Consider the following 57,671-nt stretch of genomic DNA (forward strand, 5'->3'; position numbering starts at 1 on the left):
CGCATCCGAAATACCTCGGCCAGCGCCCACACGAATTACTTGGTCAACTTTTTAAAGAGCGTTTGAGCTGTTGCTCAATCAAGGCCGCGTATTCTACATCGTTCCGCCGCCTTGTCAACCGTTTATTTTTCGGTGTTTTCCGTCTCCGGAAAGCGCCGAAAAATGACCCGGCTTACTGCTTGTTTCGAGCTGCGCATTCTACAGTGAATCGCTTGCCTGTCAACCGCTTTCTGAAGAATCTCAAAACTCATTTTCTTCAGCGCTTTCAAACAGTTATCTTTCGATTTCCAAGCCACCTCAGCGGTGCCCCCTCGAAAGAGATGCGCATTCTACAGACCTGCCCGTGGGTGTCAACGGCGATTATGAAAAAAACTCAAAATCGCCCAAGATCGATCACACAGTGATCAGAACACGGGCGATCTTCTTCTTGCCCGCCTGGATCACACAATCATCACCCTCCACAAACATCCGATCGCCTTCGAATTTCTGGCCATCCACAAAGACCGCACCACGCCCCAGGACATCTCTGGCTGCCGCCCCATTCTTTACCAAACCCGCCAGGCGAAGCACCGAAGCCATCGGAATCTCCTGCTGCCCTTCCAAAGACACCTCAACCATCGGCACATTTTCAGGAATCTCGCCAAGGGCTACGCGGTTACCGGCAGACTTGTGGGCAGTGCGTGCTGCTACCTCATCGTGGAACCGGGTAATAATCTCTTCGGCCAGCAGCTTCTTATAGTCCTGCGGGTTGGCGCCACCAGCAACATTCTTACGAAACTCCTCCACCTCAGCGAGTGGCCGGAAGCTCAGCAACTCGAAGTAACGCCACAGGAGATCATCCGGCATAGACAACAGCTTGGTATACATTTCACCTGGTGAGTCATTTACACCAACGTAGTTGCCCAGAGACTTAGACATCTTCTGAACACCATCGAGCCCTTCGAGAATCGGCATGGTAAGAATCACCTGGGGCGACTGGCCGTAGTGCTTTTGAAGAATGCGCCCCATCAGAAGATTGAACTTCTGGTCGGTCCCGCCCAGCTCTACATCGGCCTCCATGGCAACGGAGTCATACCCCTGAACCAACGGGTAAAGGAACTCGTGAATTGCGATCGCCTGCTCAGCCCTGTAACGCTTGGTAAAATCATCCCTCTCCAGCATGCGAGCAACGGTGTACTGTCCCGCCAGCTTGATCATATCGGCGGCGCTCATCTTGTTCATCCAATCGGAATTGAACATGACGCGCGTTTTTTCAGGATCCAGGATTTTGAATACCTGCTCTTTATAGCTAACTGCGTTATCGGCAACCTGCTGTTCCGTTAAAGGAGGGCGCGTGGCACTCTTACCAGTGGGATCACCGATCATTCCGGTGAAGTCTCCAATCAGAAACATCACTTCGTGACCGAGATCCTGGAACTGGCGAAGCTTGTTAATAAGAACCGTATGCCCAAGATGAAGGTCCGGCGCAGTGGGATCGAAACCCGCCTTAATCCGGAGCGGACGACCTTCCTTTAATTTCTCGACAAGCTCATCTTCCGGAATGAGTTCGTCTACGCCTCGCTTGATTATCGCCAACGCTTCATCAATGGATGCCATGAACAACACGTCCCCGCTTTGATCTTGGAAAGATTCTGTCAGTTACAGAGTTCAACAAAAGAAATCTGTGAGTTACCTGTTCCCCTGCTACAGTAAGCTGACCAGAAATTGACCAACACCGAATTTGCAGGGCGGCGTATTATAACAACGCTGTTAAAAGAAATCCGGAGGATGGAACAGTAACCGTAATGTTCCACGCTGTCCCGCATGCATTTTATACGGTAATCTGTTGGACTATACTTGAACAACAGCTTTAATTAGGTAGTACAAGCTGCCGTAATACCGATTAAAACGGGTGCGATACGTGCTAAAAATGTTTCCCAAAACTCACATTACCATTGCTGCTGCGGCCACCGTTGTTGTTACCGCTGCCATCCTTATGAGTCCCAGCAGCAACGTTGAAGCGAAAAGGATGTCTTACGCTCTGGATCTGGAGCAGGGCACTGTTTCCGAAACAGGCGCCTCGACAGCGCAGGCAACAACCCCGGCCGACCCTGTCACAGAGACCCAGCCGGAAGTATCCGAATCAAAGGTGGCGACAGAAGCTGGCCAGCAGGCAAGCCTTGCTGCACCGGAATTACCCGCCGCCCCGAAAGAGCCCGAGCTCGACTGGCAAGCCTTCGCAATCAAGTCCGGCGACACCCTTTCGTCCCTGTTCAAGAAGGCCGGCTTCAATGACGGCATTATGCTTTCCGTTATTCACGGTGACGGTGAAGCGGACAAGCTTCAGCGACTGTACGCTGGCGAGACTATTCGTTTTGCCACCACCGAAGACGGCTCACTTGCAGCCATTGATCTGCAACGAAACCTTCTGGAGACCCTGAAGATTACGAAAGAGGGTGATAACTTCACTGGCGAGACCGAAGTTCGCAAACCGGAAGCACGGCCGGCCTTCGCGTCCGGCACTATCGACGGCTCTTTGTATCTTGCCGCTCGTGACGCGGGCCTCAATGACCGCCTGACCATGGAGCTGGCCGGCATCTTCGGCTGGGACATCGACTTTGTTTACGACGTCCGAAAAGGCGACCAGTTCGAAGTGGTTTACGAGGAACTCTACCTGGATGGCGAAAAGTTCGACACCGGTCGAATCCTGTCTGCCAGATTTGTTAACCGTGGTGAAGAAAACCTCGCCCTGCTCTACACCGACAGCAATGGCGACACTGATTACTACGCCCCGGATGGCAAGAGCATGCGCAAGGCATTCCTGCGAACCCCAATTAATGCCCGGGTTTCCTCTGCTTTTAACCTGCAGCGCCGCCATCCGGTTCTGGACGTTGTCCGCCCACATGAGGGCACTGACTACGCAGCACCTCCCGGGACCCCCATCAAGGCAGCAGGTTCAGGACGGGTGAAATTTGCCGGCTGGAAGGGTGGCTACGGGCGGACCGTTATCCTCCAGCATGGTGACAACATCACCACCCTTTATGCTCACATGAGCCGACTGGGCAAAGGCATCAAGAACGGCACCCGGGTCAAGCAGGGCCAGACTATCGGCCACGTCGGCTCCTCTGGGATGGTCACTGGCCCACACCTGCATTACGAGTTCAGGCTGAACGGGTCACCGCGTAACTCGCGCACCGTCAAGCTACCGGATGCCAAGCCCATTCCTTCTTCCGAAATGGCTCGATTCAAAAAGTTCACCGAGCAACGAATCGCGCAGTTTGACGTTTTCCGCGAGAGCTATCAGCAACTCGCGCTGGCTTCAGACGACTGAACGTAGAATGGAAGCCTGGATAGGGTTGATGTCGGGCACCAGCATGGATGGCATTGATTCCGTGCTGGTGTCTTTCCAGAACAACACCGTAAAGATCCACGCCTCGCACACCACCCCTTACCCCGATCAGATTCGCCATCGCCTGCTTGCCGCCAGCCAGAATCAGGCCGCACCCGACGAGGTCGGTGAGCTCGACACTCTGGTCGGCACGCTGTTTTCCGAAGCGGCGCACGAGGTTATTCAAACATCCGGTTTTGACCGGGCGACGATTCGCGGCATTGGCAGCCACGGCCAAACGATTCGGCACCAACCCTCCGGCACAGCCCCTTTCTCGATCCAGATCGGCAATCCATCTGTGGTAGCCGAAGCCACAAACATCACAACGGTCGCCGATTTTCGAAGAAGGGATATGGCCGCGGGAGGCCAGGGTGCGCCACTGGTTCCAGCCTTCCATAAGGCCTTTTTCAGTTCGGATACCGAGAACCGCTGCATTCTTAACCTCGGGGGCATTGCCAACATCACCTGGCTTCCGGCAAGCGCGGGCCTGCCGGCAACCGGGTTTGACACGGGCCCAGCCAATGCATTGATGGATGCATGGTGCCTGGACCAGACCGGGCTTCCGTTTGATAGCGATGGCCATTGGGCCAAAGAGGGTTCCATTAACCAGGAGCTGCTTGACGACATGCTTTCCGATGCCTACTTCTCGAAGGCACCCCCAAAAAGCACCGGGAAAGAGCGGTTCAATCTTGACTGGGTCAGAACACTGGTAGGTCGCCACCCGAACATTTCAGCAGAAGATATCCAGAGGACTTTGCTACAACTGACCGTTACCAGCGTCGTTAATCAGCTGCCTGAGACCACAGACCTTCGGGTTTACGTGTGCGGCGGTGGAGTGCGAAACCCTCTCCTGATGGACGAGCTTGGCAAGGCACTGCCAGAGGCCCAGCTCTCTCTAACCTCGGAACTCGGCGTGGACCCTCAAATGGTGGAACCTGTGGCGTTTGCATGGCTGGCAAAGCAGGCTCTCGAAGGGAAACCCGGGAATCTGCCTGACGTGACCGGGGCGACTGGCCCTCGCATCCTGGGAGCCATCTACCCGGCTTGAAGCCTTTCTGGATCAGATAGAGAAGGAACTGCCACACCCGCAAGTGGAACTGGCGTTGGGGTTCTGGACCACAAACTGTGATCCCTGCAGGCCTTCCTGGTAATCAATGGTGGCACCCACCAGATACTGGTAGCTCATCGGATCAACCAGAAGAAAGACACCATCGCGCTCAATCACAGTGTCTTCCTCATCCTGGTTTTCATCAAACGAGAAGCCGTATTGAAATCCGGAACAGCCCCCGCCCGTGACAAAGACACGGAGTTTGAGTTCGGGGTTTTCTTCTTCCTCGATCAACTCACGTACTTTGGCAACGGCACTGTCACTAAAGAACAGCGGTGTGGCCATTTGTTGCTGAACTGCGCTCAAGTTCGCCTCCGGATTATCGTGAACAACTCAGGCGATTATGGTATTCCTGACTAAAACAATCAACTATTCGGACTTTCCACCATCGGCCGACTCCTCGGATCCCGAGTCCTCATCACCGTTGGCAACCTGCTTGTGCCCGGATCCGGCAGATTTGGCATCCTGGGATAGCAGACCGACAGGTTCCCGCTGATGTACCAGATTTCCGTTCACCGAGGCACCCATCGCCATCTCGATCAGGTTGTAGTACACGCTACCATTGATAGAGGCTTTTTCCGCCAGTTCAAGATGCGCCGATGCGTAAACATCACCGTTTACAGTACCGTTAATAATGACGTGGGGCGCGTTGATATCGCCTGTCACTTCGCCAACTTCCGAAACCCTGAGCACCGCGTCAGTGCCCTCATCAGCAACCACCTTCCCGCGAATACGGCCATCCACGTGAAGCCCACCGCTGAAATGCACATCCCCTTCCACGGTAGTCCGAGAGGAAATCAGAGTGTCAAAATGGCCGGTGGGCCGGCGCGGTTTCTGCTTTTTCTTGCCAAGCATGTCAGTTCTCCGTTAAATCGTCCCAGTTAAAGGTGCGCTCGGCTTGCGAGGATTTTCTTCCCTCCGCCTGGGCTACCACCTGGATCTCAAGCGGCTCAAATTCTTCCGGCAATTTCAGCGAACCTTCAACGTCCTGAAAATACCGGAAACGGAATTTCACACCGAGATCGGCTATATCCTCCGAGAGATCACGCAAAGCGATGACCTCTTTTTCTTCATCACGCAAACCGATGACATTGACCGCCACCACACCGGAAATGTAGCTCTTGTTGTTGCCGACCTGGGTCAGCACCAACTTGAAGTCATAGCTATCCCGGTTTCGGGCCGGAACCAGTGTAAAACTGTCAACCTGGAGCCCCTTGCTGGTTTCCGAAGGTGCCATGATGTTTTTATAGAACGTCAGGTCCGATTGCAGTGATCCAATGCGGGTTTCCAGATCGACGATGGTTTTACGCGCCTGATTCAGGGCCTGTTCATCAATAGCGCGCCCACGCTCCAGGTTGATCAGCTGTTGCCGAGCCTTGCGATAGTCGTCCCGCAGTTTCTCGACTTCGTTCTCCAGCACCTGGTTCGACTCCTCGGCGCTGGAAAAACGGAAACCGCTCTGGGCCAGCCCCGTGGCATACCCGGCAATCGCCGCCACGACGGTGAATGCCAGCAGGATGGCCGTTCTTCGCAGGCGGTACCCCGGACGATGCCGGATAACCACATACTCTTCGGCCGGCTTTCGCTGTTCGCTCACAATCTTCCCTTGGGCATCAAGGCAGCAGCGCCGGGGCCTCAAGGCCCATGGTTTCTTTCAGTCCGAACATGATGTTCATATTCTGAACCGCCTGCCCCGCCGCACCTTTAACCAGGTTATCGATGACGGAAGAGACGATCACGATGTTGCTCTGCTCCTGCCTGTGCAGCGCCATACGACACTGGTTCGCCCCGCGCACACTGCGGGTTTCCGGATGGCTGCCAAAAGGCATGACATCGACAAAGGGCTCGTCGGCAAAACGCTCTTCAAACAACGCCTGCAGCCGATCAAAATCGGCCGGATTTTTAAGCTCGGCGTAGAGTGTTGCTTCAATGCCACGGATCATCGGAATCAGATGGGGAACGAAGGTCACGCCCACATCGCCGCCGGACGCGCCGGACAGACCCTGGCGGATCTCCGGCAGATGACGATGGCCTGAGGCGCCATAAGCCTTGAAGCTTTCACCAACCTCACCGTGCAGCATGCCAATCTTGCCTTGCCGGCCTGCGCCGCTGGCGCCGGATTTGGCATCCGCAATCAAACGGGCAGGATCCACCAACCCTTGCTCCAGCAATGGCAGGAAACCAAGTTGAACCGCTGTGGGGTAGCAACCCGGGTTGGCAACCAGCTGAGCCGCACGAATTTCATCGCGCACCACTTCGGGCAGTCCGTAAACCGCCTTCTCCGCCCATTCCGGGCTTTCATGGGCCATGCCGTACCAGTTGGCCCAGACATCCAGATCCTTCAGACGAAAGTCAGCGGACAGATCCACTACACGCACGCCGGCGGACATCAGTTCCGGAACCATTCTCATGGCTACGCCATGGGGCGTTGCGAAGAACACCAGATCGCAGGCTCCAAGCACGGCGACGTCGGGCTCAGAAAACGCCAGGTCGTAGTGCCCTCGCAAATTGGGGTACATATCCGCTACCGGCATGCCCGCTTCAGACCTTGAGGTAATGCAGCTGACCGAAATTTCAGGGTGAACCGCGAGGATTCTCAGCAGTTCCACACCGGTGTAGCCGGTGCCACCAACGATGCCTACTTTAATCACCATTTTCTCCAGCGACGTCGTATCAGAATTAAGTGCTTTGACGCCGTAGTCTACCATGATAAACCAATGACTTATTGCAGCCCTCAGGGCGACCGTTACAATGTTGTCAGAAACCTTCTGACAGTCCACCCAAATCCACCGGAACTCTGGCCTCATGCAGAAAATCTGGCACCAGATTACCGAGCATCTGATTCCTGTTTTCCGGCGCCGACTGTCCGGTGTTGATGCATTGCCGCAACTGGCCGTGCTCGGCCTCCTATCCGGTTTGATTACCGGTGGCGTCATCCTGGTGTTCCGCCTGGCCATCGAGTGGCCGCTCGAGCATTTTCTTCCAGGCGATGGCTCCGAATCCTTCGAGGAACTGGACCTGCTGACCCGAGGGCTTCTCCCGCTCGCCGGGGCGCTGGGCCTGGGCTTGCTGATGCACCGCCTGGCCACCCACGACCGCAAGGTCGGGATCGTTCACGTTATGGAGCGCCTGAACTACCATCAGGGCTACATCTCCATACGCAGTGCGATTGTGCAGTTTATCTCGGGGGTGGCCACCGTGGTCAGTGGCCAGTCGGCAGGTCGTGAGGGGCCGGCCGTGCACCTGGGTGCGGCCTTTTCGAGCCTGATGGGACAATGGATGCGCCTGCCGAACAACAGCATCCGGACACTGGTGGCCTGCGGCTGTGCGGCGGCCATTTCAGCGTCGTTCAACACGCCGATCTCAGGTGTCATTTTCGCCATGGAAGTGGTGATGATGGAATACACCATTGCGGGTTTCACGCCAATCATTCTGGCGGCGGTAAGCGCAGCGATTGTTACCCAGGCGGTTTATGGCGCGGAACCGGCCTTCAGCGTGCCGGCGCTGACCATGAACTCGTTAACGGAGATCCCCTGGATACTGGCCATTGCCGTGATTATCGGCATCGCTGCGGCGCTGTTTATCCAGTTGGTCGACACCATGGGCAAGCACCACCACCGTCCGGTCTTGTTGCGCATTACCATTGCGGGCCTTCTGATGGTGCCATTCGCCATTTTCATTCCGGAAACCATGGGGATCGGGTACGACACCGTCAACGAAACCATTAATGGTGAGCTGGGGTTCTGGCTATTGCTGGGAGCTGGCGCTGCCAAGCTGGTGATCACCTCGCTTTCCATTGGCCTGGGCATGCCAAGCGGCGTGATTGGTCCCACGCTGTTCATGGGGGCAACCCTGGGCGGCGCCATGGGGTTGATCGGCGCGCAGATTTTGCCGGAACACGCATCATCGGTTGGCTTTTACGCCATGCTCGGAATGGGCGCCATGATGGGTGCCGTGCTTCAGGCGCCGCTCGCTGCCCTGATGGCGCTGATGGAACTCACGCGAAACCCCAACATCATCCTTCCGGGTATGCTTATCATTACCACCTCGAGCCTGGTCACCAGCGAGGCCTTCGGCAAGAAATCACTGTTCCTGACCATTCTCAAGAACCAGGGGCTGAGCTACCAGAATTCCCCGGTAATTCAGGCCCTCCGACGAGTATCGGTTGGTGCCATCATGGACCGCAGCATACTACGCACCGAGCGGCACCTGAGTGTCGAAGAGGCAAGAAAAGCCCTGAAATCCGAGCCAAAGTGGCTGGTGGTTGAGGGCAGTAGCGGACCCACCGCCCTGTTACCGGCCGTCGATCTGGCCAGATACCTGGAGGATACGGAAAAGCTGGTGGCCGAGGAGGAAATCGAACCACCGGAGTCCATTGACCTGATGGACATTCCCGCCAACCGTCGTGACGTTGCCCCGGTACAGTACCAGGCCACCCTGGAGGAGGCCTTGAACGAGTTCGATGCAACCAATGCCGAGGCCCTTTACGTACAACGCCACGTGGCGCCCATGATCCAGCGGGTTTATGGCGTGGTGCTGAAAGCCGATATAGAGAGTTACTACCAATACCGACGGAGCTGATGAATGCTTTGGGTGAAAGCCTTTCATATTATTTCACTGGTGTGCTGGTTCGCCGGCATCTTCTATCTGCCCAGACTGTTCGTCTACCATGCCGCCTGCGAGGACGAGCCCGGTCGTGAGCGCTTCAAGATCATGGAGCGCAAGCTGTACCGCGGCATCACCACGCCCTCGATGGTCGCGACCGTTGTCTTCGGCCTCTGGCTGATAAGTTACAATGCCTCTGGCTATTTCAGCCAGGGCTGGATGCATGCCAAGGTGTTACTGGTGGCAATTCTGATTGTTTACCATTTTTATTGCGGACACCTTGTAAAGGTCTTCCGGGACGACCAGAACACCAGAAGCCACGTGTTTTACCGTTGGTTCAACGAGCTGCCGGTCCTGATCCTGCTGGCAGTTGTTATCCTGGCCGTTGTCAAACCGTTTTGAGGAGCTGAGTCATTAAACGCTACACCCGACCCCAGGTTCTTGTTCTTTCCGGCCTCGACCCCTCTGGCGGTGCCGGCATTCAGGCCGACATTCAGGCAATTACCTCGCTGGGGTGCCACCCCTTGCCAGTTCTCTCCTGCCTCACCGTTCAGGATACCCGCAACGTATATGGCGCCGAACCGGTATCCGCAGACCTGATTCGCCAGCAACTCCAGTGCCTTGCTGAAGACACTCCCATTCACGCCATCAAAACCGGTGCCCTGGGCAATGCTGCGGTGGTGGATGTGCTGGTGGAGTTCCTCCGTGAACACCCCGGCATACCAGTGATTACCGACCCGGTGATCAAGGCCGCAGGTGGAGGTGACCTGGCCGACGACGAGCTTGTTAGCGCCATGAAAGAGAAGCTGTTTCCTCTGGCCGAGATGATTACGCCAAACGGTATCGAGCTGGCGATGCTCGGGGGCAGCGATAACCCTGATCAGGCCGCCGACAACCTGCTGCAAGGCGGATGCGAATCGGTATTGGCCACCGGCGGGCATGGCACCGGCATTCACATTATCAACACGCTCTATAATCACGCGCCTGAAGCCATGCGCTGGGAGGTTGAACGTATCGGCGGCGAGTATCACGGCACCGGCTGTACCCTTGCCGCGGCCATTGCCGCCGGCAGGGCCTCCGGCCTGTCTCCACGCGCTGCCATCTCCCAGGCCCAGAACTACGTCCAGCGCGCAATACTGCACGCTCTGGAAGTGGGTAAAGGCCAGCCGGTCCCGGATCGAGGCATTCTGTGGGAACGATGAGCAAAGGGCTTCGTCCGGGCCTCTACGCCATCACGGACAGCGCGCTCACGCCACCCGAAACACTGATCGAATCGGTTGAGGCAGCGCTTCGCGGCGGCGCGGTCATGGTACAATACCGCGAGAAACACGCGCCGATGGCCGAGAGACTTGCCCAGGCCAGGAATCTTCAGGCTGTTTGCCAGAACGCTGGCGTCCCATTGCTGATCAACGACGATCCGGAGCTGGCGAAACGCGTGGGCGCTGCCGGAGTCCATATGGGGCAGACGGATGGCTCGCTGACCGCCGCCCGCCAGTTGCTCGGTGAACAAGCCATTATCGGTATCACCTGCCACGCCGATCTGTCACTGGCACAGGCCGGACTGGAGGCAGGCGCCGACTACCTGGCGTTCGGGCGCTTCTATACGTCGTCGACCAAACCCGGCGCACCGGCAGCATCACCCGGAGTGCTGACCGAAGCAAAGAATTTCGGGCGCCCGCTGACCGCCATTGGCGGTGTGACTGTAGAAAACGGCGAACCCCTGATTCGCGCCGGGGCCGACATGCTAGCCGTGGTTGGCGGCCTGTTCGGCGGTACGGCTGATGACATTGAGCTGCGGGCCAAAGCTTTTGAACGCTTGTTCGCCAGCCATCACCCACTTTTTTCACTTCCCGAATAACAGGAGCCCAGATCCATGACGCACTCCGAAACCCTGTTCGAGCAGGCCCAGAAATACATCCCCGGTGGCGTGAATTCTCCGGTCCGGGCGTTTCGCGGTGTCGGTGGTACGCCCATTTTCTTCAAACACGCCCAGGGCGCCTATCTGTACGACGAAGACGATCAGCGCTACATCGATTACATCGGCTCCTGGGGCCCCATGATTCTTGGTCACGGTGACCAGCGCATCAAGGATGCCCTGCACGCCCAGGTCGACCTGGGCGTTGGCTATGGCGCACCCACAGCCCTGGAAACCGAGATGGCCAAGAAGGTGTGCGAACTGGTGCCCTCCATTGAACTGGTACGCATGGTGAATTCCGGCACTGAGGCCACCATGAGCACCGTTCGACTCGCCCGGGGCTATACCGGTCGGGACAAGATCGTGAAATTTGAGGGCTGTTACCACGGCCATGTGGATTCACTGCTGGTGAAGGCCGGCTCCGGCGCGCTCACCCTGGGCGTACCGAACTCCCCGGGCATCCCCGCAAGCCTGGCCGAGCACACCATCACGCTGACCTACAACGACATGGACAGCGTCCGGGAATGCTTCCGGGAGATGGGCGACCAGATCGCTGCCATTATCGTTGAGCCGGTGGCCGGTAACATGAACTGCATTCCGCCGGTTCCGGGCTTCCTGGAAGGGCTTCGGGAAGTGTGCGAAGAGCATGGCACTGTGTTGATCTTCGACGAGGTGATGACCGGATTCCGGGTTTCCCTCGGCGGTGCGCAGGGACTCTACGGTGTTACCCCCGATCTCACGGCCCTGGGCAAGGTGATCGGTGGCGGCCTTCCGGTCGGCGCCTTTGGCGGCAAACGGGAAATCATGGAGCACATTTCACCACTCGGCCCTGTGTATCAGGCAGGTACCCTGAGCGGCAATCCCCTGGCCATGTGTGCCGGCCTGACAACGCTGAATGCGATCTCCGAACCCGGCTTCCACGACCGGCTGACCGAGAAAACCAATGCCGTTCGCGATGGCCTGAAAGAAGCCGCTGACGCCACCGGCATCCCGTTGACGGTGCAGAGTGCGGGCGCCATGTTCGGGTTCTTCTTCACCGGGGAAACCTCTGTCACTCGCTTTGACCAGGTGATGGCCTGTGATGTCGAACGCTTCAAGAAGTTCTTCCAGGGCATGTTGAAGGAAGGCGTCTATCTGGCACCCTCGGCCTTTGAGGCTGGCTTCACTACGGCGGCGCTTTCCGAACAGGACATTGCCGATACCATAGCGGCGGCGAAAAAGGTCATGGCCACGCTCTGACATTTCCGCCTTCCCCCATCGACGCCCCGCAGGTCGCAGCATGTCCTGCGGGGCCACCTCAGTGACGAGCGTCACATTTTCAAGGCGAGAACACCTATCTGGCCTCCTCTGCCGTTGACTTACCATCCCGACTGATCAAATGTTGATCTAATCTCTACCGAGATGCTCTGACGGCACCAATCTAACAAACACAAGAATCAAGTCAGCGCACGGAAGCACTCGATCTGCCATGTTGCAGATGCAGTACGAGAAGATAGTCTCTGGAGCAACCCGTTAGGTTGAGCCGCAGTTTGAATAACAAACACAACATCAAACTGTAGGAACGACAATGAAACTCTGGATCCAAGCACTGGCCCTGGCCCTCACTGTGGCCTGGTCCGCACCCTCTGCCGCCTGGTGGTGGGACTCTACCCCTTCAAACTACACGGATACCCGTTACCCGGTTGTGCTGGTACACGGTATGTTCGGCTTTGACTCCATTGCCGGCGTGGATTACTGGTACGGGGTCGCGGAGGATCTCCGCAAATATGGCGCCGATGTCTACACCACCCAGGTGCCGGCCCTGGACAGCACCATCGCCCGGGGTGAAGCCCTGCTGCCGCAGGTACAGGCCATCGCCGCGGTGCACGGCAAGGTCAACCTGATCGGCCACAGCCATGGTGGCCCGACGGCCCGTTACATTGCCAGGGTAAGGCCGGATCTGGTTGCCTCGGTGACGTCAGTTGGCTCACCCCATAAAGGCTCGCCGGTCGCCGACCTTATCTATGGCTCCCCTGCCGAAAGCCTCGCAGCCAATCTGGGTAATGCGCTGGGCGGGCTGATCGACCTGCTCTCCGGTGGCGGTTACAACCAGGACCTGCGTTCCAGCCTGCAGTCCCTGACCACCCAGGGCAGCGCCGAGTTCAACAATTTTGCCCCTGCCGGCATTCCAACCACCGCCTGTGGTGAAGGTGCCTACTCGGCAAACGGCGTCCGCTTCTACTCCTGGGGTGGCACAGGGGTTCTGACCAACGTACTGGATCCTTCCGACGCGCTGCTGGGCACCACCAGCCTCGCCTTCGGCTTCAGCCAGAATGACGGCCTGGTGGGCCGCTGCAGCAGCCGGTTTGGCAAGGTGATCCGGGACAATTACTTCATGAACCATCTGGACGAAGTGAATCAGGCCCTGGGGCTGCACAGCCTGTTCGAGACAGACCCGAAAGCGGTTTTCAAGCAACACGCCAACCGCCTGAGGAACGCCGGACTGTAATGGGTAGCCGGCCTTCTGGCTTTGCATCGCAGAGCTAGAAGGCCCCTTCCAGGGTCAACATCAGAGTCTGACGTCGATAATCATACTGTGACAGACTGCTTCTGTTGTCCCGAACCAGCCACTCCCCCCGGACCAGCCACCGACTGTCCAGGGACCTCTCCGCCAGCAATCCGATCTCCAGTCGGTTATCCTCCCGACGGCCGCTTTCACCAGTTGCGGTCACCAACTGATGGTCATCCTGGTATCGGCTGTGGCGAATCGAGCCAGTTGCTCCGAGAGCCAGGTCAGGATGCCAGCGATAGCGAACGGCGAACTCCAGGGTGTGGTGGGTGGGTGAGACACTGATGAACTGATCGGCTGTTTGCAGATCCCGCCGGTCATTGATTTCCAGTGAGTATTCGCCGTCGAGGCGCCAGGATCCAAGGTACTTGAGCGCATGAAGGCGTGCCCGATACCACTGACCGTCATAGGCTTCATAGCCAGAGCCACCATTCACGGTAGCCGCCGCCAGGGATATTCCGCATTGGTCCGGAGCCAACGGTAGCGAACACTTCCACCAACGATGAAACCCCTCAATGCCGTATCGGGTCTCAAGGGATTGACTGTCGAACCAGGATTTCGCCAACGACACCAGTGCCCCGCGCTCACCTGCGGCCAGGGTCTCAGACCAGGCAATTCGTCCCTGCAACACCTGAGTGTCGTATTCGTCATCAGATGGGTGTTCGCGGGAATAGGCGGCCGCGTCGAGGGCAACCCGGGAGCGGGTGCCGACGGGTCGTTCGTAGGTTCCCGCAGCCAGCGCTTCAAGAAAGCCGCCACCCTCGCTGGACGCGGTGTCCTCTGGCAAGCCGGCAATATTGGAATCATAACCACCGGAGATGCCCAGATAGCCGCGAATGGAGGGCTCGCTGGCCGACGGCGGAACTCCGCCGGCCAGTTTATTCAGCTGGGCCCGGGCCAACGCCCGGATTTTATCCGGAGCACTCTCTGCCGAGGCCTGTTCGAACCAGTGTCGGGCTTCGAAAGGCTCGTCCCGGGCAAGCGCGACCAGACCAAGGTTATAACGCGCCAGGGCGCCGTCGGAGTCGTCCAGCAAGGCACGGAAGGCCGATTCAGCGGCGACATAATCGCCCAGCTGATAGCAGACAACGCCAAGGTTGTAGAAAAGAGACGGGGATGAGAGGCCTGCATCAACGGCGCTCTGGAAGCGCTGTTTCGAAGCGTTCAGGTCTCCTGCTTCGAAGGCTTCAACGCCGGCACGAAAATCCTCCATGCCGGCTTCCGTTTCCGCCGCCTGAAGAATCGTTGTGGGCACTAAAAAAAAGATCAGGGACAGGGCGCGCCAAAATACCAGCAAACAGGTTTCTCCGGACTAATCCTCGCGGGGCAGGAACGGTTACATCTCCGGGTTCAGCGATCCAGCCCAGGTGCATCCGGCAGCTCAGGGCGTTCCGGGCGCTCCGGCAACTCAGGCTTACCCTTGATCAGTTCCCGGGATTGCCTGGCCTTTTCGGACATAGATTCACCAAACTCGCGCCCCCTTTCTCGGGCTTCACTCGCCGCATCCCGCCCCGGGGAGCCAGATTTACCCGGATTGTCGGGTTTTTCAATAGCACGGGGCAACTCAATTTCCCGCACGACTGAATCGGTGAGCTCTGCGTCGTCAGTCACCATGCGCATGGTAACATCCAGATCATCATTCGCCAGTGTTGTCGCCGGGACCCAAAACCCGACCACCAGCAATCCGACCAGCGTAGCGCTCAATGCAAACCTGTCACCTGTCATGATTCGGGATCCTCGACCGGGCGTTGTGAGTATTCGGGAATCGGGGCACGAAAGGTTTTCTGGCGATCTCCGGTGTCCAGTCGGGCCACCAGCTCACCGGCACCGGGAAAGAGGAGTTTCAGAGGCAGCGACAGGACGTTCTCCCCGGCATTCAGGCTGACCTTCCAGCTAAGCTCACGATGCCCTGGCCAGGAGGCCAGTTCCACATTCGGTGGTAGCTCCAGGGTAAGCGTCACGTTTTCCAGGGCTTCACCCGAACGGAAGGCAAGGCGCACGGTTTTCTCAACAGGTTCGGCAATCCCGGATGCCGGGTTTTCAGCGGCATTTTCCGACGACGCGACATCAGGCACGGTGTTGTCAGTCACATTATCGGGCTGAAACAGAAAACCCAGGCCAATACCCAGCGCCAACGCCGCCGCAATGGCACTACCCAGCGCCCCGTGACTCCATCCAGAATTCGGATTGGCTGCGCTGCGGGCAGACGACAAAACACGGTTGTGGAAATCAGGAGAAGGCGCAGGGACGCTGAACTGCTCCTGCAACGCCCGGTTCAGAGCACGCTCCGAGGCAAGCCTCTCACTGCATGCCGGGCAGGCAGCAATATGCTGCTGCACCCGTTCACGGTCGCGGGCGGAAAGCTCATTATTGATGTAGGCGGGTAGATCCACCCGGATTTCGTTGCAGGACATTGTCTTCACCTCACTCCCCCACACGTCCAGCCGGCTCGGTTGGTTCCAGCTCCCGCTGCAATTTCTTTCGCAGGGCCGCACGACACCTGTGCAGCCGCGACTTTACGGTCCCCAGCGGTATATCTAGCACCTGCGCGATGTCCTCCTGGCGCCAACCGTCCACATCATGAAGTAACAACAGGGTTCGCTGATCGGGCGTGAGGGTCATCATCACCCGATCCAACACCGGCCCCAGGCGAGACTGCTCAAGTTGCAGATCCGGGCCAACGCTGTCCGATTCAAGACTGTCCAGCCAGTCAGCCTGGCTTTCCGCACCGACCAGCTCCGTCAACGGGCGGTCACTCTGACGGTTCTTGCGCCGAACCTGGTCGATAAACTGCCGGTAGAGCACCCGATTTAACCAGGGCCGTAGCTGGTCAACGCTTTCCAGCTCATCAAGCCTTGGGAATAACTTGACCACGACATCCTGAACCAGATCCTCGGCATCCTGCTGCTGACCGGCCAAACGGTAAGCAAACCGGTGCATGGCGTCCAGATGAGGCTGCACCAGGGCGTCAAAACGCCGGGACTTCGAGGGCTTGAAAGGAAAGATTGCCAAAGCCGTTGTTTACCTGCGTGGGTTCATGCCAGCGGCGCAGTCTATATCAAATGGCCGGGCCGATGCATTTGCCGAGTTCCCGATCTGAAAATTCAACGATTGCCGGGACATTAGGGAACGTTAACAAAAATCCCGGAACTCTGTCCTCTACCCGTGCGTGGTATAGGGGTCAGATAGCGATGTTGCTTCGCTATGATTCCAGCAAATAAACCTTGGAGGTTTATATGAAACGTTCGATTCGTCTTTTCACCGTGTCCGCTCTGGCTGCTGGCATTGCCGCCTGCGGAGGTAGTGGCGATGGCAGTAGCACCAGCTCGACAGGCACGGTTAATGTAGGGTTAACCGATGCACCCGTCGATAGCGCGCAAGAGGTGAACATAGAGGTCGAGGCATTGGTACTGCAACACTCCAATGGCGAGCGGAGCCGATTCGAGTTCGACATGGCAGAGCCCGTGAACTTGTTGGCGCTTACTGGTGGAACAGTGATGTCTTTGCTGGCAGACGAAGAGGTAGCTGCAGGGGATTATTCCTGGATGCGTTTGGAGCTCGGTGATGGAAACAACATTGTCATCAACGGTGGCCAATTCGACCTGACAACTCCGTCTGCGCGAGGAGTCCAAACTAGCGGATTCATTGTGCCTGCCGGCGGCCAAATCAGTCTGACCATCGACTTCGACGTCAGGAAATCTATCGTGAATCCTCAGAACAATCCTGACGTTTACAGACTCAAACCGGTGATTCGCCTGGTCGACAACTCTGAAGTAGGCACCATTGCAGGCACAGTCGCTGGCGAAGTTATCATCAGTCAATGCAGTGAAGAAAACGCGGGCTCAACCGACACTTTCAATGGCAGCGTGTACATCCATGAGGGCTTCGATGTCGCACCTGATGATATCGGCAGCGACCAGGAGCCGCTGGTTGCCGTACCTGTGAACTACAAGAACGACCAGTATGTTTACACTGCGGCATTTATACCGGAAGGTGAATACACTGTCTCATATACCTGTGGCGACGATCAGATCGAAACGGCAGAGGGCGAACCTTCCGATGATGAACTCACCTTCATCACTGGCGACAGTCAGGTTGAAGTAGTCAGCGGCGAGACCAATACAGTTAATTTCGAAGCCTCAACTCCGGAATGACTAAAAAAGAGGGGCGCAAGCCCCTCTGTGCACAGCTTATTTATAGCGCCTCAGCTCTTGCCTCCGCCTGATCCGCACCCGCCACATTTCCGCGTGCCCGGCGAATATCCGCCAGCAACAGCCAGCCGGCTCTCTGCAGCCTAATATCACTTCCGGCCAGCGACAATCCTTTCAGCGTGAACTGCTCCGCAGAGCCCAGCTGATTGCCCGCCACATACGCTTCGGACAGTTTGAAATACACCTCGGCAGAACGGGGAGCAATCCGCTGTGCACGCTCCAGACGGGCGATTGCCCCGGATACATTGCCTTGTGCCAACAGCTGGTCGGCCTCGCGCACCAGGCTGAGTGCCGCCGGCGAAAGGCCATCCCCGGTTTCACGGTAGCTCGGAGAACTGGAGCGGGAAGGTTCCCGGGTTTCCTGTGTCGCTTCCGGCTGTTCGCTCTTGCGCCAGACCGGCGCTTCGCTTTCTTCGGTCTCGGTACTGGTTCTTGGTGGCTCGGGCGCCTTGGCCGGCTCACCACCAGCCGGCACGTAGATTCCTCCTCCCGGCCCGGAAGCACAGCCGGCCACTGACAGCAGCAAAGTAATCAGTGCGGCCCTGAACGAAATACGGTCAATCATTGAAACAGTCCTTCAAACCAGCCCCGAATACGACGTTCCAGGTTTCCGGAGCACGAAATTGTCTGCGTGGGTTCGCTGCCGGCAATGTACGGCAACAATCGGGCATTGTCGCAGTATTCGTCCGTCAATGCCTGCCGCTGTGAGTTCACCCAGTGATAATTCACCCCGTCGGGCACCACCGGTGAAAAGCCGTGCTGCGGAACCTGCGCCATGAACCTCGACCACACCGGCAGTGCGCCGCTGGCCCCGGTCAGCGATGTGGGCCCGTTATCATCGCGCCCGACCCAGGCCACCGCAAGCAAATCGCCACTGAACCCGGCAAACCAGGAATCCCGGCCATCGTCGGTGGTTCCGGTCTTGCCCGCAAGGGTGAGTTCCTGAGGCACTGTGTAGTAGGCAGAACGGCCCGTCCCTTCCTGCATGGTTTCCTGCATGACGTATTGCACCAGGTGCACGGCGGCGGGATCGGCAACCTGCTCAACTTCAAGACTGTAACGGGATAAGGCCTCACCGCCAGCATCCGTCACTTCCCGGATGGTTCGCAGCGGGGTATTGAAGCCGGATGTCGCCAGCCCCTGATAGATCTGCGCAACCGTCACCGGGCTCATGGAAACCGACCCCAGAAGCATCGACGGGTAACGGGAAATCGGCGTGTCCACACCGAACGCCGTCAGAGTCTCCCGAACTTCGTCTACACCAATATCCAGCCCGACGCGAACGGCCGGCAAGTTGTAGGAACGGGACAGCGCCTGATGCAAGGGCACCTCGCCGCGCTCCTCGCCATCGTAATTCTTGGGCTGCCAGCGTTTGCCATCGTCGAATTCCAGGGTGAAGCTCTTATCCAGCACCGGCGTGGTCAGGGTATACCTTTCCGGCTCCTGGAGGGCCGACAGGTAGATGAAGGGCTTGATCAGCGAGCCGATTGGGCGATTGGCATCCAGTGCCCGGTTGAAACCGGCGAATTGCGGATCCCGGCCACCGACCAGGGCCAGCACCTCTCCGGAATCCTTCGCGGTTACCACAAGAGTGGCCTCCAGCGCTTCGGCATTCTGCCCGCCGCCCAGCCTGGGCAGGGTATCGGTTACCGCATACTCCGCCGCATACTGGATTGCGGGGTTCAAGGTAGTGAAGATTCGCAGACCCTCACTGCGCAGATCCTCCTCCTTGTAATCACGAGCCAAGTGCCTTCTGACCAGATCAATGTAGGCGGGGTAACGATTCTCGGAATACGAGGGGCGCTCACTGACGCCCAGCGACAATCCACTGGCCCTGGCCGCGCGGCCCGGCTCAATCAGGCCTGCCTGTTCCATTTCAGAAATTACCAGATTCCGCCGCTCTGTAGCACGCTCCGGATGACGGCGCGGATTGTAGTAGCTGGGCCCCTTTACCATGGCCACCAGCAACGCGATCTGGTGCACATCCAGGTCCTTGAGGGATTCGCCAAAGTAGAACTGGCTGGCCAGGCCGAAACCATGAATGCTGCGGGTGCCGGCCTGCCCGAGATAGACCTCGTTAAGGTAGGTTTCCAGGATGTCGTCTTTCTCGTAGTGCAACTCCAGCAGCACTGACATCAGGGCTTCATTGGCCTTTCTCACCAGCGTCTGCTCACGAGTCAGAAAGAAGTTCTTCACCAACTGCTGGGTCAGCGTGCTGCCACCCTGAACGATTCGCCCGGCCTGGATGTTGGCCAGCATGGCCCGGCCGATAGACAGGGGGGCGATGCCGAAATGATCGTAAAAGTTGCGATCCTCGACCGCCATGAGAGTGGTTGGTAACAAAGCGGGCACTTCATCCAGTTGAACCAGTACCCGATCCTCTTTGTGCGCAGGGTAAATGCCGCCAATCTGGGCGGGCTCAAGCCGGACAATCGGGGCATTGTTGCCTTCAATCACCGAAAAGCCCTGAACCCGATCGCCCGAGATCGACAAAGAGATCCGGCGCCGGGGCTCATCTCCGTCCGGGAAGGAAAAACCGCGGGTGCTGATCACGAAACGGTTGCCGCTGCGCTGGTAACTCCCCGCTTTCTTGCCATCCCCTTTGCGGAAACCGGAGAGGCCAAGCTCTCGTTCGAGCGCACTGGCACTGACGCCGGCACCATCGAAAAGCTCAAGCGGACGGGCATAGACCCGGGACGGCACTTCAAAACGCCGGCCCTCGAAACGGGACGTCACCACGGCATCTAGGTAAACCATCCAGCCTGCCAGCAAAACGAGACCGATGGCACATAACCGGAACATGAAACGCCAGAACCACGGCCGGCGACCGTTGTTCGGGGAACGTCGGGAGGGCTTTCGCCTGGGGCTGGAAGATGCTTTGGATTTTTTCATGGCGCGATTATAACGAAGGGAGCGGTAAGGAAGGCAGGCCATCCGTGTGTTATTTCTGTAATCTGCCCGTTATGATAGGGCAAGAAAAATCAATGGGTTCAGGGAACGCGAGGAGAACACGGTGAGTGAGACATCCCCAGGCAATCTGATTCTGTCGATGCAGAATCCAGACCTGTACGACCATCCTGTCGATGGCTTTCAGATTATCGAAACTCACATCTCACAGGTAATCCTGACCGGCGATTACGCCTACAAGATCAAGAAGCCCATGGATTTCGGCTTCCTGAACTTCTCTACTCTCGATCGCCGAAAGCATTTCTGCGAGGAGGAGCTGCGACTCAATCGACGGCTGGCGGAAAAGCTGTATCTGGAGGTGGTGCCCATCACCGGAACGCCGGAAGCTCCCACCCTTGGCGGCGAGGGCGAGGCTTTCGAATACGCCATCAAGATGCGGCAATTCAGCCAGGACCAGCTTTTTGATCGCCTGCAGGAACAGGGCGAACTGGCACCCGAACTGTTGACCGATCTTGCCCGTCAGGTCGCCGCCTTCCACGACCATTTGCCACCCGTGCCTGATGACAAGCCGCTTGGAACGCCAGAGGCGGTGTTTGCCGCCATGCAGGAAAACTTCGACCAGATCCGTCCGTTGATTGACGATTCGGGTCTACTCATGCAGCTGGACAACCTCCAGGCCTGGACCGAATCCACCTTTGAGCGGCACCGGGAGCTCATTGCCCACCGCCGAGCCAACAATATGGTCCGGGAATGCCACGGCGATCTGCATCTGGCGAATATTACCCGATTCGAGGGCGAGGTGACCGTTTTCGACTGCATCGAATTCAACGAGCCGTTCCGCTGGATCGATGTCATCAATGACCTCGCCTTCCTGCTGATGGATCTGGAGTCCCGCGGGGAAAGTGCCCTGGCCAATCAGGTGCTCAATACGTACCTGGAATATCGGGACGACTTCGAGGCGCTGCCGTTGCTGCCCCTCTACAAGGCCTACCGCGCCATGGTGCGCGCCAAGATCGCCCTGTTTACCATGGGTAACCCGGGGCTTAGCGATTCCGAAAAAACTGACCTGATGCAGCGCTATCGCGACTACGCCCAGTTGGCGGAGGATTACGGCACTATTCCCAACCACTACCTGCTGGCAACCACCGGGCTATCCGCCAGCGGCAAGACCTGCGTCAGCGCCGCCATGGCGAACGAGCTGGGGCTGATACGCCTGCGCTCCGATGTCGAGCGCAAGCGGCTGCACGGGCTGGATCCACTGGAGAGCTCCCGCTCACCGACCGGTGGCAACCTGTACACCGAGGAAGCAACAGAGAAAACCTATCAGCGATTGGCAGAGCTCGCCGGCCACATTCTGGCAGCCGGGTTCCCGGTGATTGTGGACGCCGCCAGCCTGAAACAGAAGGAACGGTCTTCGCTGGCATCCGTAGCCGAAGCCCAGGGTGTGCCCTTTGCCCTTATTCATTGCGAGGCGCCGGAAGATCTACGCCGGGAATGGATCCGCAATCGCAAGGGCGATGCCTCCGAGGCCACCGAGGAACTGCTGGACGCCCAGCAAACCTGGTTTGAGCCGTTGACCGCGGAAGAGAAGAGCCACACCATCCATCTGCACACCGATCAGGAACATGTCGCGGAAGCGGTGGCTGACCGTATCCGTCAACATCTGGGCATTCCCGGCGGCAAAGCCGGTTAAGAACAACATCAGGCGCCTACAGGCAAGCGCGAGGTTCGGTATGGACGATAAAAGCGAACACGAAGTACATCAGATCAGCCACCCGCTCTACGATATTCTTCGTAGCGAGGACATTCAGGCATTCAATGCCGAAAAGGCAAAGCTCACGGAGTTGCCCAGTTTCGCCCATGGCGATTTCCGGGGGCTGGATCTGAGAGGAATGGATGCCAAGGGGCTGGATTTCCGTCATGCCTACTTCCGGGGCGCCGACCTTCGGGGTGTGGACTTTTCGAAATCCAGAATGGAAGGCTCGAGCATCGCCAGCGCCAAGATTTCCGGCTGCTATTTCCCGCACCGTCTGGAAGCTGATGAGATCGTCATGTCCCTGAACCACGGGACCCGAATGCGCTACGCCATATTGCCGAAATGAGCAGTAACCCGAACGCATGGCAGCCCGTCTGTCCCGCATCCGAGCTGGCACCGGGCCAGTTTGTCGAGTTCCGGCTCCGGGAGAAGGCCCGGGAGCCGGAAGGCATGCCGCTAACCGGGTTCCTGTTCCTGGATGGCAGCACACCCCGGGCCTATCTGAATATCTGCCCGCATCTGGGTGTTGAGCTGAACTGGATGCCGGGCCGGTTCATGGATTCCGACAACCTGTTCATCCAGTGCTCGACCCACGGTGCCCTGTTCAAGCCGGCCGACGGCGAATGCATTGCCGGCCCCTGCCAGGGCGATGCACTCACCCAGCTGGACCTGCGGGAGCGGGACGGCCAGATCGAGATCAGACTTCCAGAATAACCGGCACCGATTCGGTCAGCGTCAACACGCCCGTTGGCGTGCCATCGCTCTCACTCAAGTCGGCGCGATAGGCGATCACTTCCACACCTGCATCGCAGGCCTCCCGCAGCAGCTCACCGTATTTGCGATCGATGTGGTCGGCCGGGCGGACGGTCTGAATGCCGGTGTGATTGACCACGAATAACAGCACCGCGCGATCACCCTGCTGGACCTGGGCCATCAGCTCACGAAGGTGTTTCTGACCGCGCTCGGTAACCGCATCCGGGAAGAAGCCCTGACCATCCTCCGCCAGCGTGACATTCTTGACCTCCACCCAGGCATCGGCCGCCGTGTCATGGCCGGAAAGCAGCAGGTCAATCCGACTTTTCTCGGCGCCATATTTCACCTCGGCGCGGCACTCCGGGTAACCGGCCAATTCCACTATGGTACCGGCCAGCACCGCTTCCCTGGCCTGGCTGTTAGGCCGGGCGGTGTTGACACACGCCAACTGCCCCGGCGAGGTTTCTACCAGCTCCCAGGTGTACTGGAGTTTACGCTTGGGGTTGTCACTTCGGCTGAGCCAGACCCGGGCATCCTCTGGCTGACAGCCCAGCATGGAGCCGGTGTTCGGGCAGTGAGCGGTTACCTCCGAGCCATCCGGCAGCCGCACGTCTGCCAAGAAGCGTTTGTAGCGGCGAATAAGCCGGCCTTCAACGAGGGGTTCTGGAAACTTCATGTGATCTCCGTACAAAAGTCGATGTCACAAGGCTGGCACCCCCGTGACTAATCTGCTATTTTCCGCAAATTCCCGTTTCAGGACGAATGCTTCATCCAGGGTATAACCGCGCAGCCACGGGGGCTCACGCGGAGGGAAGCAAAGCGTTCTTGTGAAGTACAAACAAGAGGCCGGGTTCAATGGCAAACACTGCAGAACAACCACGCGAACGTTTTACCAACTTCACCCCCTATGAAATGAAGAAGGGTGAAGAGTACATGAGTGCGGAAATGCTCCAGCACTTCAAGGATCTGCTGCTGCAATGGAAGCAGGAGCTGATGGAAGAAGTCGACCGCACCATGCACCACATGCAGGAAGACGCCGCAAATTACGCGGATCCCAGCGATCGCGCAACCCAGGAAGAAGAATTCAGCCTGGAGCTGCGTACCCGGGACCGGGAGCGGAAACTGATCAAGAAAATTGACCAGACCATCGACCGCATCGACAAGGACGACTACGGCTTCTGCGATCAGTGCGGTGTGGAAATCGGTATCCGCCGTCTGGAAGCGCGCCCGACTGCAACCCTGTGCATCGACTGCAAGACTCTGGCCGAGATTCGCGAACGCCAGACCGGCATCTGAGCCGACCAATCAACAGCTGCCGCCGGGGTATTCCTGCCCCGCCGGCTGACTGACCACCATGAACAACCCTTCTTATCGCGGCCGTTTTGCGCCCTCTCCGACCGGCCCGCTGCATTTCGGCTCACTGGTTACTGCACTTGCCAGCTTCCTGGAAGCCCGTAGTCAGGGCGGCCGATGGTTTATCCGCATTGAAGACCTGGATCCGTTGAGGGAGCCGCCGGAAGCTACCGGGCAAATTCTCGCCAGTCTGGACGCCCACGGCCTGTTTCCCGACGAACCTGTGCGGTTCCAGTCCAGACGTCACGACGCCTATCAGGACGCCATCGACCGATTGCTCGAAAGCGGCCACGCCTATCGTTGCCAATGCTCACGCAAGGAGCTGCAAGCCAACGAGGGCCGCCACCCCAATCAGTGTCGCAGCCGCACAGCATTGGACGGTGACAGTCCTTACGCCATCCGTTTTGCCCTCGAAGACGAGAATTGCCACTGGCAGGACCTGTTGCTCGGGCCACAACGTCAGGTCGTCAAGGCAGAGCTTGATGATCCGGTGCTCCTCCGTAAGGAGGGGTTCTACGCCTATCAGCTCGCCGTGGTAGTGGACGACATTGATCAGGGCATCACGGACGTGGTGCGTGGCTCCGACCTGCTGGACATGACGGCGCAACAGCAGCAAATTTACCGGGCCCTGGGCGCCCATCCCCCGCGTTGGCTGCACATTCCGGTCATACTCAATGAGCAGGGCCAGAAACTCAGCAAGCAGACCCATGCCCCGGCGCTGAACGACGAAACGCCTGTCGACAACCTGTTCCGGGCGCTTGTTGCCCTTGGCCAGAATCCGCCTGCTGATCTGGCAACCGGCTCGCTGGAATCCCTGCTGGAATGGGGCTGGAAGAACTGGCAACGGGGCGCCATCCACCTGACATCCCGATGAGGGACATGGTATAAAGCCCTTCTCACACCTCAGCGCGGATAGCATGCCTGATGTATATCTACCGTCTGGTCTTCCTGTTGGTACTGGCCATCTATATTTTTTCACCCAACATCCTTGACTGGTGGACTTCGCCGGGTAACGTCTGGTACAGCCCCTACATTATCTGGGCCGTGCTGATTGCCATCGGTTTCTGGCTGGAATGGCGGCGGGACCCCAATGAGTTTTAGTGCCTCCGGCCTGCTGCTCGCCAGCCTGCTGTATCTGATTCTGCTGTTCGGCATTGCCTGGTTTACCGAGCGCGGCATGGTGCCCAGACGCTGGGTTCGCCACCCTCTGGTTTACGTACTCAGCCTGGGCGTCTACGCCGGCATATGGGCAGTCTATGGTGCCGTGGGCATGGCGGCCGAATCCGGCTACGGCTTCCTCGCCTACTACCTGGGTATCAGCGGCGCCTTTCTTCTGGCACCGGTACTTCTGAACCCGGTCATGAGGATCGGTCGAGCCTACCAGTTAACTTCCCTGGCCGACCTGTTTGCCTACCGCTACCGCAGCCAGTGGGCGGGAACCCTGGTCACCCTGTGCTCCGGCGGCGCCATTCTGGCGCTGCTGAGCATGCAGATCCAGGCAGTCGCCACCTCTGCCAGCATCCTGGCGCCGGACACCTCTCCCAAGCTGATCAGTGTGATGTTCAGCATGATCGTGGTGTTGTTTGCCATGCTGTTCGGGGCACGCCGTGACCAGAATTCCGAAAACCATCAGGGCCTGGTACTGGCCATTGCCTTTGACTCTCTGGTCAAGCTGACAGCCCTGCTGGTACTCGGGGGCGTGATCCTGTTCGGAGTCTTTGACGGCATGAACGGCCTGGAGCGCTGGCTGGACAACCGCACCTCGCCAGCCACCACCATGACCCTGAGCATTGACGACGGCAGTTGGCGGGCACTGATGCTGATGTCCTTTGCCGGAGCCCTGGTGCTGCCGCACATGTATCACATGACCTTCAGCGAAAACCCTTCACCCAAGGCGCTGGCGAAAGCCAGCTGGGGCCTGCCACTGTACCTGTTACTGCTAGGCCTGCCGGTGCCCCTGATCCTCTGGGGCGGCCAGGCATTGGAAGTCACTACAGGGCCCGGCTTCTTCGCCATCGGAGCCGCCCAGGCACTGGAAAGCCCGGCACTGACGCTGCTCATGTACATCGCCGGCCTGTCCGCAGCCAGCGGCCTGATGATTGTCAGCACCCTGGCATTGGCGGGCATGGCCCTGAACCACGTGGTGTTGCCACTGAAAACCCCGAAAGACCAGGGCGATATCTATCGCTGGCTGCAGTGGATCAAACGCCTGCTCATTGCGGTGATCATTTTCCTGGCGTTGCTGTTCCACGAGGCCGTTGGCAAAAACCTGGATCTGTCCATTCTCGGCGCCATTTCCCTCTCCGGCACATTGCAGCTGCTGCCGGGTGCCCTGGGAGTGATTTACTGGCCGGAGGGCAACCGCCGCGGCCTGATTGCCGGCCTGATTGTCGGGCTGACCATCTGGGTGGTTACCCTGGTACTGCCGTTCTCACATACGGCCAACCTGCTGGCCTGGCTCGATGCGCCACTGATACCGGATTACAGCAACTGGCATATCTTCACCTTCGTCAGCCTGACCGCCAACATTACCGTGTTCGCCCTGATTTCCATCCTCAGCACCAGTACCAGTGAAGAGAACAGCGCAGCCCAGGCCTGCTCACTGGGAGCCCTGTCACGCCCGCAACGCCGTGAACTGCTGGCCACATCTTCCAGTGACTTTGTCCGGCAACTGGCGGAGCCTCTGGGCTATGGCGTTGCCCGGCGAGAAGTGGAGCGGGCACTGGGTCAGCTGAAACTGCCCAATGTGGAGTACCGGCCTTACCAGCTCAGGCGCCTGAGGGACCAGGTAGAAATAAATCTGTCCGGCCTGCTCGGCCCTTCTGTCGCCCGGGATATGGTCAAACGCCACCTCGGCTTCAAACCCATGGCCCAGGGCGGCACCGCTCAGGATATTCGCTATGTTGAACGTGCCCTCGGCGACTACCAGAACCGACTGACCGGACTGGCCGGTGAGCTGGACAACCTTCGCCGGCATTACCGTCAGACCCTGCAGAACCTGCCCATTCCCGCATGCTCTGTGGGCGAAGACGGTGAAATCCTGATGTGGAACCACACCATGGAGGAACTCACCGGCATTACCGCCGATGATGTGGTCGGCGCCAGGCTGATGGCCCTGCCCGAGCACTGGCACCTGCTGCTCGAGGATTTCAACCGGGGGCCGGACCTGCATCGCTACAAACATCGCCTGGACCTGCGCGGCAAGCCCCACTGGCTGAACCTCCACAAGGCCGCCCTGAGCGGGCCAGACCACACCGAAGGCGGAAGCATCATCCTGGTGGAAGACCAGACCGAAACGCGGCTGCTGGAAGATGAATTGATGCACAGCGAACGGCTGGCATCGGTGGGCAGGCTGGCGGCTGGTGTCGCCCATGAAATCGGCAACCCCGTGACCGGCATCTCATCGCTGGCCCAGAACCTGAAACTGGAAACCGATAACCCGGATATTCTCGACACGGCAGACCAGATCCAGCAGCAGACCCGGCGAATCTCCACCATCCTGCAGTCGCTGATGAACTTTGCCCGCACCGGCAATCATGCCCAGGCCAACCGGTACGAGCCGGTGACGATACACCGCTGCGTCGACGAATCGATCAACCTGCTTTCCCTGAGTGACAAGGGGCTGGGTATTCACTACGTTAATGACTGCCCACCCTCCTTACAGGTACTGGGCGATGAGCAGCGTCTGGTCCAGGTCTTCGTCAACCTGCTGGCAAACGCCCGGGATGCGTCACCGGAAGGCGGCACTATCCGGGTCAGTGGAAAGGGCGATGGCTACTCCGCTATTATCGAAGTGGTTGATGAAGGCTCCGGCATCCCCGGGGATCAGCTCGATCATATCTTCGAGCCGTTTTACACCACCAAGGCCCCCAACAAGGGAACCGGTCTTGGCCTGTCGCTGGTGTACAGCATTATTGAAGAGCACTATGGCAACATTCAGGTGGACAGCCCGGCGAACACCGACACCGGCCGTGGAACCTGCGTGAGGCTGAGATTGCCAGCCTACGAACCGGAAACCGGCAACATTGCCATCAGCCAGAACCAAAGGTCTTGAGACTCCTATGCCTCGCATTCTGATCGTGGAAGACGAAGACATTATTCGCTCGGCAGTGCGCAAACTGTTGCTGCACGCCGGTTATGAAGTCGCCGATGCCTCCTCCGTTGAGGAAGCCGAACAGCACCACGAACCGGATCAGTTTGACCTGATCATTTCCGATCTTCGCCTGCCGGGAGCGGCAGGCACCGAATTGATCAACCGTGCACCCAATACACCGGTGCTGATCATGACCAGCTACGCCAGCCTGCGATCTGCCGTGGATTCCATGAAAATGGGCGCCGTTGAGTACATCGCCAAGCCGTTTGACCATGATGAAATGCTGGCCGCTGTGGAGAACATTCTTTCCCGGCAGCCCTCTGCGCGCAACGCGGGTGATGACTCGGCACCAGCCGCAGAAACGCCCGAAAGCAGTGATCCAGCCAACATCATGTTTGGCCAGTGCGAGCCAATGCAGCGCGTATTTACCCTGATCCGGAAGGTAGCTCCGACAGAAACCACCGTGCTGATTCAGGGCGAATCCGGTACCGGTAAGGAGCTGGCCGCCCGGGCCCTTCACCTGCTAAGCCCCCGCGCCGCCAAACCGCTGATCTCGGTAAACTGCGCAGCCATCCCGGAAAGCCTGATTGAGTCGGAACTGTTTGGCCATGAAAAGGGCGCCTTCACCGGCGCGGTCTCGGCAAGAACCGGTCTGATAGAGGCCGCCGATGGCGGTAGCCTGTTCCTCGACGAAATCGGCGAACTGCCTGCTGAAGCCCAGGCCCGGCTGCTACGGGTGCTGCAGGAGAGCGAAATCCGGAAAGTTGGCTCGACCCAGAGCCGCACAGTAAATGTGCGGATGATTGCGGCCACTCACCGTAACCTCAAAGCCATGACACGAACCGGGGAATTCCGGGAAGACCTGTATTACCGGTTGAACGTTATGCAGATCCGGATTCCGCCTTTACGTGAGCGCCAAAGCGACATTCTCGGGCTCGCCCGCCGGTTCCTGAAACGCCAGGGCGAGAGAATGGGCAAACCCGACCTCAATCTCAGCCCCGAGGCCATGCGCGTCCTCGAACGCCACCGCTGGCCGGGCAACGTAAGGGAACTGGAGAATGCCATCGAGCGCGCTACTATCCTGTGCGATGGCGACGTGATTACGCCCGCCCTGCTGGACCTGGACAGCGAAGCTGGCGACGAACACATTCCTGAAACCCTGGTGGACGGCAACAACGAACAGACTCGCACCCGTGAGGTGGACTCCTCCAACGACCTCTCCCTGGAAGACTACTTCCAGCACTTCGTTCTGGAAAACCAGGATCGCATGAGCGAAACAGAGCTGGCCCAGAAATTGGGCATCAGCAGAAAATCCCTTTGGGAGCGTCGCCAGCGTCTTGGCATTCCCCGGAAAAAATCCTCGGGCAACTGAGTCCGTCATAATGTGAACCCGGACTCAGTTGTTACCCCATGTTCCTGTCGGTAACACTCCTCCTGCAAGTAACGTGATCTCAGTAACACTTAGGTTGAATACGGGGTAACACTTATGGCCTACAAAATCGTAAGATACTGTTAACCAAGAAAATTTAAAAACTGGCACACGGACTGCAACCTATATGGCGCACAACAACAAAAACAAGAGAGACAAAGCAGCGCCAACAACAAGAACAAAAAGCTGCAGAGAACGTTCGGTAACAAAAACAACAACAGAACGTGAGCGAACTGAGTGTTTTGGGTACTTTGCTTTTTAGTGGTCCCACGGCACGTGCGAGTTGTAGATGTAGAGAAGAATCACCTTGGAGGTGACACTGCAGCTACTCCAAACCCGCCCGATGTCTCTGACCGCTCTGTGTATTCAAAGCTTTCCGTTTGCACTGCTGAGATGCCCCTTGATGGGGATATGCAGTGGGGTACAAAAACCAAGAAAAATCCCGGCAAAAACAAAAACAATGCAGATCGTCAACGCTTTGAGGGCGGATTCGTGAGAACGGATCCGCCTTTTGATTTTCTGGCCCCAGGAACGGGAATCCACGGCAAACGTGTGCAAATCCTGCTCAAACCGTTAAACTCTCGGTTTTTGCTCATCGCAACCACGGATTTCAATGCCTAAACGACTCGTCGATAAACTCCGTTCCTTTATGCCCGGCAACGGTAAAAAGAAAGCCCGCACCTACCAGCGACGGGAAATCCCCCGGGACCAGCATAACGTCTCACGCTCGGTGATCAGCGAGCCTGCCAAGAAGGTCCTTCATCGTCTGAACAAGTCAGGCTATGACGCCTACCTAGTAGGAGGCGGCGTCAGGGATATCCTGCTGGGCGGAAAACCCAAAGATTTTGACATTGCGACCAATGCCACACCGGAGGAAGTTCACGACCTGTTCCGCAACTCCCGGTTGATCGGACGGCGGTTCCGGATTGTCCACGTGGTGTTTGGCCGCGAAGTGATCGAGGTAACGACTTTCCGGGGCAACGCCGCGGAAGCCGAAACCGACGCCGATGATGACGATCGCAGGACCAGTGAACACGGCCTGCTGCTTCGCGACAATGTTTACGGCAATCAGGAAGAGGACGCCCTGCGTCGGGACTTCACCGTCAATGCGCTGTACTACTGCATCCGCGACTTTACTGTTATCGATTTTGCCAATGGCATCGAGGATCTTCGCAACCGGCAGCTTCGCCTCATTGGCGACCCGGAGACCCGCTACCGGGAAGACCCGGTGCGCATGCTTCGCGCTATCCGCTTTGCCGCCAAACTGGGCTTTGACATTGAACCGGAAACCGAGGCGCCCATTGGTGAACTGGCCCCTCTGTTGACCCACATTCCACCGGCCCGTCTGTTTGATGAAGTGCTCAAACTGTTCTCCGCGGGCCACGGCGAGGCCACTTACGACCTGCTGACCCGTTACAACCTGCTGGAACCCCTGTTTCCGGAGACGGTCAGGGCCATCGAGTCCGGTGAGCCGGACGAGCTTATTCGCCAGGCCCTGAGAAACACCGATGCCCGGATCGCCCAGGGCAAGTCGGTTACGCCTTACTTCCTGTTTGCCGCCATGCTCTGGCCGGCACTTCAGGCGGAATGGCATCGCAGGCAGGACAACGGTGATCCCGTGCAGCCAGCACTGCACGGAGCCATCGGAAAGGTGATTGGCCGCCAGGTACAGGCAACCTCCATTCCCAAGCGCTTCTCCGGCCCCATGAAGGAAATCTGGGAACTCCAGATGCGCCTGCCCAGGCGACAGGGCAAGCGGGCCTTCGCCACCATGACCCATCCCCGGTTCCGGGCCGCTTACGATTTCCTGCTGGTCCGCGAAGCCTCTGGCGAGATTGAGCCGGGGCTTGGCCAATGGTGGACCGAGTTCCAGCAAGAGGATGAAAGGGGCCAGGAGCGGATGCTGTCAAAACTAAGCAACGATGGCCCCAAAAAGCGCCGTCGCCGGAAAACGGTCAAGCGCCCCTCCCAGCAATGATGAAAGATGCATTTATCGGTCTTGGCAGCAACCTGAAAGAACCGGCGGCTCAACTGGCCAGGGCAGTCTCCGCTCTGGCTACCCTGCCGGAAACGGTTCTGGTGGCTCAATCCCCGTTTTATGCCAGCCGCCCGGTCGGCCCCCAGGACCAGCCGGACTTCGTGAACGGTGCCGTGTGGCTGAGCACGTCCCTGCCGCCACACCGGCTGCTTGACGAACTACAGAACATCGAACATAAGCACGGCCGGGAACGGCTGAGGCACTGGGGACCCCGAACGCTCGACCTGGACATATTGCTCTTCGGCGACCAGACGTTGGACGACAAACGCCTCACCGTACCCCATCGGGAACTACGGAACCGCGACTTTGCACTCCAGCCCCTGCTGGACCTGAAGGCGGACCTGGCCCTACCTGACGGCACCCCCATTGCCGAGCTGCGCAGCCAATGCCCCGACAACGGCTTGCGCAAGCTTCCACCGGCGGATTACCCTTAACACTTCAATGCCGACACCCCGGCACGCCCAGGCCCATCCACCCAAAAGGCAAGGATTCTATGGCTGTTACCATCAATACCCTGCGTGAGTTCAAGCAGAAGGGCGAAGCCTTCGCTGCCCTTACCTCCTATGACGCCACCTTTTCCCAGGTGGTCAGCGAAGCGGGCGTTCACGTAATCCTGATCGGCGATTCCCTCGGCATGGTGCTCCAGGGCCATGACAGCACCCTGCCGGTGACTATGGATCAGATGGTGTATCACGTCAGCTGTGTGGCCAAAGGTAACCGCGGGTCCCTTATCATGGCTGACATGCCCTTCATGAGTTACGGCACAGTTGAGTCTGCCCTGGAAAACGCAGCAGAACTGATGCGAGCCGGCGCCCACATGGTAAAACTTGAGGGTACCGACTGGATGAAAGAGACCATTACCGCTCTGACCGAGCGGGCCGTGCCGGTGTGTGCGCATCTGGGCCTGACTCCGCAGTTCGTCAATAAATTTGGCGGTTACAAGGTTCAGGGCCGCGATGAAAAGGCAGCCGAAATGATGATCGAACATGCCTGCGAACTGGAAGCCGCCGGCGCCGATGTCATCCTACTGGAATGCGTCCCTGCGCCTCTGGCTGCGCGCATCGCCCAGGCCGTAAAAGCACCGGTCATCGGAATAGGTGCGGGCCCGGATACAGACGGCCAGATTCTTGTCTTGCACGACATGCTCGGCATTACCACCGGCCGCAAGCCACGGTTCGTCAAGAACTTCCTGGCCGAGACAGATTCGATACAGGACGCCCTGCAGGCCTACGTGAAAGCCGTAGGCGAGCGCACATTCCCCGCTGAGGAGCATACGTTCAAGGCATGAGAACCGTACATTCCCTGAAAGAATTGAGAACCATCCTCCGCGGCTATCGCCAGCAGGGAAAAACCATCGGCCTCGTTCCCACCATGGGCAACCTGCACGAAGGTCATATTTCGCTGGTTCGCAAAGCGGCCGAAATGGCGGATGTTGTGGTCACCAGTATCTTTGTAAATCCGATGCAGTTCGGGGCCGGTGAAGACCTCGATACCTACCCGAGAACACTGGCCGAAGACCAGGACAAGCTTGCCTCGGCCGGAAACACACTGGTATTTGCGCCCAGCGCCGAGGAAATCTACCCGGAGGGGTTGGCGAAGCAGACCCAGGTCGTTGTGCCGGATGTCAGCGATGGCCACTGCGGCGCCAGCAGGCCGGGCCATTTCGAGGGTGTTGCCACGGTAGTCACCATGCTGTTCAACATGGTGCAGCCGGACTTTGCCGTATTTGGCGAGAAGGATTTCCAGCAACTCGCCGTAATCCGAAAACTGGTCCGTGACCTGATGATCCCTGTGGATGTGGTGGGCGCGCCCACGGTGAGAGAGGACGACGGCCTGGCGAAAAGCTCACGCAATGGCTACCTGACACCTCAGGAGCGGCAGATTGCGCCGGCGGTCCACCAGACCCTGCAGACCACGGCGGCGAAGATCAACGATGGTCGTACAGACTTTCAGGCGCTGGAAAGCGAAGCTGAGAAAAGTCTCGGAGACGCCGGCCTCAGGCCGGATTACTTCAACATCGTCAACAGCCAGACGCTCAAACCGGCCACAGCCGAGGATCGGGACATTACCATCCTGGCGGCAGCCTTCCTGGGCACGACCCGTTTGATCGACAACCTGTCCCTGACCCGATAAGCCAACAGAAAAGGACGCTCTGATGCCCGCACATCTTGCAGTACTGACCTCGAAACCCGAATGGCAGACACTGAAGGAACAGCGAGAACGCCTGGACGGCGTTCTCATGAAGGATCTGTTCGAGCAGGATCCCGGGCGGGCAAAGCGCTACTTTATTGAAGGCGCAGGGCTGTCGCTGGACTTTTCCAAGAACCGCATCACTGATGAGGTGCTGGAGGCATTACTGGCGCTGGCCAGGAGCTGCAACCTGGAAGCCAGACGAGACGCATTGCTCCGGGGCGAGCGCGTTAATGTGACCGAGGATCGGCCTGCCCTGCACACCGCACTGCGCAATCCGGGAACCGAGGCAGTCACGGTAGACGGCGAGGACGTGATCGCCGAGGTTCAGAACACCCTCAATCGCATGGAAACCCTGGTGAACGATGTTCTGGATCAGCGTCGCACCGGATACACCGGCAAACCTTTCACCGACGTGGTAAGCATCGGGATTGGCGGCTCCTACCTGGGCCCCAAATTGGTAGGCGAAGCCCTTCAGCCCTATGCCCGGGCCGGCATTCGATGCCATTACGTGGCCAACATTGATGGCACTGAAATCTGCGAGACGCTTCGCCAGGTACATCCGGAAACCACCCTGTTCCTGATCCAGTCGAAGTCGTTCCGGACCCAGGAAACCCTGGAAAACAGCAAGGTGGCGCGGCAGTGGTTTCTGGATCGCTGCGGCGATGAACAGGCTGTCTCGCAGCACTTCATGGCGGTGACGGCCAACGTACCGGCGGCGCAGGACTTCGGCGTCGATCCGGCCAACGTCTTCCCGATGTGGGATTGGGTGGGCGGGCGTTACTCGCTCTGGTCCGCCATCGGGCTTCCAATTGCCTTCAGCGTTGGCATGGCCAACTTTCGGGCACTGCTGGCCGGCGCCCATGGCATGGACCAGCACTTCCGTGAAGCGCCACTGGCGGAGAATCTCCCTGTGGTTATGGCCATGCTGGGCATCTGGTACAACAATTTCTGGGGTGCCGAGACCCACGCGATCCTGCCCTACGATCACTACCTGCGCAGCCTTCCGGACCACCTCCAGCAGTTGGACATGGAAAGCAATGGCAAGAGCGTGACCCAAGCTGGCGCCCCCCTTGCCTGGCAATCTGGCCCGGTCATCTGGGGCGGTGTTGGCGCCAATGGCCAACATGCCTATCACCAGTTGATCCACCAGGGCACCCGGCTGATTCCGGCCGACTTCATCATCCCCCTCAAAACCCACAACCCAGTGGCTACCCATCACGCAGATCTGTTCGCCAACTGCCTGAGCCAGTCCCGGGCCATGATGGCCGGAAAATCACTGGAAGAAGCCAGGGCAGAACTGGCCGCGGAGGGTCGGTCCGAAGCCGAGACTGAACAGCTTGCGGCCCACAAGGTCATCCCGGGCAACAAGCCGAGCAACACACTGATTATGGAAAGCGTGACGCCAGAGACCGTTGGCGCACTCATCGCCCTCTACGAACATCGCACCTTCGTACAGGGGGTAATCTGGGATGTGGATTCGTTTGATCAGTGGGGCGTGGAGCTCGGGAAACAGTTGGGTAAGGGCATCCTGCCGCGTCTGCTTGGCGAGAAAGGCGGCAACCAGGCCAGCGACAGCTCGACCGATCACCTTATTGAACGGTTCCGCTCAACCGGCGGCGCTTGAGATCTGCCGGCCCTGCCAGTTGAAATCCACCGGCCACAGCCTCTGGCCGGTGCTGTATTCCCGCCACAACTGGCCGTAGGATTGACCGCACACCGGATGCGTTTCCTCCGGCGCGATGTCAGCCAGCGGGCGCAGCACGAAGGCGTTTTTTAGAATCTCCCCCCTGGGCAGCTCGACGCCATCTATCTGGCCGACCGCATCGCCGTAGGTGAGAATATCCAGATCCAGGGTTCGCGCACTGAATTTCGGCACATCCCGACGCCGACCATTATCGGCTTCCAGTTGTTTGAAACGCTGTGACAGCTCAGCCACTGGCAAGGCCGTATCCACACCCACCACCAGGTTCAGAAACGGAGACCCGTCAAATCCGACTGCCTCGCTGTCATAGACCGGGGAGATGATCAGTTCACCAAACCATGCAGACAGGGCATCAAGCGCGGCAGTGACATAACGCTCCCTGTCCACGTTGCTGCCAATGCTGATGTAAACCCGGACCGCCGCTGCCATTACCGCACTCCTGTCTCAGTTTTCTCTCCCCGCTCGATCCGAACGCCCACCGCCTGTGCCGCGGGAACGGCACCCGGCTTGCGTATCGCCAGCCGCAACCACTTGATGCCGAGTTCATCCTGCAGCGTTTTTGCCAGGACCTCCGCACCGTGTTCAAGCAGTTTCGGCCTAAGCGCCTGCAGGCAGGACTCGACCCGGGTGCTGACGGCAGCGTAATCCAGGGCATCGGCCACATCGTCTGTCGTACCCGGCACACTGTTATCCCAGGCCATTTCCAGATCAATCACCAGGCTCTGGGTGACTTCCCGTTCCCAGTCGTAAACTCCGACCACGGTTTCCACAACCAGGCCTTCGATCAATACGGTGTCTGCCAAGGGTGCTCCCGGATTCTTCCACTCTTTGGTGATTGAATAACGCACAACCAGGGGATACTGTGAACAAGCTGGCCTGTGCTTTCAGGGCGGGCATTTTCGCACACATTCACCAGATACGTCTTTGCTTCCGGGCCCATAGCATGCTTCCCAGTGATCCGGTGTTAACGGTTTTGCTCTGCGCCGCCGCTTATGTGGCAGGTTCGGTGCTGTTTGCCCTGCCGGTCTGCCAGCTCTGGAAGCTACCCGATCCCCGGGCCCAGGGCTCTGGCAACCCCGGCGCTACGAACGTCTACCGCACCGGCGGTTGGCCGCCAGCCCTGGTGACTCTTGCGCTGGATGCGGCCAAGGGCTGGTTGCCCGTATGGCTGGCCCATGCCGCCGGCCTTTCCGTGATGGTTCAGGCCGTCGTTGCCCTGTGTGCTGTTACCGGCCACATGATCCCGATTTTCTATCGATTCAAGGGTGGGAAAGGCGTCGCAACGGCGCTTGGTGCCGGCCTCGCGCTGGCACCGATCACAACGCTGATGATGGCTGCTATCTGGATGCTGGTGATCTGGCGGTGGCGCATTTCAGCTCTGGCCTCCCTGGTGGCGATTGTCAGCGGCCCACTGATCAGCGCCTTCATTGAACCGGAAACGCTGCCCCTGTTCGGCCTGCTCGCGTTGTTGATCGTCGTTCGCCACCGCAACAACCTGATCCGGCTGGCCCAGGGCCGCGAAGCCGGGCTTTAATCATCAGTCGACCAATCCGGTGGATCGAGGTTCGGTTATAGGTGGCAGCGTGTTCATGGGCCATCGGGGCACCGCCACAATACGCTCACCATCCTGCTGGCCAGCCTTCATGCGCTGGGCGCCGGCGTAGGCAATCATCGCACCGTTATCCGTACAGAATTCAGGGCGGGCGTAGAATACGTGGGCTTTGAGCTTTTCGGTCATCTTCTCCAGGCCTGCCCGCAGCCGTTTATTGGCGCTGACACCGCCGGCAATAACCAGACGCTTGCAGCCTGTCTGCTCCAGGGCCCGACGGCACTTGATGGTCAGTGTGTCGACCACAGCGGCCTCAAACGCCAGGGCGATATCCGCCCGGGTCTGGTCATCCAGTCCGCCCGCCTCACGTGCAGCATTGACGGTATTGAGCGTGAAGGTTTTCAGACCGCTGAAACTGAAATCCAGCCCTGGCCGGTCGGTCATCGGCCTCGGGAACCGGTAACGGCCTTCGGTACCCTTTTCCGCCAGCGCCGCCACGCGGGGGCCACCCGGATAGTCCAGACCGAGCATCTTGGCAGTCTTGTCAAAGGCCTCACCGGCGGCATCGTCTACCGATTCGCCCAGCATCTCGTACTCGCCAATGCCATCAACCCTGACCAGTTGGGTATGACCACCCGAGACCAGCAGTGCGACGAACGGAAACGCAGGTGGATTGTCTTCCAGCATGGGCGCCAGCAAATGCCCTTCCATGTGATGCACGCCCAGCACGGGAATACCCAGGGCGAAACCCAGGGCATGGGCCACCGAGCCGCCCACCATCAGGGCGCCCACCAACCCTGGGCCCGCAGTGTAGGCAATTCCCTCTATGTCGCTCCGATTTTTCCCGGCATCTGCCAGCACCTGATCGCACAGGGGCAGGAGCTTGCGAACATGATCCCGGGACGCCAGCTCAGGCACGACACCGCCGTAATCCGCGTGCATGTCGATCTGACTGAACAGGGCATGCCCCAGCAGCCCCGTTTCGGTGTCATACAGCGCTACGCCGGTTTCATCGCAGGATGTTTCAATACCTAGAATCAGCATAATGTCGGGCCACATTGGTTGGCAGAAATGAAAACGACGCGCATTTTAGCAGAAACCCGAAACCCACTGGCAGATTCATCGAACAAACATTGACCTTGCTATAACGCAGGCGCTATCATTGCCGCCCATAAAATATGCACTGGTCGAGTTTTAGCCAATCTGACCAGGGATCGAGAACCGGTCTGGCCTCGCCAGACGGACAAAATTGAAACCGAATCTATCAGGTAGGTGATTTTCGAATGCCAGCTGTTAAAGTGAAAGAGAATGAACCGTTTGACGTAGCACTGCGTCGCTTCAAGCGTTCCTGCGAAAAAGCGGGTGTACTTTCTGAAGTACGTCGTCGTGAGCACTACGAGAAGCCGACCGCTGTTCGTAAGCGCAAAGCAGCCGCTGCCGTTAAGCGTCATCTCAAGAAGCTTCAGCGGGAACAGCGCAAGTTCGAGCGTCTGTACTAAGTTTCACCTGACGCCGCTTGACTGCAAAGCACTGATTGCCTGTACAGCCGCAGGCTGCACAGAGCGACTCAAAAATGCCGCCGAGGCCTGGCTTCGGCGGCATTTTTGGCTATTGGCCAACTCCGATAACGGCCTGATGTGGAGCCCCCATGAGCGGACTGATCCCTCAACAGTTTGTTGAAAACCTGCTGGATCGTATCGACCTGGCGGAACTGATCGGTTCACGCATTACGCTCAAGAAAGCCGGGGCCAACTACAAGGCCTGTTGCCCGTTCCACGACGAGAAAACACCCTCGTTCAATGTCCGGCCAGACAAGGGCTTTTACCATTGTTTCGGATGCGGCGCCCATGGCGATGCCATCAGCTTTGTCAGGGAGTTTGAAGGCCTGGGCTTTACCGAAGCGGTCGAGGAGCTGGCCAAACGGGTGGGGCTGGAAGTGCCCTACGACCGCGCGGCCAAGCAGGAAATCCAGCAGGCGCGAACATTAACCGACGCCCTGGACTTTGCCAGCCGTTTCTACCAGTCATCGCTCAGCGGTCAGCAAGGCGCCTATGCGCGGGACTACCTGCAGCAACGGGGCCTGGACAACAGCATCATCGAGCAGTACCAGGTAGGCTACGCCCCTTCAACCGGTACCGCGCTGTTTGATGCCGCCAGCAAGGATCTGCAGGGCCCGCTGATTGAAACCGGGACGGTTTCCGACAAGTACGGCAGGCCCAGGGACCTGTTCCGCAACCGGGTAATGTTCCCGATTCGCAACACCCGGGGCAGAACCGTTGCGTTTGGCGGCCGCACCCTGGGGGACGACAAGGCGAAATACATCAACTCTCCGGAGTCGGATGTATTCCACAAAAGCCGCGAGATCTACGGCCTGTTCGAAGCCAAACAGGCCATCCGACAGCTGGACAAGCTGCTGGTGGTTGAGGGCTACATGGATGTGATCGCCCTCGCCCAGCACGGCATTCACTATGCGGTTGCGACACTGGGCACGGCGACGAACCAGGACAGCCTGACAGCGCTGCTGAAGCAGGTAAGGCACATTGTGTTCTGCTTTGATGGCGACCAGGCCGGCTTCCGGGCCGCCGACCGGGCCATGGAGAACGCGCTGGAACTGATGGCCGACGGCCTGCATCTTCAGTTTCTGATGCTGCCCCAGGGCGAGGACCCGGACACCCTTGTGCGCAAGGAGGGGCCGGAAGCGTTCCAGAAGCGCATTGAAGGGGCAACACCTCTGTCACGGTATTTGTTTGACCGGCAGAGCGAAGGCTTGGACCTGCAACTGCCTGAGCACCGGGGCGAACTGCGAGCCAGAGTTGAACCTCTGCTCAACAAGATGCCCAGAAGCACCCTCCGGGATGCCATGTGGCACGAAATGCTCCGCCTTTGCGGTGGCCGGAACCAGTGGCAGAACCGCCAGCAGGGCCAGAAAGGATGGCGGAACGGCGAGCGACGGGATCGGGTTTCCGAAGATCGCATCGATGTAAAGCTCAGCAAGGACAGCATTCTGTGCCTTGCCCTGCTGGAAGCACCGGACCTGGCCGCCGAGGTGACCGAACTGGCCCGCAGCTCCCGGCAGTTCAATCAGGCCCGGAATTTTGCCGAGTGGATTCTGGCAAACGACATCCGGGACCGGAAAACCCTGGTGCGTAAGCTGGCACTGGATACGGGCGCTCGTGAGCGCTTTTACCACCTGTTTGACGGGATCGAGCATATTCCGGCCCGGGAGAGCACACTGGCCGCCGCCCGCGAGCTTCTGAGTCCGAACGAAGAGGCATCCCGCCAGCAGCGGCTTGCCACACTATTGAGAAATCTGTCGAACCTTACGACCGAGGAACGGCAGGAGCTGAGAGCCCTGAGCAGTGGTACCGGGGACTAGCAGCACTTGAAACTTGATGCGCTGATCACCATCTAACCTTTGAGCCTAGGCTCCTTGGTGGCAGAGCAACTAAGCGACAGCTATAATGGCTGTTTAACTTTTTTCCTTCTAAAAGCGAGTTTACAGGGTGTCTATGTCAGGCAATTCGCAAAAATCACGTTTGAAAGACCTCATTGCACGAGGCAAGGAACAAGGTTACCTGACTTACGCCGAGGTAAACGACCACCTCCCGGAAGATATCGCTGACCCGGATCAGGTCGAAGACATTATTCGCATGATCAACGACATGGGTATCCAGGTGTGCGAAGAAACACCAGACGCCGATACCCTGCTGATGACCGAGGGCGATTCCACCGCCGACGAAGCCGCCGCCGCTGAAGCCGCCGCCGCTCTGGCCGCCGTAGAAACCGATGCTGGCCGCACCACGGACCCGGTGCGCATGTACATGCGTGAAATGGGTACCGTCGAGCTGCTGACCCGCGAAGGCGAAATCGTTATCGCCAAGCGCATCGAAGAAGGCATCCGCGATGTGATGGCCGCCGTTGCACACTTCCCGGGTACCGCCGGCACGGTAATCCAGGCCTACGACCGTATTCTCGAAAACGAAGGTCGCATCAGCGACATCGTAACGGGCTTCCTCGATCCGGACGACGCCGAGCCGTTCATGGGCGAGGAAACCACCACCGAGAGCTCCGACGATTCCGATTCCTCTTCCGACGATGACGACGACTCGTCGGAAGAAGAAACCGATAACGGCCCGGATCCGGAAGAGACCCGTCTCCGTTTCGAGCTGCTCAACGAAAAGCTCGATGCCGCCAACAAGGCCTTGGCCAAGCACGGCCGTTCCGACAAGAAAACCCAGGAAGCCCTGAACGAGCTGGGCCAGGTATTCGCACCGTTCAAGCTTGCCAACAAGGCGTTTGATGAGCTGGTCAACGTGGTTCGCTCCACCAACGACCTGGTTCGTGAGAACGAGCGCGCGATCATGCAGATCTGTGTTCGCGAGTGTAAAATGCCCCGCAAGGACTTCATCAAGTCGTTCCCGGGCAACGAGACCAACCTGGAATGGGCCGAGAAGATCGCCAAGAGCAAGAAGCCCTACGCAGCGCCCATGGCCGAGCGTATTGACGAGATTGTTCGCCTGCAGAAGCGCATCCAGAATGTGCAGACCGAAGTGGATCTGGACGTTGCCGACATCAAAGAAATCAACCGTCGCGTCTCTATCGGCGAGGCCAAGGCACGCCGCGCCAAGAAAGAGATGGTTGAGGCCAACCTGCGTCTGGTTATTTCCATCGCCAAGAAGTACACCAACCGCGGCCTGCAGTTCCTGGACCTGATCCAGGAGGGCAACATCGGCCTTATGAAGGCGGTGGACAAGTTCGAGTACCGCCGGGGCTACAAGTTCTCCACATATGCCACCTGGTGGATTCGTCAGGCCATCACCCGCTCTATCGCGGACCAGGCCCGCACCATCCGTATTCCGGTGCACATGATCGAGACCATCAACAAGCTCAACCGCATCTCCCGCCAGATGCTGCAGGAGATGGGTCGCGAACCCACGCCGGAAGAGCTGGGCGAGCGCATGGAAATGCCTGAGGACAAGATCCGCAAGGTACTGAAGATTGCCAAAGAGCCGATCTCCATGGAAACCCCGATTGGCGACGACGAAGACAGCCATCTGGGCGACTTCATCGAAGATATCCAGGCCCTCTCCCCGGTGGATTCCGCCACCGCCGAAGGCCTGCGCGAAGCCACCCGCTCGGTGCTGGCCGGCCTCACCGCCCGCGAGTCCAAGGTTCTGCGGATGCGCTTCGGTATCGAGATGAACACCGACCACACCCTGGAAGAAGTCGGCAAGCAGTTCGACGTTACCCGGGAGCGGATCCGTCAGATCGAAGCCAAGGCCCTGCGCAAACTGCGTCACCCGTCACGCTCCGATCACCTGCGTGGCTTTATCGACGACCAGGGCAATCAGGGATAATTTCCCAAACAGTAGCGGGCGCCACACCTCACCGGTATAATGGCGCCCGCTTTGTTTCCCCCTCCGGAAACACCTCTCAAAACAGCGTTCGCTTAACGGGCCTATAGCTCAGTTGGTTAGAGCAGNGGNCTCATAAGTGCGCCGATGTGGGCGCATCAACGTTGTGGCTGGATAGTCACTGCCCTGCGGTAAAGGGGCATAAAGCACCGACTTATTAACGGCAGAAATAGGCTGAATGGTCCTTCTCCGTTAGTCGGTAAAAGGCATACGAGAGGTAGTCGCAATAACCTCAATAGGTATGTCAGCTAGGATGGATATGGTGAAAGCTAAACTGCTTGAATCCTAGACCAAGATGGGGAATATTCGCCTCCCATTTGGCAACATGCGACTTACGCCAAATCGCAGTTGATCGAGTATAACGATTATGAGTACACTCGACGCCGCTCAACTGCCATCACCCCAAGTAGGGGGAAAACGGTCGAAAGGGGCACCTAAGTCCATAGCACGTTGATGTGATTAACTTCGGGATTACCTAAGGCGAGTAATCGCTAAGGCTTAGCAGACAACCGCTACAGCCGTGGTAACGGAGCCTTCGTAATACCCTCACGGAGGGCCTATAGCTCAATGGTTAGAGCAGCGGCCTCATAAGCCTCGCGCCCTACTCCACCATGAAAGCTTCCTTCGTATACGACGGGCTCAACAGCTCGTGAATGGGGAAGGGAGGCAGGTTGTCACTCTTCATGGACTGGAGGTTAACTCGGATGAGTTACAAAGATCTCACAAGAATTGAAGAAATCCGAAAGCTGAACGCTTCACGGTCAAACTGGGTCAATAAAGACCTGTACCGCCTGATGTATAAACGCGATTTGTATATCGTCGCGTATGAACGCATTAAGAGCAACGCAGGTAACATGACCAAAGGGTCTGATGGGACAACAATTGATGGTTTCTCTCTTGACGCCATTGATAAGCTCATTAAAAGCATGCGGGACGAAACCTTCAAGTTCAAAGGAGCTAGGAGAGTCGAAATCCCCAAGGCTAACGGGAAAACGAGACCTCTAGGCATCGCGCCGCCTCGGGATAAGGTCGTCCAAGAAGTTATGCGGATGATCCTCGAAGCAATATACGAGCCTACGTTTCATGACCTGAGCCATGGCTTCAGACCTGACCGAGGATGCCACACAGCCTTGAAGGAAGTCAGAAATGGCTGGTCTGGAGTAAACTGGATCATAGAGGGAGACATCAAAGGCTTCTTCGATGACATCGACCACTCCATTCTAATCAAACTGCTGCGTAAACGCATTGAAGATGAGAGATTCCTAAACCTCATCCAGAAGGCGCTAAAGGCAGGCTACTTCGAGTTCGGAACGTTCAAGGATACCCTGGCGGGAACTCCTCAAGGCAGCATCGTCTCACCGATACTCGCCAACATCTGCCTTCACGAGTTCGATGAATTCGTCGAAAGTCAGGTAATTGAGGCCTACCAAAAAGGGAAGTCCAAAAAACGTAATCCTGAATCTCGTAGACAGTCAGCCAAGCTGGAAAGACTGAGAAAGGGATTGGACAACTTGGAAGGCGAGGAACGCGCTCGCCGGATCAAGGACATCCGTCTGACCAAGAAGCGGTTGCTGGATATTCCATCATCCCATCCTTCGGATGACAGCTTCGTCAGAATCAAATACATCCGATATGCGGACGACTGGATGATCGGGGTCAACGGCTCGCATGAGCTTGCCCATACGATCCGGGAAAAGGCCAAGGAGTTCCTTCGGGACCGCCTCAACCTGACCCTCAGTATGGAGAAGACCCATATTCGCCACGCCAAAACTGAAGCAGCGTTCTTTCTTGGGACGTTGATAAAGATAGGCAGAAGCGGAAACCAAAAGGTCATGAAGGTAAAGCGCGGTGGCCAGACCTTCACGAAAAGGGTAGCCGGATGGACCCCCTCGATGTTCGTCCCGACAGGGAAACTTGTTAAGGACCTGCATGCGAAAGGACTTTGCGACCCCGCTGGGAACCCGAAATCCAAGGGCGCTTGGACGGCACTGGACGACACTCAGATAGTCGAGATGTACAACGGCATACTGAGGGGGCTGCTGAACTACTATAGTTTCGTGGACAACTTCTCAGACCTAACTCGGGTTCAGTACATTGTGAAATTCTCGGCAGCCAAAACCTTGGCTGGCAAGCATAGGACAAGCGTCAGGAAAACCTTCAAAAAGTTTGGAGATAGACTGACGGTGAAAGTATACGACGATCAAGGCAAAGTCGTTCGAGCGGTGGCACTAAGCCTCTGCAAGAACTGGAGAGCCTCTCCCATGCGCTTTATGGTCTCCGACCAGAACGCCATGGCAGGCCGACTGGTGTCCTTCTCACGGCTTCGAACACGTTCGAAGCTCTTCAGTCCGTGCGTAATCTGCGGCGAACCAAACGGGGTAGCAATGCACCACGTTAAGCACATCCGCAGAATGGGAAGTAAAGTGAAGGGATTCACGAAACTGATGGCCATGATGAACCGAAAGCAGATTCCGGTCTGCAAGGATTGTCACCACAGCATCCACAACGGAAGCTATGATGGCCTCGCACTGAAGGATTTTAAACTTCCCCACATTGCCGCAGCCTAATTAGGATGACAACTGGAGAGCGTAGTGCTTGGAAACCTGCACGCTGCGTTCGGAGGGAGGGGATTGCGCTCCTATTAACTTAGGACGTGGTCTCCGACCCTACTCCCTTGGTCGCAGGTTCGAGTCCTGCTGGGCCCACCATAAATAACAGCAACAATGTCCGCAGCCCCTCCCCCCCGGGACTTGGAATCATTTCAGACGTTGTTCGAACGGCCCCTGACAGAACGTCAACCTCCTACATCAAGCAGGCTGAGGGGCTTTCCCAGTATTTCGGCCGGGACACCGCCGAAAACATGGCGGAATCGGGGTTTCCATACTGGGAGCCTTTGCCCGCGAGCCAAATATATAGGCGATGCCGCGAATTCCGATGTAGCCCAGCGCCAAACCTTTCCCGGGCGATTTTCGAAGGTTGAGATCCTTACTGGATTTATTCATTTAAGCGTCGACAAAATTTACAGGTCCTTTCTCCGGACTGTTCTTGTTCTTAAGGAAGTCTTTTAAAGACAATCAGATAAAATTTCTGGCGCGATCTCTGCTTGCCTTGCCTGTGAAATACGGGCTTTTAAGGAATAAAGCCGTCCGAGGCACCATCCTCCAGCATTGAACTCAGGGTTTCAGGAAGCGGTTATGCTCTCAAGGACGAGATGTCCCACTGAACCGAGTAATTGAACGCAGGTGATTGATATGAACAGGGAATTAAAAGGAGTTGGTTTCAGTGCGGTGACCAGTTTGGTTTTGATGTCACACACGAGTTTAAATTCACACTTCTACCGTAAAATGCAAACAATGTTTAAGAAAACCCTACCCATGTTGCCATTCCTTGCTTTTGCAGGAACGGCTCAGGCAGGTCCCATCACCTTCGACTTCTCGTGCGACCCAAGCTTAGGCAGTGATTGCGCCGGGGATGAAGGCGGTTCAATTACCATAGATTATTCCGATAACGGAACTGGCTATACCTATGACGTTTCCATCAACAATGTCTCGACGGATGCACTCGTCACCGGTTTCGGCTTTGATTTCGCGCCAGATTTCGAATTTGCAAATATGAGCAACTTCTTGATCGAACGTTATGATGGCACCAGTTTCGAAGATGTCACCTCCAACTGGAATGTCTCGGAAGGCTCGCAAAGTGTTAGTGCTGGCTCGTCCTTCGACGGTATTTTTCTCGATTTCATTGACTTCGATGCCGACCAGACGGGCAACATCAATCAGTATGCCATCGCCAACTTTGGGGTTTTGGACGCCAGAATCAGCTTCGACTATACGTCGCTGCTGACAGCCAATGGTGCCCTCATGCGACTGCAGCGGACTGGGGACAACGGCGAAGGCAGCCTCAAACTCGTTAACTCGACGGTCACCGTACCTGAGCCGGGTACTATTGCACTCTTAGGGCTGGGACTCCTTGGGCTGGGCGCCAGGCGGCTTTTCACCCGAGCCTAATTGGTAACAAAGGAAATTTTGGCCCCGCGAAGCGGGGCCTTTTACTTGATTTTGAACGTTGACTTCAGTTCTCAAAGCGATCAACCTTTAACACCGCCTACAAAGAGCAGAGAGCCTTATCGTGTCAATATTATTTACAGCGTGACACGATGCTCCATGGTTTTTCCGCCAACGAATCCCGTCAAAAAAGCCAACGTCCCCAAAAGACAAGCCGAATACACTACCTCCTGAACAAAAATACCAGCCGTGTTCACCACCCCACGGCCCGAGTATAAAAACAACGAAGTAATGGAGTGTATCAATGGCTTTTTCCTCCCTTTCCCGGTCAAGGGCACTGTCTCTTGCGATCGCCGCCGCCTCTGTCGGTTTCTCAGTTTCGGTTGATGCCAGTATGGGCAACCTTGGCAACACCTATGGCGTCATGCCGGTGGATGTCGCTACGGCCCAATCCTTGTCCATGTTCAATGATCAGGTGTCAGCCACCTATTACAACCCGGCCTATCTGACCAAAGATGAGCGTGGAGAGCTGACGGCTGGTATTCTGCATGCCGAACAGGAGCTGCGTTCTGCCAACCCGAATGCCAATGGCGACATCCTGGCCAACTCGCCGAGCCAACACGTTCTGATTGGTATGAAAACCAATCTGGGTTCTTTGACTCGCTTCAAGCACCCGATTTATCTGGGTTTTATTGCCGGCGTCGAGAAATACGGCAAGGAAATGCTGGCGTTCGATTCGCAGACCACGGAGAACGGCCAGTTCCTGCAGTACGGTAAAGAGCCCCTGTTCCTGAACATCGGTGGCGCCACGCCGATCTGGCGCGGCATTTCCGCCGGTGCGTCGGTGCGCGTCACACTGGATGCCCAGGCAAACCTTGATGCGGTCTCTACCCTTGGTGGCGAGACCAGCCGCGAGCGGCTTGCGGTCAATGCCGAGCCCTCACTGAAAACCATTCTGGGTACAAACATCGATCTTGGCAGCACGTTTTGCCCAGACAGCGACTGCTTTCTGAATGGCTGGGAGACCGCCTTTACTTACCGCACCAAATCGGCGGCCTCCACCTCGGTGGACTCCAACATCATTGTCACCCAGACCATTCCGGATCCCGGCCTGAGTCTGGCGGTATCCACCATTGATTCCTTCCAGCCGGAAACCTTCGGATTTGGCGCTCAATACAAGGGCGAAAACTGGCGGATTGGTGGCAGCGTGGAGCAGCAGAACTGGTCAGAGCTGGAGAACGAGTTCTCCTCCGACACCATCAAGGATCAACAGTCCGTGGCGCCAGGCAGCCGGATTCAGTTCGACGACGTGCTGATTCCACGGATCGGCGCCGAATATGCTCTTAACAAAAACTTCTCCGTACGCGGCGGCGTTGCCTATGAGGAGTCTCCGCTCAAGTCCACCCGCAATCCGGAGATCAATTATCTCGATACCGACAAGATTGTCGTCGGCCTCGGCTTGAGCGCCACCTACGACCGCACCCGTCTGCTGGCCTACCCCGTCCGTCTGGATATTGGTTACCAGTACCAGCAGCTGCAGGAGCGGGATTTCACCCTGGTGGATTTTGACGGCAACGAAACGCCGGTTACGGCAGACGGCGACGTTCACGTTGTCAGCGGCTCCATCACCCTGAAGTTTTAAGGAGGGCACGCCATGAAGTACAACAAAACACTGGCACTGGTTCCCGCCCTGTTACTGGCCGGCTGTGGCGGCGACGAACAGACCATGAACGAGACGGTCTTTCCCGGCTCGGTGATTTATTCCTATCCGGCTGACGGGCAGGCGGATGTCAGCCCGAGGGCCGACGTCGTTCTGCGCTTCAGCCATGCGGTGACCGACGAGGATGCGGAGCTGCAAAACAAGATTCTGATGGAATCCCAGGGCCAGGCCGTGCCCTTCTCGATCAGCCGGGTTGACGGGGGCAGGAGCCTGAAGCTGTCCCCTACCTCAGAGCTCGACCAGCTTGGCGCCTACACGGTGACCTTTAGCGAGCCACTGATTGCCGAAGGCGGTCGACAGATAGACACCCCCAACGCGGTAGGTGAAGCCGGCATCCAGTTCGAAACCCGGGGCAGTTTCTCCGGTCCGGCGAGCACAACCAACTCGGCCGAGGATTTTGGTATTGCCTGGCAGGTGCCGGCAAACAACAGTCCCTTCGAGGCGATGAACTTCTCTACGTTCCGACTGGCCATGACCCATCCTGTCCACCCCGAGTGGGCCCCCCTCGGCGGTTCGATTCAGCTTCTGGATGGCAACGGCGATGAAGTCCCGGCGACGGTTCTGGTAAAAGGCAACCGGATAACCGTTGACCCCTGTGTGGTCGAGGACCCAAGGGAATGTGGCAGCAAGGCCGACGTTCTGGATACCAACCAGACCTACACGCTGCACTTCGAAAACCTGGCCAGCCTGACAGCGCCGGAAACGGAACGGTTCAGTGAGGAGATCGCGTTCACTCCCCGCGAGACTGGCCCCACAGTCGTACTGCAGCAATCTGCTGTTGATTCAGGCCTGGCGGCAGGCGCTGCGGAAGAGGATGCAACCCGATCGGTTCTGAATGGGCAGATCATCAACGGTGTGACTCTCAATTCAGTACTGCAGGGCGAAGCTGGCCCTTCCCAACAGACCGGCGATCTGTTTGCAGAGCTGGCCTTTGCACCGGCGTTCGAGGCTAATGAGGCACTGCCGTTGCGCATAGCCCGCGGCAGCGTGCTGAACAGCACCAGCCTTGACGTTCTTGTGGGTGGCGAAGTTCCGGTTCTGGATGCCGCCACCGGCCAACTCCAGACCACCGGTAACATCAAAGTCACCATGTTGTCGGATGCCTCCGGCTATCTGAGCCCCAATCCCTATACCGACGACCTGAACGCACCACGGCACATCACGCTGTTTATGGATGTTTCCATGAATACTGAAAATGCCCAGCCCAACGCGGCTCTGTCGCAGGACCTGATGGGGGTGGAACTGCGCGGTATCGCCCTGGTGCAGGATGGGGTGCTGACCATCGACGCCATTGGCATGGTGGAACCCAACCTTCTTGGGCAGGAGTACACCGACTCGACCATCGCGTTCCACCTGCAGGCAGCCACCGATGCCGACTCAGTGCTTGATGCCGAGATGCTCCGTGAACTGGACAGCACACCACCAAGCCTGGTCAGCTGGATGCCCGGCCCGGACAACGCCATTCCGGATACGCGCCAGTCGATGCAGCGCCCCGGGGATCCGGTCATTCTGTTCTTTGATGAGCCCCTTGCCCCGGACTCGATTAATCAGGGAGTCTCACTGATAGCCGATGGTGTTCCTGTCGAGACACTTGAGACAAGACTGGACGGAACTGCCGTAACCCTTAACCCTGGCGATGGTCTGCGCCATGGCGTTGACTACGAAGTCGTCATTGATGGTTTAACCGATCTGGCCGGAAATCCAGCTACCACGGCTCCCTTGCAGTTTTCACTGGCCGATATTGGCGACTCCTCTGTGACCAGGCGCCCTGCCCTTGCCCTGACAACCTATCCCGGTTATCCCTGCGAGACCGACCACAGCCTGCTGGACCTCTCCGCCGGCATACTTGGCCAGTGTTATTCGGATGGGGGTATCGGCGACATTCTGCCAGTCAGCACCATGCCTTCAGATCGCCCCATTACCGTGGTTTTCTCAAAGTCCATGGACCTGAACTCCATCATTCCGGGCGACACGTTTATCGTTGAAAAAGTGAGCCAGGAACCAAATGGCTCCGTCTCGGTTCTTGAAAACGAGGTGCCTGGCCGGCTCGAAAAGAATCTCCAGCGGATACGCTTCTATCCGGACCAGCCCTGGGAGGCCGGCGCGCACTACCGGTATACCCTAAAGTCTTCTGAAGGTGCCGGAACCTGCACGGCTGGAGCCTATACCTCGATTTGCGATTCCGATGGCCTGGCCCTGAAAACCGATCTGCTTGAAGGGTTGGATGACGGCGGTGGCAACAACGGGCCAGATGACATGGTGATCTATTTCACCGGAACCGAACCACTGGACAGCGTGTTCACGCCGCTGCGGAACCTGCCAGTACGCGATACCAACGCCAACTTCCTGGTGGACTGCGACTCCAATACCAATCCGGACTGTCTTGAGCCTTTTGCCCACGAGGGCAGCGACAATGACGGATGGGCCGCTTCAGCCAATTCAACCAAACTGAGGGTCCGTAATAACCAGGCCTCGGCCTCTCCGCCTGTCATCGTTGCCAGCACGGCCGATGCGAGGGTTGGCTGCGAGACCGGTGAGCAGTGCCCCAAGGACAAGTTCATCTACCAGACCTACGCCCTCAACACGGAAGTTGTCGGCCCTGGCGTGTATGAACCAACCGGCGATGAGGGGATTCTGGTGAACCTGTATCCCACGCAATTGGCGACCACATCGATCAGTGTGTTTACAGAGCTTCGGGTTTTTGGATTTATCCCACTTCAAGAAGAGTCGATTACCAATACCCAGGTCCTCCGCATGCGCTATGCCAAGGACGACCCGGCGTGTTCGGGCCCGGGGTGCAGCCGCTCCGGCCTGATTCCCGGCGTGATAACCGAAGGTGAGGATGGCCAGCCGGTCTTCAAGACCCGCGCCGAACTGATGCTCGATGCGCCCGACATGGAAATTCCGTTGGGTGGCCGCCACGATCTGTATGGTCGTGAATTTGTGCTTGAACTTGAAGGTAACATCACCTTCTTCGATGACGGCCGGATGCAGATTGAGCAACGCAACTCCAACCTGGTCGACATTAACGTTCGGGCGCGAGCCCTGGGTGTTCCCGGTGGTGAAATTGTGACGATTGACCTGCCCCTGCAGATCCCCGAACAGGGCGTCTATCTCAACTTCATTTCCAATCCGGTCAAAGAAATCCCGGCTGAGCCGTAAAAGGCCCTGAAACCTCTGCAAAGGGCCAACCTTCGGGTTGGCCCTTTTTGCACCGGGTACAACCGAGGGTTATTTCCCCCTCCAAGTCATTTACTGCTAATCTGGTTGCAGATTGAAACCGCTATAGCAAAACAACAAGCCTTCAGGAGAAGCCCTTCATGGAAAACGGCACCCACTATCGTACCTGTCACCTTTGCGAGGCCATGTGCGGTGTCGCGATCGAAATGGAGGACGGCCGGATTGCCTCCATCAAGGGTGACGAAAATGATCCATTGAGCCGGGGACATATTTGCCCGAAGGCGGTTGCTCTGCAAGACCTGCACGAGGATCCGGACCGCCTGAAGAAGCCTGTCCGTAAAACCGAAACGGGCTGGCAGGAAATGGAGTGGGACGAGGCCTTTGATCTGGTCGCGGAGAAACTCCATCAGACCCGTCAGGACCACGGTCGCAACAGCATCGGCGTGTACCTGGGCAATCCGAACGTCCATAACCATGGCTCTCTGGTTGCCACCATGCCGCTGCTGCGGGCCATCGGGACCCAGAACCGGTTTTCAGCAACTTCTAACGATCAGCTGCCCCACATGCTGGCCAGCCTGGAGATGTTCGGGCATCAGGTTCTGTTTCCGATTCCGGATATCGATCACACGGATCTGTTTATCTGCATCGGCGCCAACCCCATGGCGTCCAATGGCAGCCTGATGACGGTTCCGGACTTCCGCGGGCGACTCAAGGCCCTGAAACAGCGCGGCGGCAGGATGATCGTGGTTGATCCACGCCGGACTGAAACCGCCAAGCTGGCCGACGAGTTTCACTTCATCCGGCCGGGCAGCGATGCCTTGCTGCTGATGGCCATGGTGCACACATTGTTTGAAGAAGACTTGGTGGATCCCGGCCCGGCCGAGAGGCTGGTGAAAGACGTCGACCTTCTGCGCCTGGCCGCCATTTCCTTCACCCCTGAAGCTGTCAGCGAGCACACCGGCATCGCTGCGGAGGACATCCGGGCACTGGCCCGTCAGCTAGCCACAACCCGGAAGGCGGCACTTTACACTCGCATGGGCACCAGCACCCAGACATTCGGCGGCGTTGCTACCTGGCTGGCCTACTGCCTCAACATCCTGACAGGCAAACTGGATCTTCCGGGCGGCGTGCTGTTTTCTCAGCCGGCCATAGATCTGGTGGAACTGGGCGCCATGGCCGGGCAAAAAGGCCACTTCGGCAAGCGCCACAGCCGTGTGAAGGGATTACCCGAGTTCGCCGGCGAGTACCCGGCCAGCACCATGGCCGATGAAATGCTGACTCCCGGCGAGGGGCAGATCCGGGCCTTTGTCACTGTTGCGGGGAACCCGGTGCTCTCCAGCCCCAACGGGCGACGTCTGGAAGAAGCCCTCGGCGGCCTCGGTTTCATGGTCTCGGTTGACTATTACCTGAACGAAACCACCCGTCACGCGGATATCATCCTGCCACCGACCGCAGCCCTGGAGCGCAGCCACTACGATCTGATTTTCAGTATGTTTGCGGTGCGCAATGTCGCCAAATACAGCGAAGCGCTGTTCGATGCCGGCCCGGATACCCGCCATGACTGGCAGATCTTGCTGGAACTGGCCCACCGGCTGGAAAAGATCCGGAAAGGCGGGCGGCTACCCCTCCGCACGGAGCTGGGCTGGCGCGCTTTCAAGCAGATTGGCCCGGATCCCATTCTCGATCTGCTACTGCGCACCGGCCCCTACGGCGCCGATGCCGGGCGCGCGCGCGGATTGCTGCAGCCAGCCGTTGATCTGGTGATGGACATTCTGCCGAAACGACACCTGCTTCGTGGACTGGCCAAACTCAGCCCTCTTAACCGAAGCTGGCAGGAACTACCAAAAGGGCTTTCCCTGAGCGCGCTGAAGGATAACCCGAACGGTGTCGATCTTGGGCCACTGCAACCATCCCTGCCGGAGCGACTTTTTACCCGCGATGGCAAGATCAACCTTGCGCCCAGGCGCTACCTGGACGATCTCGGCCGGCTGCACGATGCACTGGCTGCGCCGACCGGAGACTCCCTCCAACTGATCGGCAGACGCCATGTCCGCAGCAATAACTCCTGGATGCATAACAGTCAGCGGCTGGTTAAGGGCAAGGACCGTTGCACCCTGATGATTCACCCCAAGGATGCCAGCCGTCTGGCTTTGCAAGCCGCTGACTCTGCGGAAATAACATCTGAATCCCGGCAGATTGTTTTACCGGTGGAGATTACCGAGGACATTATGCCGGGCGTGGTGTCGATTCCCCATGGCTGGGGCCACGACCGGGACGGAACCGGCCAGTCGGTGGCGGCTGCACACGCTGGCGCCAGCATCAATGACGTACTCAGCGACGGCAATATTGATCCGCTCTCCGGGACTTCCGTATTGAATGGGCAGCCTGTTGCTGTCAAAGTCTGGCGCCCGGAGCGCCAACGTAAACGGGCCTGATTCAAAGAGGAGCCGAAAATGCCCCAGTGGCTGCAGTGGAGTCTGATTATCGCCGGCCTGGTTGCCATCATACTTTTGGCAGTGTTTATACGCCGTCAAATGCAATTGCTATCGGAAAACCGCAAGCGGCAGGCCAAGGCTGAGGAGTTCCAGACGAACCGCAGAAAAGACATGATCCGCAGTGTTCGTGTCATCGCTATGGCGGTTGAAGAGGACCAGATCGAGTACTCGGAAGCCTGCCTGAGACTCAAGGGCCTGCTGGACCACATTGCCCCGGAGTTGCTGGAGCAGGCGCCTTTCAGGGTTTTCCAGGAGGTTCATGACCAACTGCAGCATATGCCCACCCACAGGGCTCGGCAGGCAACAGAAACGAAGTTCGTGGATAAAATGGACAAGGAACGGTTTGAGGTTGAGCAAAAGCACGCCGACGCGATTCGCCGAGCGGCAACCGCCATCCGACACCATTCCTTTTAGGCTTTGCGCTGGCGACCAAGTACACAGTGCAACTGGTCAGACCTTATTTTTGTAACAGTTTGTAACTGAAATAGCAGTAAAACAGATATTTTAGCTCAACAAATCAAAAGGTTCTGTCGACCTGAAAAACTGACACTCTGCTCATTCCTTCCCGGTTACAACTATTGACTTTTCTTTTTTCCATCAGGGTCTAAATTGAAAACAGGGAGGCACCTATCATCTGCGGAAGGTGCCACCTAACGTTGTTTTCTCCTGATAAGTTTGGACGACACTGCAATAAAGCGGGTGAGCTTGCCGGCCTTGGGGCCGGCTTTTTTTGGGGGATTTTTCGGAAAGAGGCTCCCGCTACTGGCTCATCATGCCTGCCATGGCCATGACACTGTCCTTGCTGTTAACCAGCTCGTCGAACTGTTCCTCGACCTGTTCCCGGTTGAGCCCCAGCTCGTCATAAAACGCCTGTCTGACGTCTTCGCCCGCACCCAGAGCCACACCCCTGGCAGTCAGCAACTGGCGGCCCAGCCACAGCAACCGGGCATAGACGCTGTGACTGCCATCGTAGGAGGGGTTCTTCTGATAGCGTATTGCCAGGGTGACCTCATCCGGCATACCCCAATTCTCCATCAACTGGGCTGCGATCTGTTCCCGGGTGATCCCAAGCAGATAGTGCTCGGTCACAGAGGAATCGATATCAGGATTCACTTCCAAAGAACGGCAAACCAGCTTGAAATGAGGTGGGAACACCTGCGCAAGGACCAGATGACCAAAGTTATGGAGCAGTCCACCAAGGTAGGCAAGACCGAACACTGGCCGCTCGCCACGGGGCATCATGCTAGCCAGGATACCCGCTGACTGGGCCTGCCAGATTGCCTGTTGCCAGTAATCCACGTAGCCCTCCGGGTGATCCTGGGGCTGCTTGAGCGCCCGCCCGAGAGAAAGCCCCATGGCCAGGTTCATGACCAGATCGAATCCGAGCACCCGGGAAACCGCGTCGTGCACCGACTTTACCTGACCTGCTGCCGCATAGAATGAGGACGAGGCCCAGCTTACAACCTGCGCCGCGAGGCTCGGGTCGCTCTCGACAATATCTACAAGGTCACCCATGACAGCGTTGGGATTGACCCGAAGGTGGATAATTCGCTGGGCGGTTTCCGGCAGCGGCGGCAGCTCCAGGGTATCTTCCAGTCGTTGCTGTATTCTCAGGCCGGTGAATTTCTTGATGGCGGAATGGAACTGGTCCCGATCCCTGCCGTGGTCGTCAAGGTTAACGTTGATGGATTCCGGCGCAACGGCGAAGGAGCGTCTATCAGCCTTGGCTGTCAGGGCCCGGAAATCCTCTGCTGGCATGACCATCGCAAGGTTCTGCTCGCCCAATTCAAGCGCAACGGCGGGCAAGTCATCCACACGCTCATCTACCACGGTTGGCCAGCCTGTCAGTGATGGCAATGCCGGGAGCGCCTTGAGGCCCGCCCTTTCCCGAACGCGCAACTGTTCGCGGCGCTTCATTAGGCGCAGATCACGGCCCAGTTGTTTGTTCAGTTGTTCCAGGTCAATCAGATCGTCGCGGCGGCAGATTACCTGGAGGTTCCCTTGCTCATCACTGAGCAGAACCATTCGCAACAGTTCTTTCTGGCTCGCCTGGCCTGCATCCCTCAGGGATACGCCGGCTGCGGTATCACCCAGAGCCTGCTGAACTGCGACAGGTAATTCCATATATTTCTCCCGAATATTGCTGTTTTCCGTCGGATAACCCGAACCTGAAAATCACACTGAGTTCAGTATAGGGCAAAGAAATGACCCTGACGTTGACCGAACTCTATTTCCAAACCGCTTTCATACGCACTCAGTGACCAAATGGACGTCTCTAGACATCGCCGTAACGCGTTCTGTCACCAAGCCATCGCCTAACGAGAGCGCGGACAACCTCCGGGTGAGCCATCAGGCCTGGCGCCATTTCCCGAACTGGCTCGATCCAGCCCTTGTCGCGCTCAAAGTCTGCCAGCCGAAACTGCATCATACCGGTTTGCCGGGTGCCCAACACCTCGCCCGGCCCTCTTATTTCCAGATCTTTCTCGGCGATAAAAAAGCCGTCCTGACTGTCCCTGAGCGCCTGCAACCGGGCCTTGCCATTGGCGGACAAAGGCGGGTGGTACATCAGGACACAGAAACTGGCCTGCTCGCCCCGGCCAACACGACCACGAAGCTGATGCAACTGCGCCAGCCCAAGGCGCTCCGGGTTTTCAATGATGATCAGCGATGCGTTGGGCACGTCCACCCCAACCTCAATGACAGTGGTAGCAACCAGCAGATCCAGCTCGCCGACTTTGAACTGTTCCATTACCGCCGCCTTTTCCTGGGCCTTCAAACGCCCGTGCACAAGCCCCACTTTCAGATCCGGTAATCGCTCGGCCAACTCCTGGGCAGTGACTTCTGCTGCCTGGCACTGCAGGGCTTCGGATTCCTCGATCAGGGTACAGACCCAGTAGGCTTGCCGGCCTTCCCGACAGGCGCCGCGGACCCGTTCGATCACATCTTCCCTGCGACTGTCGGGAATCACGATGGTTTCGATCGGCTTCCGCCCTGGCGGAAGTTCGTCAATCACCGAGGTATCCAGGTCGGCATAGGCGCTCATGGCCAGGGTACGGGGAATCGGTGTTGCCGTCATGATCAGCTGGTGAGGCGCCAGGGAGCCTCCCACGCCCTTTTCCCGTAGGGCGAGTCGCTGGTGAACACCAAAGCGGTGCTGTTCATCCACGATCACTAGGGCAAGACGGTGGAACTCCACATCCTCCTGAAACAGGGCATGGGTGCCTATCACCACTCCGGCATCGCCCGACTGGACCGCTTCCAGCGTTTCAGCCCGGGCTTTGCCCTTAACCTTTCCGGATAGCCAGGCCAGTCGAATGCCAAGGGGTTCCAG

General features: G+C 57.9%; 51 protein-coding genes (1 of these 51 running past the window's edge). 34 read left to right on the top strand and 17 right to left on the bottom strand.

All coding sequences use genetic code 11. From position 1 onward, the window contains the following. Positions 1–404, top strand: a 404-nt coding sequence (locus KEHDKFFH_RS20325) for a hypothetical protein (RefSeq protein WP_206748230.1), incomplete at its 5' end; no start/stop codon positions are given. Here the strand turns inward: KEHDKFFH_RS20325 and tyrS are convergent. Continuing rightward, positions 394–1,596 carry a tyrosine--tRNA ligase gene (gene tyrS / locus KEHDKFFH_RS18690; RefSeq protein WP_104323306.1) on the bottom strand — a complete coding sequence of 401 codons (1,203 nt, stop codon included), beginning with the start codon at positions 1,594–1,596 and terminating at the stop codon, positions 394–396. The genes KEHDKFFH_RS20325 and tyrS overlap by 11 nt on opposite strands. A 304-nt stretch (positions 1,597–1,900) precedes the next feature. Between tyrS and KEHDKFFH_RS18695 the strand changes: the two genes are divergently transcribed. Both KEHDKFFH_RS18695 and KEHDKFFH_RS18700 read left to right on the top strand, forming a co-directional pair. Continuing rightward, the gene (locus tag KEHDKFFH_RS18695) at positions 1,901–3,310 is read left to right on the top strand and encodes an OapA family protein (protein WP_104323307.1); all 1,410 of its coding nucleotides are present in this window, start codon (positions 1,901–1,903) and stop codon (positions 3,308–3,310) included. Between the two features lie 7 nt (positions 3,311–3,317). Continuing rightward, positions 3,318–4,415 (top strand): anhydro-N-acetylmuramic acid kinase, encoded by a 1,098-nt coding sequence (locus KEHDKFFH_RS18700; RefSeq protein ID WP_104323308.1) that lies wholly within the window; start codon positions 3,318–3,320, stop codon positions 4,413–4,415. Positions 4,416–4,427: 12 nt separating this feature from the next. Here KEHDKFFH_RS18700 and erpA read toward each other — a convergent pair whose 3' ends face one another. From erpA to argC, 4 genes are all read right to left on the bottom strand, one after another. Next, entirely contained in the window at positions 4,428–4,760 is a 333-nt protein-coding gene (gene erpA, locus KEHDKFFH_RS18705) for an iron-sulfur cluster insertion protein ErpA (protein WP_198412821.1), read from the bottom strand. An 84-nt stretch (positions 4,761–4,844) separates the two neighbouring features. Beyond that, positions 4,845–5,330 (bottom strand): bactofilin family protein, encoded by a 486-nt coding sequence (locus tag KEHDKFFH_RS18710; RefSeq protein WP_064228565.1) that lies wholly within the window; start codon positions 5,328–5,330, stop codon positions 4,845–4,847. Position 5,331: 1 nt separating this feature from the next. Continuing rightward, positions 5,332–6,072, bottom strand: a complete 741-nt coding sequence (locus KEHDKFFH_RS18715; protein ID WP_104323310.1) for a DUF6776 family protein — start codon at positions 6,070–6,072, stop codon at positions 5,332–5,334. A gap of 16 nt (positions 6,073–6,088) precedes the next feature. Further along, complete coding sequence (gene argC, locus KEHDKFFH_RS18720; protein ID WP_104323375.1) at positions 6,089–7,126, bottom strand: N-acetyl-gamma-glutamyl-phosphate reductase; 1,038 nt, start codon at positions 7,124–7,126, stop codon at positions 6,089–6,091. A 154-nt stretch (positions 7,127–7,280) separates the two neighbouring features. Between argC and KEHDKFFH_RS18725 the strand changes: the two genes are divergently transcribed. The 6 genes from KEHDKFFH_RS18725 (at position 7,281) to KEHDKFFH_RS18750 (ending at position 13,483) form a co-directional block, all read left to right on the top strand. Then, complete coding sequence (locus KEHDKFFH_RS18725; RefSeq protein ID WP_104323311.1) at positions 7,281–9,056, top strand: chloride channel protein; 1,776 nt, start codon at positions 7,281–7,283, stop codon at positions 9,054–9,056. Between the two features lie 3 nt (positions 9,057–9,059). Further along, on the top strand, positions 9,060–9,482 hold the full coding sequence (hemJ, locus tag KEHDKFFH_RS18730) for a protoporphyrinogen oxidase HemJ (protein WP_104323312.1): 423 nt from the start codon (positions 9,060–9,062) through the stop codon (positions 9,480–9,482). Positions 9,483–9,493: 11 nt separating this feature from the next. Further along, complete coding sequence (gene thiD, locus KEHDKFFH_RS18735; protein WP_104323313.1) at positions 9,494–10,282, top strand: bifunctional hydroxymethylpyrimidine kinase/phosphomethylpyrimidine kinase; 789 nt, start codon at positions 9,494–9,496, stop codon at positions 10,280–10,282. Next, entirely contained in the window at positions 10,279–10,938 is a 660-nt protein-coding gene (thiE, locus tag KEHDKFFH_RS18740; protein WP_104323314.1) for a thiamine phosphate synthase, read from the top strand. The genes thiD and thiE overlap by 4 nt, the downstream gene beginning before the upstream one ends. Positions 10,939–10,953: 15 nt before the next feature. Then, a complete protein-coding gene (gene hemL, locus KEHDKFFH_RS18745) occupies positions 10,954–12,234 on the top strand; it encodes a glutamate-1-semialdehyde 2,1-aminomutase (protein WP_104323315.1) in 1,281 nt (426 codons plus the stop codon). 328 nt (positions 12,235–12,562) lie between these two features. Next, complete coding sequence (locus tag KEHDKFFH_RS18750) at positions 12,563–13,483, top strand: lipase family alpha/beta hydrolase (RefSeq protein ID WP_104323316.1); 921 nt, start codon at positions 12,563–12,565, stop codon at positions 13,481–13,483. 34 nt (positions 13,484–13,517) lie between these two features. Here KEHDKFFH_RS18750 and KEHDKFFH_RS18755 read toward each other — a convergent pair whose 3' ends face one another. From KEHDKFFH_RS18755 to KEHDKFFH_RS18770, 4 genes are read right to left on the bottom strand one after another with little or no spacing between them, the layout of a single operon-like run. Beyond that, a complete protein-coding gene (locus KEHDKFFH_RS18755; protein ID WP_104323317.1) occupies positions 13,518–14,840 on the bottom strand; it encodes a tetratricopeptide repeat protein in 1,323 nt (440 codons plus the stop codon). Between the two features lie 53 nt (positions 14,841–14,893). Then, positions 14,894–15,268: a hypothetical protein gene (locus tag KEHDKFFH_RS18760; protein WP_104323318.1), complete on the bottom strand. Its 375-nt coding sequence runs from the start codon at positions 15,266–15,268 to the stop codon at positions 14,894–14,896. Beyond that, on the bottom strand, positions 15,265–15,957 hold the full coding sequence (locus KEHDKFFH_RS18765; protein ID WP_104323319.1) for an anti-sigma factor family protein: 693 nt from the start codon (positions 15,955–15,957) through the stop codon (positions 15,265–15,267). Before KEHDKFFH_RS18765 ends, KEHDKFFH_RS18760 begins: the two co-directional genes overlap by 4 nt. Positions 15,958–15,967: 10 nt before the next feature. Further along, positions 15,968–16,555, bottom strand: coding sequence for an RNA polymerase sigma factor (locus tag KEHDKFFH_RS18770; protein ID WP_192875812.1), 588 nt, complete (start codon positions 16,553–16,555; stop codon positions 15,968–15,970). A 224-nt stretch (positions 16,556–16,779) separates the two neighbouring features. Between KEHDKFFH_RS18770 and KEHDKFFH_RS18775 the strand changes: the two genes are divergently transcribed. Continuing rightward, on the top strand, positions 16,780–17,697 hold the full coding sequence (locus tag KEHDKFFH_RS18775) for a DUF4382 domain-containing protein (protein ID WP_104323320.1): 918 nt from the start codon (positions 16,780–16,782) through the stop codon (positions 17,695–17,697). Between the two features lie 40 nt (positions 17,698–17,737). Here KEHDKFFH_RS18775 and KEHDKFFH_RS18780 read toward each other — a convergent pair whose 3' ends face one another. Continuing rightward, complete coding sequence (locus KEHDKFFH_RS18780) at positions 17,738–18,319, bottom strand: tetratricopeptide repeat protein (protein ID WP_104323321.1); 582 nt, start codon at positions 18,317–18,319, stop codon at positions 17,738–17,740. After that, positions 18,316–20,646 (bottom strand): penicillin-binding protein 1B, encoded by a 2,331-nt coding sequence (gene mrcB / locus KEHDKFFH_RS18785; RefSeq protein WP_104323377.1) that lies wholly within the window; start codon positions 20,644–20,646, stop codon positions 18,316–18,318. The genes KEHDKFFH_RS18780 and mrcB overlap by 4 nt, the downstream gene beginning before the upstream one ends. A 157-nt stretch (positions 20,647–20,803) precedes the next feature. On the opposite strand from mrcB, the gene KEHDKFFH_RS18790 reads away from it, so the two are divergent. Genes KEHDKFFH_RS18790 through KEHDKFFH_RS18800 form a run of 3 tightly spaced genes read left to right on the top strand, consistent with a single transcriptional unit; the run spans position 20,804 to position 23,131 of the window. Then, on the top strand, positions 20,804–22,354 hold the full coding sequence (locus tag KEHDKFFH_RS18790; protein WP_422385706.1) for a bifunctional aminoglycoside phosphotransferase/ATP-binding protein: 1,551 nt from the start codon (positions 20,804–20,806) through the stop codon (positions 22,352–22,354). 40 nt (positions 22,355–22,394) lie between these two features. Beyond that, on the top strand, positions 22,395–22,763 hold the full coding sequence (locus KEHDKFFH_RS18795) for a pentapeptide repeat-containing protein (protein ID WP_104323323.1): 369 nt from the start codon (positions 22,395–22,397) through the stop codon (positions 22,761–22,763). Further along, on the top strand, positions 22,760–23,131 hold the full coding sequence (locus KEHDKFFH_RS18800) for a Rieske (2Fe-2S) protein (protein ID WP_104323324.1): 372 nt from the start codon (positions 22,760–22,762) through the stop codon (positions 23,129–23,131). Before KEHDKFFH_RS18795 ends, KEHDKFFH_RS18800 begins: the two co-directional genes overlap by 4 nt. On the opposite strand, the gene sfsA is transcribed toward KEHDKFFH_RS18800, so the two are convergent. Further along, positions 23,115–23,846, bottom strand: coding sequence for a DNA/RNA nuclease SfsA (gene sfsA / locus KEHDKFFH_RS18805; protein ID WP_104323325.1), 732 nt, complete (start codon positions 23,844–23,846; stop codon positions 23,115–23,117). The two genes, KEHDKFFH_RS18800 and sfsA, sit on opposite strands and share 17 nt — an antisense overlap. 179 nt (positions 23,847–24,025) lie before the next feature. Between sfsA and dksA the strand changes: the two genes are divergently transcribed. The 11 genes from dksA to pgi all read left to right on the top strand — a co-directional run bounded on the left by dksA (position 24,026) and on the right by pgi (position 35,900). Next, entirely contained in the window at positions 24,026–24,466 is a 441-nt protein-coding gene (dksA, locus tag KEHDKFFH_RS18810; RefSeq protein ID WP_008940629.1) for an RNA polymerase-binding protein DksA, read from the top strand. Positions 24,467–24,524: 58 nt separating this feature from the next. Continuing rightward, the gene (gluQRS, locus tag KEHDKFFH_RS18815) at positions 24,525–25,397 is read left to right on the top strand and encodes a tRNA glutamyl-Q(34) synthetase GluQRS (RefSeq protein WP_104323326.1); all 873 of its coding nucleotides are present in this window, start codon (positions 24,525–24,527) and stop codon (positions 25,395–25,397) included. Positions 25,398–25,447: 50 nt separating this feature from the next. Beyond that, the gene (locus tag KEHDKFFH_RS20265; RefSeq protein ID WP_192875813.1) at positions 25,448–25,624 is read left to right on the top strand and encodes a hypothetical protein; all 177 of its coding nucleotides are present in this window, start codon (positions 25,448–25,450) and stop codon (positions 25,622–25,624) included. Next, complete coding sequence (locus tag KEHDKFFH_RS18820) at positions 25,614–28,577, top strand: sensor histidine kinase (protein ID WP_104323327.1); 2,964 nt, start codon at positions 25,614–25,616, stop codon at positions 28,575–28,577. The genes KEHDKFFH_RS20265 and KEHDKFFH_RS18820 overlap by 11 nt, the downstream gene beginning before the upstream one ends. Before the next feature lie 7 nt (positions 28,578–28,584). Continuing rightward, a complete protein-coding gene (locus tag KEHDKFFH_RS18825; RefSeq protein ID WP_104323328.1) occupies positions 28,585–29,988 on the top strand; it encodes a sigma-54-dependent transcriptional regulator in 1,404 nt (467 codons plus the stop codon). Positions 29,989–30,321: 333 nt separating this feature from the next. Further along, positions 30,322–30,666, top strand: a complete 345-nt coding sequence (locus KEHDKFFH_RS20435; protein ID WP_241956559.1) for a hypothetical protein — start codon at positions 30,322–30,324, stop codon at positions 30,664–30,666. Continuing rightward, positions 30,659–32,023, top strand: a complete 1,365-nt coding sequence (gene pcnB / locus KEHDKFFH_RS18835) for a polynucleotide adenylyltransferase PcnB (RefSeq protein ID WP_104323330.1) — start codon at positions 30,659–30,661, stop codon at positions 32,021–32,023. Before KEHDKFFH_RS20435 ends, pcnB begins: the two co-directional genes overlap by 8 nt. Next, positions 32,020–32,517 (top strand): 2-amino-4-hydroxy-6-hydroxymethyldihydropteridine diphosphokinase, encoded by a 498-nt coding sequence (gene folK, locus KEHDKFFH_RS18840; protein WP_104323331.1) that lies wholly within the window; start codon positions 32,020–32,022, stop codon positions 32,515–32,517. The genes pcnB and folK (KEHDKFFH_RS18840) overlap by 4 nt, the downstream gene beginning before the upstream one ends. Positions 32,518–32,576: 59 nt before the next feature. Beyond that, complete coding sequence (gene panB / locus KEHDKFFH_RS18845) at positions 32,577–33,371, top strand: 3-methyl-2-oxobutanoate hydroxymethyltransferase (RefSeq protein WP_104323332.1); 795 nt, start codon at positions 32,577–32,579, stop codon at positions 33,369–33,371. Next, positions 33,368–34,216 carry a pantoate--beta-alanine ligase gene (panC, locus tag KEHDKFFH_RS18850; protein WP_104323333.1) on the top strand — a complete coding sequence of 283 codons (849 nt, stop codon included), beginning with the start codon at positions 33,368–33,370 and terminating at the stop codon, positions 34,214–34,216. The genes panB and panC overlap by 4 nt, the downstream gene beginning before the upstream one ends. Positions 34,217–34,238: 22 nt before the next feature. After that, positions 34,239–35,900 carry a glucose-6-phosphate isomerase gene (gene pgi, locus KEHDKFFH_RS18855; RefSeq protein ID WP_104323334.1) on the top strand — a complete coding sequence of 554 codons (1,662 nt, stop codon included), beginning with the start codon at positions 34,239–34,241 and terminating at the stop codon, positions 35,898–35,900. On the opposite strand, the gene folK (KEHDKFFH_RS18860) is transcribed toward pgi, so the two are convergent. Beyond that, complete coding sequence (gene folK / locus KEHDKFFH_RS18860; protein WP_104323335.1) at positions 35,883–36,407, bottom strand: 2-amino-4-hydroxy-6-hydroxymethyldihydropteridine diphosphokinase; 525 nt, start codon at positions 36,405–36,407, stop codon at positions 35,883–35,885. The two genes, pgi and folK (KEHDKFFH_RS18860), sit on opposite strands and share 18 nt — an antisense overlap. Then, positions 36,407–36,781, bottom strand: a complete 375-nt coding sequence (folB, locus tag KEHDKFFH_RS18865) for a dihydroneopterin aldolase (protein WP_104323336.1) — start codon at positions 36,779–36,781, stop codon at positions 36,407–36,409. Before folB ends, folK (KEHDKFFH_RS18860) begins: the two co-directional genes overlap by 1 nt. Before the next feature lie 140 nt (positions 36,782–36,921). On the opposite strand from folB, the gene plsY reads away from it, so the two are divergent. Then, positions 36,922–37,512: a glycerol-3-phosphate 1-O-acyltransferase PlsY gene (gene plsY / locus KEHDKFFH_RS18870; protein ID WP_104323378.1), complete on the top strand. Its 591-nt coding sequence runs from the start codon at positions 36,922–36,924 to the stop codon at positions 37,510–37,512. Positions 37,513–37,515: 3 nt separating this feature from the next. Here plsY and tsaD read toward each other — a convergent pair whose 3' ends face one another. Further along, positions 37,516–38,571 carry a tRNA (adenosine(37)-N6)-threonylcarbamoyltransferase complex transferase subunit TsaD gene (tsaD, locus tag KEHDKFFH_RS18875; protein ID WP_104323379.1) on the bottom strand — a complete coding sequence of 352 codons (1,056 nt, stop codon included), beginning with the start codon at positions 38,569–38,571 and terminating at the stop codon, positions 37,516–37,518. 239 nt (positions 38,572–38,810) lie between these two features. On the opposite strand from tsaD, the gene rpsU reads away from it, so the two are divergent. The 9 genes from rpsU to KEHDKFFH_RS18920 all read left to right on the top strand — a co-directional run bounded on the left by rpsU (position 38,811) and on the right by KEHDKFFH_RS18920 (position 54,754). Then, positions 38,811–39,026, top strand: a complete 216-nt coding sequence (gene rpsU, locus KEHDKFFH_RS18880; protein ID WP_007153483.1) for a 30S ribosomal protein S21 — start codon at positions 38,811–38,813, stop codon at positions 39,024–39,026. A 149-nt stretch (positions 39,027–39,175) separates the two neighbouring features. After that, entirely contained in the window at positions 39,176–40,903 is a 1,728-nt protein-coding gene (dnaG, locus tag KEHDKFFH_RS18885; RefSeq protein WP_104323337.1) for a DNA primase, read from the top strand. Between the two features lie 133 nt (positions 40,904–41,036). Next, on the top strand, positions 41,037–42,884 hold the full coding sequence (rpoD, locus tag KEHDKFFH_RS18890; RefSeq protein WP_104323338.1) for an RNA polymerase sigma factor RpoD: 1,848 nt from the start codon (positions 41,037–41,039) through the stop codon (positions 42,882–42,884). 761 nt (positions 42,885–43,645) lie between these two features. Next, entirely contained in the window at positions 43,646–45,508 is a 1,863-nt protein-coding gene (locus KEHDKFFH_RS18895) for a group II intron reverse transcriptase/maturase (protein ID WP_104323339.1), read from the top strand. Positions 45,509–46,192: 684 nt separating this feature from the next. Beyond that, a complete protein-coding gene (locus KEHDKFFH_RS18900) occupies positions 46,193–46,948 on the top strand; it encodes a PEP-CTERM sorting domain-containing protein (RefSeq protein ID WP_104323340.1) in 756 nt (251 codons plus the stop codon). Between the two features lie 301 nt (positions 46,949–47,249). Then, a complete protein-coding gene (gene aupA, locus KEHDKFFH_RS18905) occupies positions 47,250–48,587 on the top strand; it encodes an alkane uptake protein AupA (protein ID WP_104323341.1) in 1,338 nt (445 codons plus the stop codon). Positions 48,588–48,599: 12 nt separating this feature from the next. Further along, entirely contained in the window at positions 48,600–51,827 is a 3,228-nt protein-coding gene (locus KEHDKFFH_RS18910; protein ID WP_104323342.1) for an Ig-like domain-containing domain, read from the top strand. Between the two features lie 158 nt (positions 51,828–51,985). Beyond that, positions 51,986–54,280 (top strand): molybdopterin-dependent oxidoreductase, encoded by a 2,295-nt coding sequence (locus KEHDKFFH_RS18915; RefSeq protein WP_104323343.1) that lies wholly within the window; start codon positions 51,986–51,988, stop codon positions 54,278–54,280. Positions 54,281–54,298: 18 nt separating this feature from the next. Further along, positions 54,299–54,754, top strand: coding sequence for a DUF2489 domain-containing protein (locus KEHDKFFH_RS18920; RefSeq protein WP_104323344.1), 456 nt, complete (start codon positions 54,299–54,301; stop codon positions 54,752–54,754). 345 nt (positions 54,755–55,099) lie between these two features. Here KEHDKFFH_RS18920 and KEHDKFFH_RS18925 read toward each other — a convergent pair whose 3' ends face one another. Together KEHDKFFH_RS18925 and recG are read right to left on the bottom strand one after the other, a co-directional pair. After that, positions 55,100–56,464 carry an aminoacyl-tRNA deacylase and HDOD domain-containing protein gene (locus KEHDKFFH_RS18925; RefSeq protein ID WP_104323345.1) on the bottom strand — a complete coding sequence of 455 codons (1,365 nt, stop codon included), beginning with the start codon at positions 56,462–56,464 and terminating at the stop codon, positions 55,100–55,102. 151 nt (positions 56,465–56,615) lie between these two features. Next, on the bottom strand, positions 56,616–57,671 hold the 3' portion of the coding sequence (gene recG / locus KEHDKFFH_RS18930) for an ATP-dependent DNA helicase RecG (protein ID WP_104323346.1). The gene runs 1,020 nt beyond the window's last position; 1,056 of the gene's 2,076 nt are visible here — the last part of the coding sequence; its start codon lies beyond the right edge, outside the window; it ends in the stop codon at positions 56,616–56,618.

This window comes from Marinobacter maroccanus (assembly GCF_002933275.1).
GTDB classification, from domain to species: Bacteria; Pseudomonadota; Gammaproteobacteria; order Pseudomonadales; family Oleiphilaceae; genus Marinobacter; species Marinobacter maroccanus.

Bases quoted from the DNA above. Each gene is read 5' to 3' on its own strand.
- tyrS (WP_104323306.1), bottom strand. From the start codon at position 1,596: ATGGCATCCATTGATGAAGCGTTGGCGATAATCAAGCGAGGCGTAGAC.
- KEHDKFFH_RS18700 (WP_104323308.1), top strand. From the start codon at position 3,318: ATGGAAGCCTGGATAGGGTTGATGTCGGGCACCAGCATGGATGGCATT.
- erpA (WP_198412821.1), bottom strand. From the start codon at position 4,760: ATGGCCACACCGCTGTTCTTTAGTGACAGTGCCGTTGCCAAAGTACGT.
- KEHDKFFH_RS18710 (WP_064228565.1), bottom strand. From the start codon at position 5,330: ATGCTTGGCAAGAAAAAGCAGAAACCGCGCCGGCCCACCGGCCATTTT.
- KEHDKFFH_RS18725 (WP_104323311.1), top strand. From the start codon at position 7,281: ATGCAGAAAATCTGGCACCAGATTACCGAGCATCTGATTCCTGTTTTC.
- hemJ (WP_104323312.1), top strand. From the start codon at position 9,060: ATGCTTTGGGTGAAAGCCTTTCATATTATTTCACTGGTGTGCTGGTTC.
- thiE (WP_104323314.1), top strand. From the start codon at position 10,279: ATGAGCAAAGGGCTTCGTCCGGGCCTCTACGCCATCACGGACAGCGCG.
- hemL (WP_104323315.1), top strand. From the start codon at position 10,954: ATGACGCACTCCGAAACCCTGTTCGAGCAGGCCCAGAAATACATCCCC.
- KEHDKFFH_RS18750 (WP_104323316.1), top strand. From the start codon at position 12,563: ATGAAACTCTGGATCCAAGCACTGGCCCTGGCCCTCACTGTGGCCTGG.
- KEHDKFFH_RS18760 (WP_104323318.1), bottom strand. From the start codon at position 15,268: ATGACAGGTGACAGGTTTGCATTGAGCGCTACGCTGGTCGGATTGCTG.
- KEHDKFFH_RS18765 (WP_104323319.1), bottom strand. From the start codon at position 15,957: ATGTCCTGCAACGAAATCCGGGTGGATCTACCCGCCTACATCAATAAT.
- KEHDKFFH_RS18775 (WP_104323320.1), top strand. From the start codon at position 16,780: ATGAAACGTTCGATTCGTCTTTTCACCGTGTCCGCTCTGGCTGCTGGC.
- KEHDKFFH_RS18780 (WP_104323321.1), bottom strand. From the start codon at position 18,319: ATGATTGACCGTATTTCGTTCAGGGCCGCACTGATTACTTTGCTGCTG.
- mrcB (WP_104323377.1), bottom strand. From the start codon at position 20,646: ATGAAAAAATCCAAAGCATCTTCCAGCCCCAGGCGAAAGCCCTCCCGA.
- KEHDKFFH_RS18790 (WP_422385706.1), top strand. From the start codon at position 20,804: ATGCAGAATCCAGACCTGTACGACCATCCTGTCGATGGCTTTCAGATT.
- KEHDKFFH_RS18795 (WP_104323323.1), top strand. From the start codon at position 22,395: ATGGACGATAAAAGCGAACACGAAGTACATCAGATCAGCCACCCGCTC.
- KEHDKFFH_RS18800 (WP_104323324.1), top strand. From the start codon at position 22,760: ATGAGCAGTAACCCGAACGCATGGCAGCCCGTCTGTCCCGCATCCGAG.
- sfsA (WP_104323325.1), bottom strand. From the start codon at position 23,846: ATGAAGTTTCCAGAACCCCTCGTTGAAGGCCGGCTTATTCGCCGCTAC.
- dksA (WP_008940629.1), top strand. From the start codon at position 24,026: ATGGCAAACACTGCAGAACAACCACGCGAACGTTTTACCAACTTCACC.
- gluQRS (WP_104323326.1), top strand. From the start codon at position 24,525: ATGAACAACCCTTCTTATCGCGGCCGTTTTGCGCCCTCTCCGACCGGC.
- KEHDKFFH_RS20265 (WP_192875813.1), top strand. From the start codon at position 25,448: ATGTATATCTACCGTCTGGTCTTCCTGTTGGTACTGGCCATCTATATT.
- KEHDKFFH_RS18820 (WP_104323327.1), top strand. From the start codon at position 25,614: ATGAGTTTTAGTGCCTCCGGCCTGCTGCTCGCCAGCCTGCTGTATCTG.
- KEHDKFFH_RS18825 (WP_104323328.1), top strand. From the start codon at position 28,585: ATGCCTCGCATTCTGATCGTGGAAGACGAAGACATTATTCGCTCGGCA.
- pcnB (WP_104323330.1), top strand. From the start codon at position 30,659: ATGCCTAAACGACTCGTCGATAAACTCCGTTCCTTTATGCCCGGCAAC.
- folK (WP_104323331.1), top strand. From the start codon at position 32,020: ATGATGAAAGATGCATTTATCGGTCTTGGCAGCAACCTGAAAGAACCG.
- panB (WP_104323332.1), top strand. From the start codon at position 32,577: ATGGCTGTTACCATCAATACCCTGCGTGAGTTCAAGCAGAAGGGCGAA.
- panC (WP_104323333.1), top strand. From the start codon at position 33,368: ATGAGAACCGTACATTCCCTGAAAGAATTGAGAACCATCCTCCGCGGC.
- pgi (WP_104323334.1), top strand. From the start codon at position 34,239: ATGCCCGCACATCTTGCAGTACTGACCTCGAAACCCGAATGGCAGACA.
- folK (WP_104323335.1), bottom strand. From the start codon at position 36,407: ATGGCAGCGGCGGTCCGGGTTTACATCAGCATTGGCAGCAACGTGGAC.
- plsY (WP_104323378.1), top strand. From the start codon at position 36,922: ATGCTTCCCAGTGATCCGGTGTTAACGGTTTTGCTCTGCGCCGCCGCT.
- tsaD (WP_104323379.1), bottom strand. From the start codon at position 38,571: ATGCTGATTCTAGGTATTGAAACATCCTGCGATGAAACCGGCGTAGCG.
- rpsU (WP_007153483.1), top strand. From the start codon at position 38,811: ATGCCAGCTGTTAAAGTGAAAGAGAATGAACCGTTTGACGTAGCACTG.
- dnaG (WP_104323337.1), top strand. From the start codon at position 39,176: ATGAGCGGACTGATCCCTCAACAGTTTGTTGAAAACCTGCTGGATCGT.
- rpoD (WP_104323338.1), top strand. From the start codon at position 41,037: ATGTCAGGCAATTCGCAAAAATCACGTTTGAAAGACCTCATTGCACGA.
- KEHDKFFH_RS18895 (WP_104323339.1), top strand. From the start codon at position 43,646: ATGAGTTACAAAGATCTCACAAGAATTGAAGAAATCCGAAAGCTGAAC.
- KEHDKFFH_RS18900 (WP_104323340.1), top strand. From the start codon at position 46,193: ATGAACAGGGAATTAAAAGGAGTTGGTTTCAGTGCGGTGACCAGTTTG.
- aupA (WP_104323341.1), top strand. From the start codon at position 47,250: ATGGCTTTTTCCTCCCTTTCCCGGTCAAGGGCACTGTCTCTTGCGATC.
- KEHDKFFH_RS18910 (WP_104323342.1), top strand. From the start codon at position 48,600: ATGAAGTACAACAAAACACTGGCACTGGTTCCCGCCCTGTTACTGGCC.
- KEHDKFFH_RS18915 (WP_104323343.1), top strand. From the start codon at position 51,986: ATGGAAAACGGCACCCACTATCGTACCTGTCACCTTTGCGAGGCCATG.
- KEHDKFFH_RS18920 (WP_104323344.1), top strand. From the start codon at position 54,299: ATGCCCCAGTGGCTGCAGTGGAGTCTGATTATCGCCGGCCTGGTTGCC.
- KEHDKFFH_RS18925 (WP_104323345.1), bottom strand. From the start codon at position 56,464: ATGGAATTACCTGTCGCAGTTCAGCAGGCTCTGGGTGATACCGCAGCC.